Source organism: Streptomyces sp. NPDC090083 (assembly GCF_044747445.1).
GTDB lineage: Bacteria > Actinomycetota > Actinomycetes > Streptomycetales > Streptomycetaceae > Streptomyces.
In genome coordinates this window covers 226,097-283,516 of sequence record NZ_JBIVED010000013.1, presented here as the reverse complement: position 1 = coordinate 283,516, position 57,420 = coordinate 226,097, and the positions used below count along the sequence as shown (strand labels likewise).

47 protein-coding genes (2 of these 47 only partly in view) are annotated in these 57,420 nt (G+C 72.4%); 21 read left to right on the top strand and 26 right to left on the bottom strand.

Annotated elements, in window-relative coordinates:
- Nucleotides 1-728: the 5' portion of a pyrroloquinoline quinone biosynthesis protein PqqB gene (pqqB, locus tag ACIPTO_RS35995; protein WP_401199075.1), read on the bottom strand. The gene continues 160 nt to the left of window position 1, outside the view; the window shows 728 of its 888 coding nt (coding positions 1-728); the start codon lies at nt 726-728; its stop codon lies beyond the left edge, outside the window.
- Nucleotides 729-1,102: 374 nt separating this feature from the next.
- On the opposite strand from pqqB, the gene ACIPTO_RS35990 reads away from it, so the two are divergent.
- Nucleotides 1,103-2,524 (top strand): family 2B encapsulin nanocompartment shell protein, encoded by a 1,422-nt coding sequence (locus tag ACIPTO_RS35990; RefSeq protein ID WP_401199073.1) that lies wholly within the window; start codon nt 1,103-1,105, stop codon nt 2,522-2,524.
- A gap of 13 nt (nt 2,525-2,537) precedes the next feature.
- On the opposite strand, the gene ACIPTO_RS35985 is transcribed toward ACIPTO_RS35990, so the two are convergent.
- The 6 genes from ACIPTO_RS35985 to ACIPTO_RS35960 all read right to left on the bottom strand — a co-directional run bounded on the left by ACIPTO_RS35985 (nt 2,538) and on the right by ACIPTO_RS35960 (nt 8,095).
- The gene (locus tag ACIPTO_RS35985) at nt 2,538-3,452 is read right to left on the bottom strand and encodes a PfkB family carbohydrate kinase (RefSeq protein WP_366320208.1); all 915 of its coding nucleotides are present in this window, start codon (nt 3,450-3,452) and stop codon (nt 2,538-2,540) included.
- The gene (locus ACIPTO_RS35980; protein WP_401199070.1) at nt 3,449-4,453 is read right to left on the bottom strand and encodes an ADP-ribosylglycohydrolase family protein; all 1,005 of its coding nucleotides are present in this window, start codon (nt 4,451-4,453) and stop codon (nt 3,449-3,451) included. The genes ACIPTO_RS35985 and ACIPTO_RS35980 overlap by 4 nt, the downstream gene beginning before the upstream one ends.
- Before the next feature lie 27 nt (nt 4,454-4,480).
- Nucleotides 4,481-5,188: a GntR family transcriptional regulator gene (locus ACIPTO_RS35975; protein ID WP_401199068.1), complete on the bottom strand. Its 708-nt coding sequence runs from the start codon at nt 5,186-5,188 to the stop codon at nt 4,481-4,483.
- Nucleotides 5,185-5,739, bottom strand: a complete 555-nt coding sequence (locus tag ACIPTO_RS35970; protein ID WP_401199066.1) for a cysteine hydrolase family protein — start codon at nt 5,737-5,739, stop codon at nt 5,185-5,187. Before ACIPTO_RS35970 ends, ACIPTO_RS35975 begins: the two co-directional genes overlap by 4 nt.
- Nucleotides 5,736-7,220, bottom strand: a complete 1,485-nt coding sequence (locus tag ACIPTO_RS35965; RefSeq protein ID WP_401199065.1) for a purine-cytosine permease family protein — start codon at nt 7,218-7,220, stop codon at nt 5,736-5,738. Before ACIPTO_RS35965 ends, ACIPTO_RS35970 begins: the two co-directional genes overlap by 4 nt.
- Nucleotides 7,221-7,309: 89 nt before the next feature.
- Complete coding sequence (locus tag ACIPTO_RS35960) at nt 7,310-8,095, bottom strand: DUF899 family protein (RefSeq protein WP_401199063.1); 786 nt, start codon at nt 8,093-8,095, stop codon at nt 7,310-7,312.
- Between the two features lie 320 nt (nt 8,096-8,415).
- Between ACIPTO_RS35960 and ACIPTO_RS35955 the strand changes: the two genes are divergently transcribed.
- The 6 genes from ACIPTO_RS35955 to ACIPTO_RS35930 all read left to right on the top strand — a co-directional run bounded on the left by ACIPTO_RS35955 (nt 8,416) and on the right by ACIPTO_RS35930 (nt 17,694).
- Complete coding sequence (locus tag ACIPTO_RS35955; protein ID WP_401199061.1) at nt 8,416-9,657, top strand: cytochrome P450; 1,242 nt, start codon at nt 8,416-8,418, stop codon at nt 9,655-9,657.
- A gap of 156 nt (nt 9,658-9,813) precedes the next feature.
- Entirely contained in the window at nt 9,814-11,037 is a 1,224-nt protein-coding gene (locus ACIPTO_RS35950) for a cytochrome P450 (RefSeq protein WP_401199059.1), read from the top strand.
- A gap of 145 nt (nt 11,038-11,182) precedes the next feature.
- On the top strand, nt 11,183-11,962 hold the full coding sequence (locus ACIPTO_RS35945) for a polysaccharide deacetylase family protein (RefSeq protein WP_401199057.1): 780 nt from the start codon (nt 11,183-11,185) through the stop codon (nt 11,960-11,962).
- Between the two features lie 192 nt (nt 11,963-12,154).
- Nucleotides 12,155-12,814: a YceI family protein gene (locus ACIPTO_RS35940; RefSeq protein WP_401199055.1), complete on the top strand. Its 660-nt coding sequence runs from the start codon at nt 12,155-12,157 to the stop codon at nt 12,812-12,814.
- 239 nt (nt 12,815-13,053) lie between these two features.
- Nucleotides 13,054-15,930: an AAA family ATPase gene (locus ACIPTO_RS35935; RefSeq protein ID WP_401199053.1), complete on the top strand. Its 2,877-nt coding sequence runs from the start codon at nt 13,054-13,056 to the stop codon at nt 15,928-15,930.
- Nucleotides 15,931-16,071: 141 nt separating this feature from the next.
- Nucleotides 16,072-17,694: a S53 family peptidase gene (locus ACIPTO_RS35930; protein ID WP_366320230.1), complete on the top strand. Its 1,623-nt coding sequence runs from the start codon at nt 16,072-16,074 to the stop codon at nt 17,692-17,694.
- A 105-nt stretch (nt 17,695-17,799) separates the two neighbouring features.
- On the opposite strand, the gene paaE is transcribed toward ACIPTO_RS35930, so the two are convergent.
- The 6 genes from paaE to ACIPTO_RS35900 form a co-directional block, all read right to left on the bottom strand.
- A complete protein-coding gene (gene paaE, locus ACIPTO_RS35925; protein ID WP_366320232.1) occupies nt 17,800-18,903 on the bottom strand; it encodes a 1,2-phenylacetyl-CoA epoxidase subunit PaaE in 1,104 nt (367 codons plus the stop codon).
- An 85-nt stretch (nt 18,904-18,988) separates the two neighbouring features.
- Nucleotides 18,989-19,495 carry a 1,2-phenylacetyl-CoA epoxidase subunit PaaD gene (gene paaD, locus ACIPTO_RS35920; protein WP_401199050.1) on the bottom strand — a complete coding sequence of 169 codons (507 nt, stop codon included), beginning with the start codon at nt 19,493-19,495 and terminating at the stop codon, nt 18,989-18,991.
- Nucleotides 19,489-20,325: a 1,2-phenylacetyl-CoA epoxidase subunit PaaC gene (gene paaC / locus ACIPTO_RS35915; RefSeq protein ID WP_401199048.1), complete on the bottom strand. Its 837-nt coding sequence runs from the start codon at nt 20,323-20,325 to the stop codon at nt 19,489-19,491. The genes paaD and paaC overlap by 7 nt, the downstream gene beginning before the upstream one ends.
- A 9-nt stretch (nt 20,326-20,334) precedes the next feature.
- On the bottom strand, nt 20,335-20,619 hold the full coding sequence (gene paaB / locus ACIPTO_RS35910; RefSeq protein WP_019075091.1) for a 1,2-phenylacetyl-CoA epoxidase subunit PaaB: 285 nt from the start codon (nt 20,617-20,619) through the stop codon (nt 20,335-20,337).
- The gene (gene paaA, locus ACIPTO_RS35905) at nt 20,616-21,608 is read right to left on the bottom strand and encodes a 1,2-phenylacetyl-CoA epoxidase subunit PaaA (protein ID WP_366320239.1); all 993 of its coding nucleotides are present in this window, start codon (nt 21,606-21,608) and stop codon (nt 20,616-20,618) included. Before paaA ends, paaB begins: the two co-directional genes overlap by 4 nt.
- A 169-nt stretch (nt 21,609-21,777) precedes the next feature.
- Entirely contained in the window at nt 21,778-22,971 is a 1,194-nt protein-coding gene (locus tag ACIPTO_RS35900; RefSeq protein WP_401199045.1) for a thiolase family protein, read from the bottom strand.
- Between the two features lie 163 nt (nt 22,972-23,134).
- On the opposite strand from ACIPTO_RS35900, the gene paaI reads away from it, so the two are divergent.
- Both paaI and paaK read left to right on the top strand, forming a co-directional pair.
- A complete protein-coding gene (gene paaI / locus ACIPTO_RS35895; protein WP_366320641.1) occupies nt 23,135-23,566 on the top strand; it encodes a hydroxyphenylacetyl-CoA thioesterase PaaI in 432 nt (143 codons plus the stop codon).
- Complete coding sequence (paaK, locus tag ACIPTO_RS35890; RefSeq protein ID WP_401199043.1) at nt 23,563-24,927, top strand: phenylacetate--CoA ligase PaaK; 1,365 nt, start codon at nt 23,563-23,565, stop codon at nt 24,925-24,927. The genes paaI and paaK overlap by 4 nt, the downstream gene beginning before the upstream one ends.
- 66 nt (nt 24,928-24,993) lie before the next feature.
- Here paaK and ACIPTO_RS35885 read toward each other — a convergent pair whose 3' ends face one another.
- Nucleotides 24,994-25,119: a hypothetical protein gene (locus ACIPTO_RS35885; RefSeq protein WP_401199041.1), complete on the bottom strand. Its 126-nt coding sequence runs from the start codon at nt 25,117-25,119 to the stop codon at nt 24,994-24,996.
- Nucleotides 25,120-25,319: 200 nt separating this feature from the next.
- Between ACIPTO_RS35885 and ACIPTO_RS35880 the strand changes: the two genes are divergently transcribed.
- Nucleotides 25,320-26,108, top strand: coding sequence for an SAM-dependent methyltransferase (locus ACIPTO_RS35880; RefSeq protein ID WP_401199039.1), 789 nt, complete (start codon nt 25,320-25,322; stop codon nt 26,106-26,108).
- Here the strand turns inward: ACIPTO_RS35880 and ACIPTO_RS35875 are convergent.
- The 4 genes from ACIPTO_RS35875 to ACIPTO_RS35860 form a co-directional block, all read right to left on the bottom strand.
- Nucleotides 26,105-27,403: a lanthionine synthetase LanC family protein gene (locus tag ACIPTO_RS35875; RefSeq protein WP_401199037.1), complete on the bottom strand. Its 1,299-nt coding sequence runs from the start codon at nt 27,401-27,403 to the stop codon at nt 26,105-26,107. The genes ACIPTO_RS35880 and ACIPTO_RS35875 overlap by 4 nt on opposite strands.
- A gap of 167 nt (nt 27,404-27,570) precedes the next feature.
- Nucleotides 27,571-29,223: a protein kinase gene (locus ACIPTO_RS35870; protein WP_401199035.1), complete on the bottom strand. Its 1,653-nt coding sequence runs from the start codon at nt 29,221-29,223 to the stop codon at nt 27,571-27,573.
- Between the two features lie 218 nt (nt 29,224-29,441).
- Complete coding sequence (locus ACIPTO_RS35865) at nt 29,442-30,608, bottom strand: FAD-dependent oxidoreductase (protein WP_401199033.1); 1,167 nt, start codon at nt 30,606-30,608, stop codon at nt 29,442-29,444.
- A 98-nt stretch (nt 30,609-30,706) separates the two neighbouring features.
- On the bottom strand, nt 30,707-32,218 hold the full coding sequence (locus tag ACIPTO_RS35860) for an MDR family MFS transporter (RefSeq protein WP_401199031.1): 1,512 nt from the start codon (nt 32,216-32,218) through the stop codon (nt 30,707-30,709).
- Between the two features lie 362 nt (nt 32,219-32,580).
- Between ACIPTO_RS35860 and ligA the strand changes: the two genes are divergently transcribed.
- From ligA to ACIPTO_RS35835, 5 genes are all read left to right on the top strand, one after another.
- Nucleotides 32,581-34,674, top strand: a complete 2,094-nt coding sequence (gene ligA / locus ACIPTO_RS35855) for an NAD-dependent DNA ligase LigA (RefSeq protein ID WP_401199029.1) — start codon at nt 32,581-32,583, stop codon at nt 34,672-34,674.
- A 365-nt stretch (nt 34,675-35,039) separates the two neighbouring features.
- Nucleotides 35,040-35,588, top strand: a complete 549-nt coding sequence (locus ACIPTO_RS35850) for a hypothetical protein (RefSeq protein WP_401199027.1) — start codon at nt 35,040-35,042, stop codon at nt 35,586-35,588.
- 148 nt (nt 35,589-35,736) lie between these two features.
- Nucleotides 35,737-36,597, top strand: coding sequence for a PaaX family transcriptional regulator C-terminal domain-containing protein (locus ACIPTO_RS35845; protein ID WP_366320260.1), 861 nt, complete (start codon nt 35,737-35,739; stop codon nt 36,595-36,597).
- 210 nt (nt 36,598-36,807) lie between these two features.
- The gene (locus ACIPTO_RS35840; RefSeq protein WP_401199025.1) at nt 36,808-38,163 is read left to right on the top strand and encodes an alpha/beta hydrolase; all 1,356 of its coding nucleotides are present in this window, start codon (nt 36,808-36,810) and stop codon (nt 38,161-38,163) included.
- 119 nt (nt 38,164-38,282) lie between these two features.
- Nucleotides 38,283-39,851: an MFS transporter gene (locus tag ACIPTO_RS35835; protein ID WP_401199023.1), complete on the top strand. Its 1,569-nt coding sequence runs from the start codon at nt 38,283-38,285 to the stop codon at nt 39,849-39,851.
- 46 nt (nt 39,852-39,897) lie between these two features.
- Here ACIPTO_RS35835 and ACIPTO_RS35830 read toward each other — a convergent pair whose 3' ends face one another.
- The 4 genes from ACIPTO_RS35830 to lnt form a co-directional block, all read right to left on the bottom strand.
- Nucleotides 39,898-41,850 (bottom strand): helix-turn-helix domain-containing protein, encoded by a 1,953-nt coding sequence (locus tag ACIPTO_RS35830; RefSeq protein ID WP_401199021.1) that lies wholly within the window; start codon nt 41,848-41,850, stop codon nt 39,898-39,900.
- Between the two features lie 76 nt (nt 41,851-41,926).
- Complete coding sequence (locus ACIPTO_RS35825) at nt 41,927-42,736, bottom strand: 3-hydroxybutyrate dehydrogenase (RefSeq protein ID WP_401199019.1); 810 nt, start codon at nt 42,734-42,736, stop codon at nt 41,927-41,929.
- 54 nt (nt 42,737-42,790) lie between these two features.
- The gene (locus ACIPTO_RS35820; RefSeq protein ID WP_401199017.1) at nt 42,791-43,270 is read right to left on the bottom strand and encodes an NUDIX hydrolase; all 480 of its coding nucleotides are present in this window, start codon (nt 43,268-43,270) and stop codon (nt 42,791-42,793) included.
- 77 nt (nt 43,271-43,347) lie between these two features.
- Complete coding sequence (lnt, locus tag ACIPTO_RS35815; RefSeq protein WP_401199015.1) at nt 43,348-44,958, bottom strand: apolipoprotein N-acyltransferase; 1,611 nt, start codon at nt 44,956-44,958, stop codon at nt 43,348-43,350.
- A 237-nt stretch (nt 44,959-45,195) separates the two neighbouring features.
- On the opposite strand from lnt, the gene ACIPTO_RS35810 reads away from it, so the two are divergent.
- Entirely contained in the window at nt 45,196-46,263 is a 1,068-nt protein-coding gene (locus ACIPTO_RS35810) for an O-antigen ligase family protein (RefSeq protein ID WP_401199091.1), read from the top strand.
- A 16-nt stretch (nt 46,264-46,279) separates the two neighbouring features.
- Here the strand turns inward: ACIPTO_RS35810 and ACIPTO_RS35805 are convergent, their stop codons facing one another.
- Both ACIPTO_RS35805 and ACIPTO_RS35800 read right to left on the bottom strand, forming a co-directional pair.
- Nucleotides 46,280-46,825, bottom strand: a complete 546-nt coding sequence (locus tag ACIPTO_RS35805; RefSeq protein ID WP_401199013.1) for a hypothetical protein — start codon at nt 46,823-46,825, stop codon at nt 46,280-46,282.
- A gap of 115 nt (nt 46,826-46,940) precedes the next feature.
- Nucleotides 46,941-47,726, bottom strand: coding sequence for a glutamate racemase (locus ACIPTO_RS35800; RefSeq protein ID WP_401199011.1), 786 nt, complete (start codon nt 47,724-47,726; stop codon nt 46,941-46,943).
- A 57-nt stretch (nt 47,727-47,783) separates the two neighbouring features.
- Between ACIPTO_RS35800 and ACIPTO_RS35795 the strand changes: the two genes are divergently transcribed.
- Nucleotides 47,784-48,962, top strand: a complete 1,179-nt coding sequence (locus ACIPTO_RS35795; RefSeq protein WP_401199009.1) for a glycosyltransferase — start codon at nt 47,784-47,786, stop codon at nt 48,960-48,962.
- A 4-nt stretch (nt 48,963-48,966) separates the two neighbouring features.
- Here the strand turns inward: ACIPTO_RS35795 and ACIPTO_RS35790 are convergent, their stop codons facing one another.
- Entirely contained in the window at nt 48,967-50,292 is a 1,326-nt protein-coding gene (locus tag ACIPTO_RS35790) for a TerD family protein (RefSeq protein WP_401199089.1), read from the bottom strand.
- Nucleotides 50,293-50,590: 298 nt separating this feature from the next.
- Here ACIPTO_RS35790 and ACIPTO_RS35785 point away from each other — a divergent pair, with 298 nt between their 5' ends.
- From ACIPTO_RS35785 to ACIPTO_RS35770, 4 genes are all read left to right on the top strand, one after another.
- Complete coding sequence (locus ACIPTO_RS35785; protein ID WP_366320278.1) at nt 50,591-51,016, top strand: DUF6643 family protein; 426 nt, start codon at nt 50,591-50,593, stop codon at nt 51,014-51,016.
- 42 nt (nt 51,017-51,058) lie between these two features.
- Nucleotides 51,059-51,883 carry an MOSC domain-containing protein gene (locus tag ACIPTO_RS35780; RefSeq protein WP_401199007.1) on the top strand — a complete coding sequence of 275 codons (825 nt, stop codon included), beginning with the start codon at nt 51,059-51,061 and terminating at the stop codon, nt 51,881-51,883.
- A 212-nt stretch (nt 51,884-52,095) separates the two neighbouring features.
- Nucleotides 52,096-52,701, top strand: a complete 606-nt coding sequence (locus ACIPTO_RS35775) for a hypothetical protein (protein WP_401199005.1) — start codon at nt 52,096-52,098, stop codon at nt 52,699-52,701.
- 106 nt (nt 52,702-52,807) lie between these two features.
- Nucleotides 52,808-55,243: a right-handed parallel beta-helix repeat-containing protein gene (locus tag ACIPTO_RS35770; protein WP_401199003.1), complete on the top strand. Its 2,436-nt coding sequence runs from the start codon at nt 52,808-52,810 to the stop codon at nt 55,241-55,243.
- Here ACIPTO_RS35770 and ACIPTO_RS35765 read toward each other — a convergent pair.
- Nucleotides 55,213-57,420: the 3' portion of a hypothetical protein gene (locus ACIPTO_RS35765; RefSeq protein ID WP_401199001.1), read on the bottom strand. It continues 135 nt past the right edge of the window; only the last 2,208 of its 2,343 coding nucleotides appear in the window; its start codon lies beyond the right edge, outside the window; its stop codon occupies nt 55,213-55,215. The genes ACIPTO_RS35770 and ACIPTO_RS35765 overlap by 31 nt on opposite strands.

Sequence of the window (57,420 nt, the reverse complement as noted above, 5' to 3'; positions counted from 1 at the left end):
CGGGGTCCTGAGACGGGCAGATGACCCCTGGCCGGCCGGCCCGCGGGGGCACCCCCGGCCGTCGTGCCCGACGTGTCCGCCGTGAAGCACGTGCCGTCCAGCACCGCGCAGTCGGCCGTCGTCAGCAGGTCGTCGAGGGTGTCCGTCCAGGCCGGGACGCAGGGTGCGTAGACGAGTGCCCCGCCGGTGGCCAGGTCCTCGATGCGGTACGCCGTCACCCAGCGGGCGTCCGGCGGGCGGGGCCGTACGTGCTGGGGGGTCTCGGTGGTCATCGGGTGCGCGGTGACCACCAGGCCGCCGGCCAGGACGAAGCCGCCCTCGGCGAGGCTGTCGGACCACTCCCAGGGGGCGTAGCGGTCGAGGACCGCGCGGGCCGGGGCGAGCGCGGCGAGGACGGGCGACGGGGCGTACACCTTGAGGCCCGCCGCCCCGCGCAGCACGGTCAGGCCCGCGACATGGTCGGCCTCGGCGTCGGTGAGGAGGACACCGCGCACGGGGGTGCCGCGCTTGCCGGGGCCCGGCCAGAGCGCGGGGGTGGCGGTGAGCTGGCCGCGGATGTCGGGTGAGGCGTTGAGCAGCCACCAGTCGCGCGCGTTGCCGGTGACGGCCACGCACTCCTGGGTGCGCGCGGGCAGTTTCCCGTCGCGGGCCTCGGCGCACTGCGCGCAGGCACAGTTCCACTGCGGGAAACCGCCGCCGGCGGCGGTACCGAGCAGGACGACCCTCACGACGATCGCGCCCCCTTGTGGACTCGCCGAATCTCCCCGAGGGATCTTTCCTCCGAATCGGGCCGGACTACCGCACCGCAGGGGAGAGTTCCGGCCGATCTCCGGCTGTCCCTGCCCATCAGCGCGACAGCTCCCGTACGGCCCCATGGACATCGTCGGTCCCGGCAGGGTCCTGCGAGACGCTCCGGATCGGATACCGCCGAACGGGTGAGGCCGAGTGATCCGGGGGTGGTGCGGGAGCACGTGCGTTTGGCATGTGCCTCGACCGCCGTCCGAAGCCATCACTCGTCGTGACCGGCGAGGGGTAGCTCTACGCACGGAATGTGACGGGCCGGCTCTCGTCCCGTCACCCGTGCGACAGGAGAGAAGGCACCATGTCGGTCGACACCGGTACCGCGCCCGAGGCGGGCGCCGAGGAGCGGGAACAACAGAGCCTCGGTACCGCCGCGGCACGCACTCTGGCGACCACGACCAAGTCCGAACCCCAGATGCAGGGCATCAGTTCGCGCTGGCTGACCCGCATGCTGCCCTGGGTGAACGTGCCCGGCGGCACCTACCGCGTCAACCGGCGGCTGTCGTACACACGCGGCGACGGGCGGGTGACGTTCGTGCAGACCGGCGCACACGTGCGGGTCGTCCCGGCCGAGTTGAGCGAGCTGCCGGCGCTGCGCGGTTTCTCGGACCCGGACGCGCTCGCCGCGCTGGCCGAGCGGTTCGAGCAACGGGATTTCGCGCCGGGCCAGTTGATCGTGGAGGCGGGCCGTCCCGCCGACCAGGTGTACCTGATCGCGCACGGCAAGGTGGAGCGGCTCGGCGAGGGCCCCTACGGCGACGAGGCGGTCACCGGGCTGCTCGCCGACGGCGACACCTTCGGCGGCGAGGCGCTCGACGACCCGGACGGCAGTTGGGAGTTCACAGCCCGCGCGGCGACGGCGACCACGGTGCTGGCGCTGCCCCACTCGGCGTACCAGGCGGTCGCGGATCGGCACCCGGAGCTGAGCGCGCACGTCGCGGCGGCCCGCGCGGACGAGCACAGCCCGGTGAACCCGTTCGGCGAGGCGGAGATCGCCCTCAGCGCGGGACACGTCGGCGAGCCGGACCTGCCGGGCACGTTCGTCGACTACGACCTCGCCCCGCGCGAGTACGAACTCGGCGTCGCCCAGACCGTCCTGAAGGTGCACAGCCGGGTCACCGACCTCTACAACCAGCCGATGAACCAGACCCAGCAGCAACTCCGGCTCACCGTCGAGGCCTTGCGCGAGCGGCAGGAGAACGAGCTGGTCAACAACCGGGACTTCGGTTTGCTGCACAACACCGACCACGACCAGCGGATCTCCACCCACTCCGGCCCGCCGACCCCCGACGACCTGGACGAACTCCTCAGCATGCGGCGCGACACCCGCTGCATGTTCGCCCACCCGAAGGCCATCGCCGCCTTCGGCCGCGAGTGCAACAGGCGGGGTGTCTACTTCAGCGGCGTCGACGTGGGCGGCCATCGTCTGCCCGCCTGGCGCGGGGTGCCGCTGCTGCCCTGCGGCAAGATCCCGGTCAGCGAGTCCCGTACGTCGTCGATCATCGCGATGCGCACCGGCGAGGACGACCAGGGCGTGATCGGCCTCTACCAGACGGGCATCCCGGACGAGCTCGAACCGGGCCTCAACGTACGGTTCATGGGCATCAACGAGCAGGCGGTCATCTCCTACCTGGTGAGCACCTACTTCTCGGCGGCCGTCCTGGTGCCGGACGCGATCGGCATCCTGGAGAACGTCGAGGTCTCCCGCCGGGACGGCAACTGACCGCCGGACCAGGCTAGTTCAGGAACGCGTCCAGCCGTGCCGCGTCCGGTGCCGTCGCCGGTCCCGGCGCGGTGACGGCGAGGGCTGCGCCCGCGTTGGCCCGGTGAGCGGCGGCCACCGGGTCCGCGCCCCGAGCCAGGGCGGCCATGAACACCCCGGTGTGCGCGTCGCCGGCGCCGTTGAGATCGACGGCGTCGACGGCGAACCCGGGCACGGCGACCAGACGTCCGCCGTGGTGCAGGAGACACCCGTCGGGCCCGGTCCTGACGAGCACCGCACCGCGCCCCAGCCGGGACTGGAGCGCGCGGGCGGCCTCGGCCGGATCGTCGAGGCCGGTGAGCAGCGCGGCCTCGCGGGCGTTGCAGCTCCACCAGTCGGAGCGGGTGAGCAGCGCCTCCAGCGCCTCGGTGGGGATGTCGCCGGCCAGCGGCCCCGGGTCGGTGACCAGAGTGACGGCCGGGTCCAGTCGGGGCAGGAGGCCGAGCAGGGCGGCGCGGTTGCTGTCGTGGAGCAGGCCGTAGCCGGTGATGTACACCAAGTCCCCTGCCCCGGGGCGGAGTTCGGCCAGGTCGGCGGAGGTGAGGGATGCCTCGGCGCCGGGGCTGGTGACGAAGGTGCGCTCGCCGTCCGCGTCGACCAGGCAGACCACGAAGCCGGTGTCGCCCGAAGTGCGCGGTGCGAGCAGGATGCCGATGCCTTCGGTGTGCAGCGCGGCGCGGGCGCGGTCGCCGAAGGGGCCGGTGCCGTGCGCTCCGGCGTAGGTGACCGCGAGTCCCTGGCGGGCGGCGGCGGCCATGACGTTGAAGCCGCCGCCCGGGGTGTGCTCGGTGCGGGTGGCGAGGACGTCGCCGCCGCGCTCGGGAAGGGCGGGGACGTCGAGGACCAGGTCGACGACGACGTTGCCGAGGTGCCACAGCACGGGGATCACGGCCGGGCCCGGAGTTCGAGCAACGCGGCTGCCGTGGCGTCGAGTCGGAGCTTCGGGTTGACGCGCAGGAGGGTCTCCCGGGCGTCGGCCGGGAAGGCGTCCACGCCGTGGCAGGCGCCGCCGACGGCTCCCGCGATGGCGGCGATGGTGTCGCAGTCGCCGCCGACGGACGCGGCCAGCAGGGCGGCCCGCCAGGGGTCGTCGGGGCAGGCGGCGAGGACGGCGAAGGCGGCGGGCACCGACTCCTGTGTGGCGAGACTGGTCCCGACCAACGCGTAGACGCGCTCGGGGACTTGGGCCTCGGGCAGGCCGCGCACCAGTCCGGTCGCCCAGACGATCCGTTCGGCGACGTCCGCGGCGGCCACCCAGTGCCCGCGCCCCGCCGCCGACCGGGCCGCGGACACGGCGGCTTCGATCGCCTCCGGAACCGACGCCCCGTCAATTCCCGTGCTCACAGCGGCTGCCACGGCGGCGGCACCGGCGAGGGCGACCCCGGTGTCGTGGGTGAGGCTGCTGGCCTCCACGACCCGGTCCACCAACAGGGCCGGTTCCTTGGCCGGCACCGCGATCCCCACCGGGGCGATCCGCATCGCCGCGCCGTTGGTGGTGCCGAAGCGCCCCACCTCGTCGACCGGGGTGCCCGCGAGGACGAGTTCCACCGCGCGCTTCGTGGACGGTCCGAGGAGGTCGAGCGAGCCGCGGGCGCGCATGTCGTCCTCCCAGGCGACCAGGCGCCGGGCGAGTTCCGCCGGGTCGACGCGGCCTTGGCCGTCGAGGATCAACTCGGCCAGCAGCAGGGCCTGTTCGGTGTCGTCGGTGACGGCTCCGGCCGGCATCCCGGCGGCGAGGGGATGGTCGGGGGCGGCCGGGTGGAAGCCGGTCAGGACCGGGCCGTAGCGGGAGACGATGTCCGGGCGGGACAGCATCTGGGTGGGCATGCCGAGGGCGTCTCCGAGGGCGAGTCCGTGGAGGGCTCCGGTGGCGCGGCTCTGGAGGGTCATGGGTGCTTTCCGGTGCGGGGGTGCGGGTCAGCCGAATTCGAGGGTGAGTTGGAAGTGGTCGGGGTCGAGGAGGCTCACGACATGTTCGACGAAGGAGCCGTCGGCCGCCCGGCTGGTGCGCCGCGTGTCGAGGAACCAGTCACCCGGTTCGCGGCGCAGCAGTTCCGCCTCCGGCCCGTCGATCCGCCGCCCGCTCACCCGCTGCTCACCGTGGTCGGGCCGCAGCCCGGCCCGCAGCATCACCTCGGTCAGGGACTGCCCGTCGAGGCCTCGGGCGGGCAGCTCTCGCACCCCGGGAACGGGCGGCAGGAAGCTGCGTTCGTACGACACGACGACCGCGTCCGCGGCGAGTTCGCGGATGCGCTCCACGCAGACGAACTCGGCGCTGTTCAGGGTGAGTCGGCGGGCCAGTGACTCGTCCTTCCGGGCGTCCACCGCGAGGGTCCGCACCCGGGTGTCGATGCCCTGGGTGGCCAGTGCGTGGGCCCAGCCGAGGCGGTCGTCGAGAGGGCGGCCGTCGAAGAGGACGTAGGAGCCCTTGCCGGTGCGGGTGGCGATCAGGCCCGCCTCGGCGAGTTCGGCGAGGGCCGCGCGGACGGTCGTACGGCTGACGCCGAAGCGCTGGGCCAGGGCGTGTTCGCCGGGGAGTTGCTCGCCGGCGGGGCGGTGGCCGCCGCGGATCTCCTTGGCGAGGACCTCGGTGATGCGCTGGTGTTTGAGCCGGACGGCGGTCATGACGGCTCCCCGACCGCCTCGGCCACGGTGATCACCCGGATCAGCGGCCGGTAGAGGTCCATGACGTGCAGGGCCTTGGCGTGGGAGTCGTCGTCCACGCCGGCGCAGGCGTCCGCGACGACCAGCACCTCGACGCCCGCGTCGGCGGCGGCGAGGGCCGTGGACAGGACGCAGCAGTCGGTGCTGACACCCGCCAGGACGAGGCGGCCGGTGGAGGCGACGCGTTCGGCGAGTTCCGGGGTCCACTTGCCGAAGGTGTGCGCGTCCACGAACTGCCGTGCCCGGTCGGCGAATTCGTCGGTCAACCGCCAGAGCGGGGCGTCCGGCGGCTGGAGCCCGAAAGGCCACTGGTCGTAGTAGGCGCGCCAGGCGCCCTCGGGTTTCCCGGGGGCCAGGAAGCGGGTGAAGGTGACGCGTTCACCGAAGGCGGGCAGCAGTCGTCGTACGCCCGCGGCCGCTTCGGCGAAGCGAGGGGTGGCCCAGGGGCTGTCGGGTTCGGCGAAGACACGCTGCATGTCGATGACGGCGAGGTGGCCGGTCGCGGCGGTCATACGGCGGCCACCGCCTCCGGGCTGGCGGCCTGTTCCTCCTGGCGCCGGACGCGGGTGCGGCCGAGGGCAAGCGTGCCGAGGAAGCCGAGGGCGAGGGCGATCAGGACGCCGAGGTTGGCGTAGGCCCAGGCACCGGACTTGCCGCCGAGGCCGAGCGGGTCGAGCAGGTAGCTCTGCCAACTCAGCCAGCTGGCGGCCGTGTTGGTGACCAGGCCCCAGCCGATCGCGGTGGCGCCGAGGGTGAGCAGGAGGGGCGTGGGCTGGATGTCGCCGTAGCGGCCGTGCGGGCGGAAGAGGTCGCCCTCGTCGTAGTCGCGGCGGCGCAGGGCGAGGTCGGCGAGCATGATGCCGGACCAGGCGGCGATGGGGACGCCGAGGGTGGTGAGGAAGCCCATGAACTGGCCGAGGAAGTCGTCGGCGAAGAACACGATGTAGACGGAGCCCGCGATCATCAGGACGCCGTCGACGAGTGCGGCGAGATAGCGGGGCGCCCGGAGGCCCGCCGAGAGCAGGGCGAGGCCGGAGGAGTAGATGTCGAGGACCGCGCCGCCGACGAGGCCGAGGACGGCGACCACGGCGAAGGGGACCAGGAACCAGGTCGGCAGGATCGTCGTCAGCGCGCCGATCGGGTCGGCGGCGACCGCCTTGTTGAGCGTGCTGGAGGAACCGGCGAGCAGCAGACCGAAGACCAGCAGGAGCAGCGGGGCGACGGAGGCGCCGAACGTCGTCCAGCCGATCACGCCTCTGCCGGACGAACTCCTGGGCAGATAACGGGAGTAGTCGGCGGCCGCGTTGACCCAGCCGAGGCCGAAGCCGGTCATCATGAACACGAGCGCGCCGATGAACTCCTGGGCGGAGCCGGCCGGTACGGCGCTGACCGTGCTCCAGTGGATGTGGTCGGCGACGAGCCCGATGTAGACGATCGTGAGCACGCCGGTGACGACGGTGATGACCGTCTGGAGCCGCATGATCAGGTCGAAGCCCATGACTCCGCCCACGACGGTCAGCGCGCCGACCAGGATCAGTGCGACCACCTTGGTCTCGGTGCCGCCGCCCCAGCCGAGCCTGCTGAACACGGTCGCGGTGGCCATCGTCGCGAGGGAGGTGAGGACGGTCTCCCAGCCGACGGTGAGCACCCAGGAGATCACCGACGGCAGCCGGTTGCCGCGCACGCCGTAGGCGGCGCGGCTGAGGACCATCGTCGGCGCGGAGCCGCGCTTGCCCGCGACCGCGATGAAGCCGCAGAGCAGGAAGGAGAAGACGATCCCGATGACGCCGGCGACGAGCGCCTGCCAGAAGGAGATCCCGAAGCCGAGCGCGAAGGCGCCGTAACTCAGGCCGAGGATGGAGACGTTCGCTCCGAACCACGGCCAGAACAGGGTGCTCGGGGTGCCTTTGCGTTCGGCGTCGCTGATGACGTCGAGGCCATTGGTCTCGACCTGGAGCTGCCGGGACTGGGATGTCTGGGAGGAGTCCGCCATCGTCGACCTACCTGTCTAGACGTGTTCAGTCGAGGCTAGGTCGGGTGGTGTGGGCCGTCAAGGGCAGGCCTCGCGGCGGACAGCCTCCGTCAGTGGCGGTCGCCCTGCCGGCCCAGGGTCTCCACGGGGGTCGCGCCGGGGCGCGTCCACTGCGGGACGGGACGGCTGGTCTCGCCCCAGGTGGCGTTCCCGTCGGCGTCCGTACGCCAGTACCAGCAGGCGTCGCGGCCGGGCGGGTAGCCCTCGGGGTTGTCCTGCCAGGCCTCGCCGCGGCCGTGCGGTGTCATGTCGAGCAGGGCGAGGGAGCCGTTGACCGGTTCGTTGCCGCGGCCCGTCGTGGAGTAGGTGAGGAACACCCGGTCGCCGTCGCGCAGGAAGGCGAGGATGTGCCCCATCCCGCCGCCGATCGGCGCGTCCAGTCCGCGCACCGAGTACCAGGGCTCGGTGTAGCCCATGAACGCGAGGTAGGGAGCGACCTCGTCCCACCGGCCGGTGGTCAGGACGGCGTAGGAGACGCCCCGGGCGTTGAGGTAGACCGCGTCCTTCATGTGCCAGGCGGTGGTGGTGCAGCCCTCGCACTGGCCCTGGTGGGGGGCGTGGTCGTGCCACATGTGCTGGTACACCACAAGCTCGTCGCGCCCCTGGAACAGGTCGAGGAACGGCACCGGTCCTTCGGCACCGACGACCTCCACCGTTCCGTCGAGCTCGACCATCGGCAGCCGCCGCCGGGCCGCGGCGATCGCGTCCCCCTCACGGGTGTGGGCCTTCTCGCGGAGCAGCAGTTCGTCGCGCGCCGCGTTCCAGGTGGCGATGTCGACGACAGGCGGCCTGCCGGGGAGGTCGCCGCCGGTCCCGGCGCCGGGGGTGGTCGTCATGGGTCCTCCGTGGTGTCTCGGATCGGGCAGCGCCGCACGGAGTGCGTCTCCGTCCACGTCGTGGACCGCACCACGGCGCTCACGGGATCAGACTCCGGGGGCGGCCGAAACTCATCGCGGCGGGCAGGGGCCCGGCGCCGGTTCCCACATATGGCGGCACCACATATGCCCACGTCACACAGGAACGCATCCCGCTGTTCCGCTCACCGGCACAGCACGCGACACGTCCGCGCGCCGTCCGCAGGCTGTTCCCATCGGTCGGGGCGTCACGCGTACCGCACCACGGGTGCCGCGCCTCCGCGATCTCTAGGGAGGCCCGCATGGAGTGGTCCGGGACGCGTCAGGGGCACGGCGAGGCCGCCGGCTCTCCCCAGACACCGGGCACTCCCCGTGCCCCCCGCGAGGACCGCACCCGCGGCCGTACCAGTGGCCGTGCTCCGGACACACTGGCGCTGCTGAAAGCGGAGTTCGACGGAACGCACGACGTGTGGCGCTCGGACATGGGTACGGTGTGCGTGGCCGGTCCGGAGTCCGCGCGGGCGGTGCTCGGCAACCGGGACGCGGTCGTCGACGAGGCCTCCGACTTCTACCGGACCCGGCACGGCGACTTCGGGCCCCGCGACGCGCAGATCAGGATCGGACGGGCGGCCCGGGTCCTGATCCGCCGTCATCTGGACGCACGGAGGGGGGAGTTGCCGGGCCTGGTCGCCGGACACCTCTCCCCCAGCGCCAGCTGGCCCGACGCGGGCAACCTGCTCGTCCTCCGCCATCTGCGGGACGTCCTGCTGCACCGCGACGCCCCGCCCCAACTCCACGCCACGGTCGGGCAGATCGTCCACCGCGCGGTCCTGGCGGGCGCCCGCCACCGGCACTCCCCGCCGTCCCGGCTCCTCTTCCGGCGCCGCGCGCAGAACGTCCTGCACACGGAGATACGCGCCAGGCAGCGGCGGTCGGACCCCGCCCGGGACGCACGTGACCTGCTCGACGTCGTCGTCGACGAGAGCGACCCGGGGTCGGACCCGAAGGATCTCGCCGAGGTGTACCTCTCCTTCCTGTTCGCCACCGTCGGCTCGGTCGGCTTCGCGCTCGGCTGGTCGGTCTATCTGCTCGGCACCCACCCCGACTCCCAGGCGGCGGAGCCCAGTTGGACGGTGCGGGAGGCACTGCGGCTGTGGCCGGTGGCGTGGCTGTTCGCGCGGACACCGCGTCACGCCCAGACGCTCGGCGGCGCGGAGGTGACCCCGAGCGACCTCCTCGCCGTGTGCACCTACCTGGTGCACCGGCACCCCACGCACTGGGAGCGGCCGGACGAGTTCGTGCCGGAACGCTGGGCGGGGGCGGTGCCGGACGGGGCGTATCTGCCGTTCGGGCACGGGCCGCACACCTGTGCCGGGGCGACCGTCACGATGCGGCTCCTCGAAGACCTCGTCGAACTCATCACCCGTGACTGGCGGTTGTCGGTCACCCATGACGGCGCCGGTCCGCAGGTGGGCCCGGCGCTCGCTCCACCGCGTTTCACCGCGGTGCTGAGCGCCCGTTCCGACTGTCCCGGAAGGAGGTGAACGCGCATGCACGCCCTGTATCTCAAGGCGAAGTCCGTCCTCAACATCCGAGGCTCGTACGGACAGTTCTGGTACCTGTACCACCACATCTGACCGGCCCGGCGCGGGGAACCGCCCAGCGGCCGGCTCCCCGCGCCCCACGAGGGGACGCTCACCATGACCACCCCGCAGCACCCCGAGGACTTCCTGCACGCGATCCGCGCGCGCAGCGCGGCCGAGGACGGGATCTTCTGGGTCGACGACACCCGACTCGGCGTGTTCGAGCCGGAGGCGGCCCGCCGGGTCAGCGCCACGAACTGGCGCCGGTTCGTCCTGCACGACCGGCTGATCGACATGCTGCGGCGACGGCACAGCACCGAGGTGCGCTGGAGCACGATCCGTTCCGCGTGGCTCACCCGACTGCACACGCTGGCGACGGCGGAACACCACGGCGCGCTGCTCGACCGCATGGAGCGCATCGTCGACGAACGGCTCGGCGAGGACGTCGACCTGGTCATGCTCACCCAGGACGTGGCGCTGCGGTCCATGCTGCCGGTCGCGCTGTCCGGTCTCACCGAGGACGAGGCCGAACTGGTGCGCCGTGACCTGGAGATGAAGCTGCTGCGCCTCGTCTCGCCCACTCCCGCCGGGCTGGTGCACCACCTGCGGTTCGTCGGCGTGCAGCTGCGGTCCGGACTCGTGGTGCGCCGGGTGCTGCGGCAGCGCGCGCACGGGAAACGGCCGCGCGAGCTCGATCTCGCCGATCCGTTCGTCGACCTGCTGCCCCAACTCGGCATGGACCGCGCGCTGGACGTGGTGACCACCGTCCTCACCGCGATCGGCGGCCCCCCGGGCACGGCCGCCGCGAGTCTGCTGTACGAGTTCGTCCGGCAGCCCGAGTGGCAGGAGCGGCTCACCGAGGAGCTGGCCGCCGTGGACCCGGTGGAGTTCCGTACGGCTCCGACGCACGCGGCGCCGGTGACGCACCGGTTCGTGAAGGAGGTGCTGCGGCTGTGGAGCCCGCCGCTGCTGCTGGTACGGCGCAACCAGTTCTCCTTCGACTTCGGCAAGACCCGGCTGGAGCCCGGTGACTGGTATCTGCTGAGCCCGCATCTCATCCACCGTGACGAGCGGGTGTGGAAGCAGCCGGATGTCTTCGATCCGGACCGTTTCCTGCCGGGCGCGCCGCACGGGCCGGCGGGCCGCACCTCTTATGTGCCGTTCGGGTGGGCGCCCAAGAAATGTGTCGGCGCGAGCATCGGAACGGTCCAACTGATGGGCCTGTGCCACCTGTTGTGCACGCGCTACCGGCTGACCGTCGACCGCCCCGAGGAACTGAGGATGGCGCTCCGCTTCGCCCCGGTACCGGAGGATTTCCGCGGTCGTCTGGCGCTGCGGTAGCGAAACCTCCTGAGCGCCCGCTCGTTGATCGTCCCGGAACTCCGGCGAAATTGTCCGTGATCGGTAACAGGCGGATCCTCCCCCGCTTTTATCCCGTCCTGACGAATGCACGGAGTCGTTCGAACGGGACAAGGGCAGGGCTGAGATGGCACGGCACGGTGGGCGGGGTTGGTACGGGCGGGTCGTCGCGGCGGCGGTCGGGGTGACCGCGGTGGCGGCGGCGACCTCGGTGTGGACCGCGCAGGCCGGTGTCGTCGACGGGCAGGCCGCCAAGGGCTCCGGGCGTCCCGCCGCGGCGGGCGCGGCCCCCGTCCGGGCCACCGTCTCCGAGGCGATCGTGCACGCCTCCGACCAGGGCGCCCACGGCGTCAACATCACCATCGACGACGGCCCGGACCCGACCTGGACCCCGCAGGTGCTCCAGGTCCTCAAGGAGTACGGGGTGAAGGCCACCTTCTGCATGATCGGCCCGGAGGCCGAGGCCCACCCCGACCTGGTCAAGGCGGTCGTGGCGGCCGGACACCGGCTGTGCGACCACACCGTCTCGCACGACACCGCGATGGACAAGAAGTCCGAGGCCTATCAGTCGCGGGAGATCCTGGACGCCGCGCGCATGATCACCAAGGCGTCGGGGGGCGTCCGGCCGCAGTACTACCGTGCGCCGGGCGGTGCGTTCACGCCGTACAGCCGCCATCTCGCCGCCTCGCAGGGGATGCGTCCGCTGGGGTGGAACGTCGACTCCAAGGACTTCGAACTCCCGGGTACGGACGCCATCATCGCCACCGTCAAGAGCGAACTGCCCAACGGGCCGACCGTCCTGTTCCACGACGCGGGCGGCGACCGTTCGGAGACCGTGGCGGCGCTGCGCGAGATCCTGCCGTGGTTGAAGCAGCAGGGTTATTCGTTCGGGTTCCCGGTGCGCTGAACCGGGAAATGCGCGGGAATTCACGCCTTGCGGACCGATTGCCTCCCGACCGGCGCGTGACGAATATGTGTGGGAGATGTGGTAACTGCCCGCGAGGTGGCGGTATTTAACCGTGTCAGTGCCGATTCGCGCTGTCGGCGGCCCAGGGCGAAGGCTTGCGGCGCTATCAGGCGTGGAGTAACTACGTGACACATGAACCTGTTCAACCGTGCTGCGCCCCTCCGCCGCCCGGCAACCCCCGCCGTCCCGCAACGCCCCGCCGCCCCACCGGCGTTCACCCCCTCCGGCCTGCCCGATCCCGGTCTCGCGGCGCTGACCGGGGAGTGGATGATCGACCCCGCGCACAGCCGGATCGGTTTCTCGGTCCGGCACGCGATGGTGACGACCGTGCGCGGTTCTTTCGCCGAATACAAAAGCAGGCTCTACTTCGACGGCCGTGACCCGGCTCGTTCGCAGGCCGAGATCGTGGTGTCCACCGGGAGTGTCGACACCGGTGTGGAACAGCGCGACGCCCACCTGGTCGGACGTGACTTCCTGGACACGGCGACCTTCCCCCGGATGCGTTTCGCCAGTACCGCGGTCCAATTGGCCGGCAACGACGTCTACCGCATGCTCGGTGATCTCACCATCAAGGACGTCACCCGTCCCGTCGTCCTGGAACTCACCTATATCGGCCATGTCACCGACCCGTTCGCCGTCGAGCGCGTCGGCTTCGACGGCACCACCACCATCGACCGCTCCGAGTGGGGACTGACCTACAACTCCCGTCTGGCGGAAGGCGGAGCGATGGTGAGCGAGAAGGTGCGCCTCCAGTTCGACATCGCGGCGATCCGCACGATGCCGACCGTCTGACGGAACGCAGCCGTGGGCGCGGGTGCCGTGCCGCGCCCTGCCCTGCCCTGCCCTGCCCTGACGGCGAGGCGCCGACGGAGATCCGCGGGCGCGCGACCGTCATTGACAAGGTCAATCCGGAACGGTTGTCATGAACACATGCCGAGATCCCCGGAGACCTGCTCCTACCGCCTCTGCGACTGCCCCACGCTCGGCCGCGGCGGCGGCGCGTCCCTGGACTCGCCGTGGACGGACGGTCATTGACCGGGCGCCGCGAGCTGCTCGACACCGCCCGAGCCGAGTTGACGGACCGTCACGGAGTACTGCTGTACGGCCCCGCCGGGATCGGCAAATCCGTGGCGCTGGCCGCCCTCGTGGCGTCCTCGGCCGCCCAGGTCCAGCCGCCCGTCACGGTGTTGCACTGCTCCCCCGCCGAGGATGACGCCCGGCTCCCGTACGCCGGTCTCGTCGACCTGTTCGCACGCGTGCCGGAGAGCTGCCTGGAGGGCCTGGCCCCCGAAACCCGCACCGCCTTGCGGACAGCCCTGCTGCGCGGCGGGACACCGGCCGGCGGCCGGAGCGAACTCGCCGTCCGCGTCGCCGTTCTCGACGTGCTGCGCGCGCTGACCGCCACAGGGCCCGTACTCCTGGTCCTCGACGGCCTCCAGTGGTTCGACGAACCGACCGCCGAGGTGCTCGCCTTCGTCGTACGGCGCATCGAGGGCCTCGACATACGGGTGGTGGCCGCCGAGCGGGTGCCGGACGGTGGGCAGCCCGAGCGGCAGCACTGCTGCCCTCCCGGCACCGTCGAGCTGACCGTTCCGCCGCTGGCGGACGACGAGGTGGCACGGCTTCTGGACCCCGAACTGCCACCGGCGGTGGTGCGGGCCGTGCAGGACACGGCGGCCGGAAATCCTTGGTACGCGCTGGAGTTGGGGCGGACGGCCCCGCGCGACGGAACGGCCGTGGGCCCGGGCCGGAGCCTGCCCGTGCCCCCACGGCTGCGCGCCCTGCTCCTGGACCGGGTGCGCACCCTGCCGGAGTCCGCGCGCCGCACCCTGCTCGTCTCAAGTACCGCCGCCCGTCCCACACTTACGCTGCTGCGCGCCGCCGGGTTCCGTCACTCCGCCGAGGATCTCGCGGAGGCGGAGCGGCTCGGCGTCGCGGCGGCCGACGCCGACGGGACCGTACGCTTCCGGCATCCGCTGGTCCGGGCCGCCGTGCACGCGGACGCTCCGGAGCACGAACGGCGGCAGGCGCACGCGCTGCTGGCCGGCGCGGTCACCGAACGCGTCGAGCGGGCACGGCACTTGGCGCTGGCCCACCCGTACGAGGAGGAGACCACCGCGCGGACGCTGATGTCGGCGGCGGAGTCCGCGCGGCGGGACGGCGCACCCGACACCGCCTTCGAACTGGCCGCCCTCGCGGTCCGGCGCACTCCCGGCGACCGCCCGGCGGAGCGGGCCGACCGCTTGCTGGCGGCGGCCGAGTACGCGTGTGACGCCGGTCAGTTGGAGGAGGCGGGGCAGGCCGCCGAGACGGTGCTCGCCGGGGCGGGTTCCGCGCGGCAGCGGGTGCGGGCGCGTGTGGTCCTGCTGCGGAACGCGGGCCAGGCATTGAAGGGTGCGCACGCGCTGATCGAGGAGGGGCTGCGGGACGCCGCCGGAGACCCGGAGGCCGAGGCCTGGCTGCACCACTGGGCGGCTGTACGGGGCCTGCTGTGCGGGGAGTTGGCGGTCGCGGCCCGGCATGCCCGGCGGGCGGCGCGGCAGGCGGCCGTGGCCGGTGACACGGAGACCCGGGTCGGGGCGCTCGCGACGCTCGCCCGGGTGCGTTCGCTGGGCGGTGAACCGGTCGCCGCCGACGCCGCGTTGGAGGAGGCCCTCGCGCTGGCCGGTGGTGCCGGGGCCGGACCGGAGAGCTGGGGGCTGATCCGGATGCGGGCGATCCTCGCGCTGGACTCCGACAAGGTCGTCGAGGCTCAGCAGCGGGTCACCGAACTCCTCGCGGAGATCGGGGAGTTCGCCGGGGTCGAGGAGGTCATGGCGACTCTCGTCGCGCTCACCCGCATCCAGGTGCGGGCCGGACACTGCCGGGCGGCCCTGGAGACCGCCGCCCGCTGTACCCGCGCCGTCGCCGACACCGGCGTACAGACCGCTCCGGCGCTGTACGCGGCGGCGCTCGCGGCGACCGCGGGCGGGACCGCCGACGAGGCGCGGCACCTCGCGGAGCAGGCGGTGCGGGCGTCGGAGGCGGACGGTGACCGGCTGTTCCTGCTGCGGGCCCTGGCGGTGCTGGGGCAGGCCGAGTTGCTCGTCGGTGACCCGCGGGGAGCGGCCGCCGCGGTCGAGGCGCTGCACCGTGCGAAGGAGCTCGGCGCGGCCATGTCCGCCGCCGATCCGCCCCTGCTGCACTGGTACGGCGACCTGGCCGAGGCCCTCGTCGTGCTGGGTGGGACGGACGAGGCCGGTGCCGTGCTCGACGAGGCCCGGAAGCGGGTGCCGGTCGACGCGCCCGGCAGTGTCCTGGCGGCGCTGGAGCGGGCGGAGGGGCTGCGCGAGGCGGGGCTCGGCCGGGCCAAGGAGGGGGCGGTCCGGCTGCGGGCCGCCGTGGACCGGTTGCGCCGGCTCCCCCTGCCGGTCGACCTGGTGCGCACCCTGATCGCGCTCGGCGCCGTGGAGCGGCGGGCCCGGCACCGCAACGCGGCGCGCACCGCGCTCGGTGAGGCGTTGGAGACGGCGACGCGGATCGGGGCGGCTCCGCTGGCGGCGCGGGCCGGGGACGAGCTGGCGCGGCTGGAGGCCGGCGACCGGGACGGCGAGGGGCGTCCCGAACTCACGCCCACGGAGGCGAGGATCGCCGAGCTGGTCGGCGGCGGAGCCACCAACAGGGAGGTCGCCGCTGAGCTGTTCATCAGTGTCAAGACGGTCGAGGGCACCCTCTCGCGGGTCTACCGCAAGGTCGGCGTCCGGTCCCGCACCGCGCTCGCCCACGCGATGGCGGTCGCCGTCATCGCGTCCGGCGCGGCGGCCGTGAGCGTCGGCGACGACGACCAACAGCGGCTCACCACACCGGCGGTGACGATCAATCAGCCCGGTCGGGTCAGGGCTCCGCGGACGCCCGACAACCGCCGCTGACCTGTCATCCGCGGTTCATGCGACATCCGCGGTTAACACACACGGCAAGGGTTCCCCCGCTTATGCGGGTGGGGTCGGTGTTCCTACGGTGAATCCGTTCCGCTTCCGGGACAGCAACCCCCCACTCCTCGGAGGACCTCAGTGACCTCACGTCTGAAGCTGGTCGGCCTGGTCGCCGTACCGGCACTGCTCGCCGCAGCCGTCCCCAGCGCCTACGCCGCCGCGCAGCCGCACACGACTCGGGCCGCCATCACGGGAGATGTCCTCAAGGGCCTGAACCACGACGCGGCCCGCACCGGCGCCGTCTCCGCCACGAAGCGGATAGCGGTGGCCATCAGCCTGACCCCGAGAAACGACAAGGGTCTCGACACCTTCATCGCCCGCGTGAGCGACCCGCGGTCGAGTTCGTACGGCCACTATCTGACGAAGGCCCAGTTCGCGGCCCGGTTCGGCCGGACCGACGCGGAGGTGACGCAGGTCAAGGAGTACCTGCGCGCCCAGGGCCTGACCGTCGGCAAGGTCCACTCCGGCAACCTGCTGGTCGACGCCACCGGCACCGCCGCGCAGCTGGAGAAGGCGTTCGGGACCAAGCTGTCGACGTGGAAGGACGCCAGGACGGGCCGCGCGTTCTACGCCAACGAGACCGCGCCGACCCTGCCGGCCGGCATCGCCGGACTGGTCAGCGACGTGACCGGCCTCAACAACCGCGCCCAGCTGCACCACCAGGCGACCCGCACCGTCGCCCCGCGCAACGGCCCCGGCGGCGGCTACACCCCGGCGCAGCTCAAGGGCGGCTACAACGTCTCCGGCACGTACACCGGCAGCGGCCAGAAGATCGCGCTCCTGGAGTTCGACGGCTTCCAGCAGTCCAACATCACCAAGTACGACACCAACTACAGCCTGGGCTCCCCCACTCCGACCGTCTCGAAGGTCGACGGCGGTTCCGGTGCGCTCGGTGACGGTCAGGTGGAGGTCGAGCTGGACATCGAGGTCCTGCACGCGATCGCCCCGAAGGCGAACGTCACCGTCTTCGAGGGCCCGAACTCCGACGCCGGTGAGGTCGACACCTACCAGGCGATCGTCGACAGCGGCATCCCGACCACCTCGATCAGCTGGGGCGCGTCCGAGAGCCAGCGCACCACCTCCAACATCAACGCCGTGGACGCCGTGTTCAAGGCGGGCGCGGCCGAGGGCCTCGGCTTCTACGCGGCCTCGGGCGACGACGGTTCGGACGACGCGGGCAACGGCACGACCACCGTCGACTACCCGGCGAGCGACCCGTACGTCACCGGCGTCGGCGGCACCAAGCTGACCGTCACCTCGTCCAACGCGTTCAGCAAGGAGGTCGCCTGGTCCGGCGGCGGCGGCGGCAAGTCCTCCGTCTTCAAGATCCCGAGCTGGCAGACCGCGGTGCAGAAGAGCGCCGGTGGCGGCTACCGCCAGGTCCCGGACGTCTCCGCGCACGCCAACCCCAGCCCCGGCGTCTCGATCTACTCGCAGGGCAGCTGGACCTCGGTCGGCGGCACCAGCGCCGCCGCGCCCGAGTGGGCCGCGTTCGGAGCGCTCTACAACCAGCAGGCCGCGGCCTCCGGCAAGGCCGACCTCGGCTTCGCCAACCCCGCGCTCTACACGGCGAACGGCACCGGCTTCCACGACATCACCAGTGGCAGCAACGGCGCCTACTCCGCCGCCACCGGCTGGGACTTCACCAGCGGCTGGGGCTCGTACAACGCCGCGACCCTGGCGGCCAAGCTGCTCGGCTGACCGCCGGCCGCCGAACCCCGCCGAACGCGGCGCGGGCCGGGATCACTCCCGGCCCGCGCCGCACGTCACCCCGCTCACCCGAACCCGGCGTCGCCCCGGGCGGCCTCAGCTGTCGTAGTCGACGGCGAGGGTGTCGGACACCGGGAAGGTCTGGCAGGTGAGGACGTAACCGGCGTCGACCTCGGCGGGTTCGAGGGCGTAGTTGCGGCGCATGTCCGCGGTGCCCTCGGTGACCAGCGCGCGGCAGGTGCCGCACACGCCGCCCTTGCAGGCGAAGGGCAGGTCGGGGCGGGTCTTCTGGGCGCCGTCGAGGATCGACATGTCCCTGGGGAGGGCGGAGTCGGTGGTGCGGCCGTCGAGGGTGACGGTGACCTGGCTGACCGGGCCGTCGTAGGCCGTGTCGACGTGGCGGTTCGGCCGGACGGGTTCGTCGTCGGCGTAGAACAGCTCCTGGTGGACGCGGTCGGCGGGGACGCCGAGGCCGGTGAGGACCTGCTGGGCGTCGCGGACCATGCCGTGCGGGCCGCACAGCCACCAGTGGTCGGCGGTGTCCACGTCGACGAGGGCGTCCACGAGCGCGGCGAGCCGGTCGGCGTCGAGGCGGCCGGAGAGGATCTCGGCCTCGCGCGGCTCGCGGGACAGGACGTGCGCCAGCTGGAAACGACCGGGGTGGAGGTCCTTCAGGTCGGCCAGCTCGTCGGCGAACATCACGGTGGCGCTGCGCCGGTTGCCGTAGAAGAGCGTGACGCGGGAGCGGGGGTCGGCGGCGAGGACGGATTCGGCGATGGAGAGCATCGGGGTGATGCCGGAGCCCGCGGCGATGAGGACGTGGTGGCCGGGGCGGGTGAGGTCGGGGGTGAAGGCGCCGGTGGGGGCCATCACCTCGACGGTGTCGCCGGGCCGTACGTCGTTGACGAGCCAGGAGGAGAACAGGCCGCCGGGGACGACCCGTACGCCGATGCGGGGGTGCGCTCCGGCCGGGGAGCAGATGGAGTACGAGCGGCGCTCGTCGCGGCCCTCGACCTCGCGGCGGAGGGTGAGCGACTGTCCGGGCCGGTACGCGAACTCCTCCGCGAGGTGCTCGGGGATGTCGAATCCGATGGCGGCGGCGTCCTCGCAGAGCGGCTCGACGGAGGCGACCCGCAGGGCGTGGAAGGCCGGGCGGCGGCGCGCCGGGCGGGCGGGGGTGGTGGGGGCCGGGGCGGTCACTGGTCCACCGTCCTTTCCACGGGCGGGAGTTGAACGCTGAGTGGGTGTCGGGGGCTGTCCGCGAGCGGCTGGCGGAGGCTCGCCATCAGATCTCCTTGACGTACTCGAACGGCTCGCGGCAGGCGCGGCACCGCCACAGGGCTTTGCAGGAGGTCGCGGCGAACCGCGAGGTCTCCTCGGTGTCGGCCGAGCCGCAGCGCGGACAGGACACCGTACGGCGGGTCGGTGACAGCGTGAGCCGGACCGGCCCCCGGGGGGCGGCGCCGGGCGGCGCGATGCCGTGTTCGGCGAGCTTGGCGCGGCCGGCCGGGGTGATCCAGTCGCTGCTCCAGGGCGGGGTCAGGACCGTGCGGATCTCGACCCGCGTGTACCCCGCGTCCCGCAGCCGTGCGGCGACTTCGGCGCGCATCTCGGCCATGGCGGGGCAGCCCGAGTACGTGGGCGTGAGGCTCGCGACGACCGTGCCGTCCGCGCCGACCTCGACCTCGCGCAGGACGCCGAGGTCGGCCAGCGTGAGCATGGGCATCTCGGGGTCGGGGACCCGCGCGGCGATGCTCCGGGCGCGCCGCGTGTCGGGCAGGGTGGTCACCATGTCGCCTCCGGGTGGGCGCGGGCCACGCTCTGGAGTTCGGCCAGCAGCGGGGCCAGGTGGTCGGTGTGGTCGCCGTCGCGACCGTGTCCGGGGACCGGTGCCGCCTCGGGGAGGCCGAGCCCTGCGGCGTCCGTGACCTGGCGGAGCACGGCGAGCACCTCGGCCCTCAACTCGTTGTCGCCCGTGAGGAGTTCGTCGATGTACGGGGCCACGGCGGTCAGCGCGTCCCGCATCCGACGGTGCGACTCGTCGGTGCCGTCGCCGAGCCGGACGGCCCATTCGGCGGCGTACTGGCGGTGGTAGGCGAGCTCCTTGACGCCCTTGGCGGCGATGGCCGCGAGCACCGGGTCCGAGGCGGTGCCGGCGAGCCGCTCGAAGAGGGCGAGCCGCCATGAGGACAGCACCAGGAGCCGGGTGATGGAGAACGCGAAGTCCCCGTTGGGGAGTTCGGCCAGCCGTACGTTGCGGAAGGCGTCGGCGTCGCGGCGGTAGGCGTAGGCGTCCTCGTCGCGTCCGGTGCCGTCGACCTGGCCGGCGCGGGCGTAGAGCAGGCGGGTCTGGCCGAGGAGGTCGAGCCCGATGTTGGCGAGGGCCACCTCCTCCTCCAACTCCGGTGCGGCCGTGCACCATTGGGCCAGCCGTTGGGCGCTGACCAGGGCGTCGTCGCCGAGTGCCAGGCAGAGTGCGGCCAGTTGGACGGAGTCGGTGCCCTCCGGGACGGTCTGGTCGACACCGAACAGCGGGTCCTCGAAGCCGGTGCCGAACGCCCAGCGGGCGTCGCCGTCGTCGTGCCCCTCGGCGAGGGACAGATAGACGTGGTCGTCGCTCATTCCCTGCTCCTAGATGTGGGGGACGTCGTCGGGGATGTCGTAGAACGTGGGGTGGCGGTACACCTTGTCGGCGCTGGGCGCGAAGAACGGGTCCTTCTCGTCGCGGGTCGAGGCGGCGATGTGCTCGGAGCGGACGACCCAGATCGACACGCCCTCGTTGCGCCGCGTGTAGAGGTCGCGGGCGTGGGTGAGGGCCATGGCGTCGTCGGCGGCGTGGAGCGATCCGACGTGGACGTGGTTCAGGCCGCGCTTGCCGCGGACGAACACCTCGTACAGGGGCCAGTCCTGCGTCATGCCGGCGCTCCTTCGGTCTGCTGTGCACGGGCGGCCTGCTTGGCCGCGTGGGCGGTGGCCGCCTCCCGGACCCAGGCGCCCTCCTCGTGGGCGGCCCGGCGGCGGGAGACCCGCTCGGCGTTGCGCGGTCCGTCGCCGCTGATCACGCGCTGCAACTCGGACCAGTCGGGGGTGCCGAAGTCGTGGTGGCCGCGCTCCTCGTTCCAGCTCAACTCCGGGTCGGGCAGGGTGACTCCGAGCTTGCGCGCCTGCGGGACGGTCATGTCGACGAAGCGCTGGCGCAGTTCGTCGTTGCTGTGCCGCTTGATCTTCCAGGCCATGGAGCGCGCCGAGTTGGGCGAGTTGTCGTCGGGCGGGCCGAACATCATCAGCGACGGCCACCACCAACGGTCCACGGCGTCCTGGACCATGGCGCGCTGGCCGTCCGTGCCGCGCATCATCGTGAGCAGCAGCTCGTAGCCCTGGCGCTGGTGGAAGGACTCCTCCTTGCACACGCGCACCATGGCCCGCGCGTACGGCCCGTACGAGCAGCGGCACAGCGGTACCTGGTTGCAGATCGCCGCGCCGTCCACGAACCAGCCGATCACGCCGACGTCGGCGAAGGTGGGCGTCGGGTAGTTGAAGATCGACGAGTACTTCTGGCGGCCCTCGATCAGGGCGTCGGTCAGCTCCGCGCGGTCCGCGCCGAGGGTCTCGGCGGCCGAGTACAGATACAGTCCGTGTCCGGCCTCGTCCTGGACCTTCGCGAAGAGGATCGCCTTGCGGCGCAGGGAGGGCGCGCGGGTGATCCAGTCGCCCTCGGGCTGCATGCCGATGATCTCCGAGTGCGCGTGCTGCGCGATCTGCCGGATCAGGGTCTTGCGGTAGCCGTCGGGCATCCAGTCGCGGGGCTCGATCCGCTGGTCCTTCGCGATCGTGGCGTCGAACTGCTCCGCGAGCCGCGTCTCGTCCCAGCCGGCGGCTGACGCCTCCGTGCCTGTGCTGGTCATCGCTGCACCAACCTCCCTACCGACCATTCGTTCGGTACCCAGTCTGATGGACTTCCCCCGGCGAGGCAAGACCTCCCGGTCGAACGGCTGCCCAGCGCCCCTCGAACGACGGCCCACGTGCGGCCCCGCTCGCCCCGCACAGGTCGTGCGCCGGTCCCGGTCGGGGCGCTCACACCCGCTCCACGAGCATCGCGACGCCCTGCCCGACGCCGACGCACAGCGTGGCCAGCCCCCGGCTGCCGTTCTCCCGCTCCAGCCTGCCGAGCAGGGTGAGCAGGATGCGGGCGCCGGAGCACCCCAGCGGATGGCCGAGCGCGATCGCCCCGCCGTCCGCGTTGACCTTCTCCTCGTCCAGCTTCAGCCGGCGCGTGACCGCGAGAGCCTGCGCGGCGAAGGCCTCGTTGAGCTCCACGGCGTCCAGGTCACCGCTCTCCCACCCGGCGCGGTCGAGCGCCTTCTCGGTGGCGGGCACCGGGCCGAGACCCATGAGATGCGGCTGGACACCGGCCGAGGCCGCGGTGACGATCCGGGCCCTCGGGGTGAGCCCGTGGCGGCGGACGGCCGCGCCGCTCGCGACCACCAGGGCGGCGGCCCCGTCGGACAGCGGCGAGGAGGAGCCGGCGGTGACGATGCCGTCGGCGCGGAAGACGGTGCGCAGGGAGCCGAGCTTCTCCAGCGTGGTGCCGGCGCGCGGGCCCTCGTCGCGGGTGACCTCGCCGCCCTTCACGGCCACCGGCACGATCTCACGGTCGAAGCGGCCCGACTCCTGGGCGGCGACGGCCCGTTGATGGCTGCGCAGCGCGAAGGCGTCGGAGTCGGCCCGGGTGATCCCGTCGAGCGCGGCGACCTCCTCGGCGGTCTCGCCCATCGACAGGGTCTGCTCGGCGGCGAAGCGCGGGTTGGTGAAGCGCCAGCCGAGCGAGGTGTCGTGCACCTCGCCCGGCTTGGCCCACGGGGTGCCGGGCTTGGCCATCACCCAGGGGGCGCGGGTCATGGACTCCACGCCTCCCGCGACGACGAGGTCGGCCTCTCCGGCGCGGATCGCCTGGGCGGCGGAGGCCACGGCGGTCAGGCCGGAGGCGCAGAGCCGGTTGACGGTGTAGCCGGGCACGGTGTGCGGCAGCCCGGCGAGCAGGACGGCCATGCGGGCCACGTCGCGGTTGTCCTCGCCCGCCTGGTTGGCGGCGCCGAGGATCACCTCGTCGACCTGCTCGGCGGGGATTCCGGCGCGGCGGACGGCCTCGCCGACGACCAGGGCCGCGAGGTCGTCGGGGCGTACGGAGGCGAGGGCGCCGCCGTAGCGGCCCTGCGGGGTGCGGGCCCCGTCGATCAGAAAGACCTCGTCGGAGGACGGCTCGGGCATCGGGGGTCTCCTCGGCGGGTGGGGCCGGCGGGACGGGAGCCGGGCGGCCCTGAGCTGGTCCGGGGCCTGCGTGCCGGCTCTTGACAGGCAGTGGTGTTGCTGGATTACTTGGCCGTGCCGCACGCTAACCGAATGTTCGGTCGGCCCACAAGGTGGTGGAATGATGACGCAGGCCATGAACACGGCGTCCGGTCCGACGGAGAGCATGTTCGCCGCGGACGAGGCGTCCCGGGCTCTGGGCATCGAGCTCGTCGAGCACGGCGCAGGGACCGCCGTGCTCCGCATGACCGTGACCCCGGCCATGGTCAACGGACACGGGATCGCCCACGGCGGCTATCTGTTCCTGCTCGCCGACAGCGCCTTCGCCTGCGCCTGCAACAGCCACGGCCCGGTGACCGTGGCCGCCGCGGCGGACATCGACTTCGTCGCCCCGGCCCACGAGGGCGACGTCCTGGTGGCGACCGCGACGGAGCGCACCCGGTTCGGCCGCAGCGGCATCTACGACGTGAGCGTGCTGCGCGGCGACGAGGTGATCGCGGAGTTCCGCGGGCGCAGCCGCAGCATCAGCAGCGCGAAGACGAAGGAGTCTCCATGAGCAGCGACCTGACAGCCCCCGCGGCCTCACCGGCTTCGCCGCCCATGAGTCCGCGCCTCGGGGAACCGCTCCCCGACGGGTTGCTGGACGCCGCCGAGCGCCTGACCCGCGAGGAGCTGCGCGAGCACCAACTCGGCCTGCTCCAGGCGACGTTGAAGCACGCGTACGACAACGTGGAGCTGTACCGCAGCAAGTTCGACACGGCCGGTGTCCATCCCGCCGACTGCCGCACCCTGGAGGACCTGGCCAGGTTCCCCTTCACCACCAAGGCCGACCTGCGGGACACCTACCCCTTCGGCATGTTCGCCGTCCCCATGGAACAGGTCCGCCGCGTGCACGCCTCCAGCGGCACCACCGGCCGCCCCACCGTCGTCGGTTACACGGAGAACGACCTCTCCATGTGGTCGGACGTCGTCGCCCGCTCGATCCGCGCGGCCGGCGGGCGCCCCGGCCACAAGATCCATGTCTCGTACGGCTACGGCCTGTTCACCGGCGGTCTGGGCGCGCACTACGGCGCCGAGCGCGCGGGCTGCACCGTGATCCCCGCCTCCGGCGGCATGACCGCCCGCCAGGTGCAGATCATCCAGGACTTCGAGCCCGAGATCATCATGGTCACCCCGTCCTACATGCTCACCCTCCTCGACGAGTTCGAGCGCCAGGGTGTCGACCCGCGCACCAGCTCCCTCAAGGTGGGCATCTTCGGCGCGGAGCCGTGGACGGAGGAGATGCGCCGCGAGATCGAGGAGCGCATGGACATCCACGCGGTCGACATCTACGGCCTGTCCGAGGTGATCGGCCCCGGTGTCGCGCAGGAGTGCGTGGAGACCAAGGACGGCCTGCACGTGTGGGAGGACCACTTCCTGCCGGAGGTCGTCGACCCGATCACCGGCGAGTCGCTGCCCGACGGCGACAGCGGCGAGCTGACCTTCACCTCCCTCACCAAGGAGGCGCTGCCGATCATCCGCTACCGCACCCGCGACCTGACCCGGCTGCTCCCCGGCACCGCGCGCCCGGCCTTCCGCCGTATCGAGAAGATCACCGGCCGCTGCGACGACATGATCATCCTGCGCGGGGTGAACGTCTTCCCCAGCCAGATCGAGGAGATCCTGCTCCGCACCCCGGCCGTCGCCCCGCACTTCACGATCCAGCTCACCCGCCGCGGTCGCATGGACCACATGACGGTCCGCGCCGAGGCCCGCCCCGGCACGGGCCCCGACCAGCGCGCCGCCGCGGCGGCGGCGATCAGCAGGGGCGTGAAGGACGGCGTGGGCGTCACCGTGGACGTCGAGATCGTCGATCCGGAGACCCTGGAGCGTTCGGTCGGCAAGATCCGCCGGATCAAGGATCTGCGGGAACAGTGACATCCACGGCCGTGCCCGTCCCCCGCCCTGTCACGAACGGGGCTGCGGGCGGCGGGAGTTCGGACATCACGGCGACAGCGGGGTGGAGCAGCGGGCGCCGGCCCGGCGGCGCGAACTCGACCGCCGGGTGGCCGAGTTGACGGCCCGGGCGGCGGCCGAGAGGGCGGTGTACGGGCGGACGTCGGCCCGCACGTCGCGAGCCGGCTGCTGTTCGGCACCGCCACCTCCCTCGTGGAGTCGTACAGCCGTCCTCTTCGACGGTCCGCACGGCCGCCCGGCGGCCTGATCCGCGCCCCAGGATCACCTCCTCTCCCGCACGGAACACCCGTCACACGCGAGTACGATGATCGGGAGTTCGGCCCGATCCGTTCACCCGGCGCGATGGAGTTGCCATGACGTCCGACCCCCAGCCGTCACCTCAGATCGACACCGGGAAGGCGCATCCCGCCCGGGTCTACGACTGGCTCCTCGGCGGCAAGGACAACTACCCGGTCGACGAGGCCGTGGGCGAGAAGCTGCCACCCGAGGCCAGGGACGCGGCCCGGCAGAACCGCGAGTTCATGCACCGCGCGGCGACCTGGCTGGCGGGCCGGGGCATCGACCAGTTCCTCGACATCGGCACCGGCATCCCCACCGAGCCCAACCTGCACCAGATCGTCCAGCGGACCGTGCCGACCGCGAAGGTCGTCTACACGGACAACGACCCGATCGTCCTCCGGCACGCCGAGGCGCTGCTGATCAGCCACGCCGACGGGGTCACCGACTACATCCAGGCCGATGTGCGCCAGCCGGAGCGGATCGTCGAACACGCCCGCCACATACTGGACTTCAGCCGCCCGATCGCCCTGTCGCTGATCGCGCTGATGCACTTCATCCCGGACGAGCAGGATGCCCACGGCATCGTCCGCAACCTCGTCGCCACCCTGCCCCCCGGCAGCTACCTGGTCCTGTCGCACGCCGCGTCCGACCTGTACCCGGAACTCGCCGCGCAGGTCACCGCCGAGTACGCCAAGGGCGGCATCAAGCTCGGCTTCCGCACCCGCCCCGAGGTCGAGCGCTTCTTCGACGGCCTCGACCTGGTGGCGCCCGGCCTGGTGACGGCGACGGAGTGGAACCCTCCGACGCCGGAGGCGGGCGCCGAGGGCAGCGGGATCTACGCGGGAGTCGCGCGGATCGTCTAGCCGTTGCGGGGCGTGACCGGTACCCGCACCTGAGGCTGGTCCGGCCACGCGAACGCGTAGCGGGCGTCGCCGCCCCTGCCGAGCCGTACGAAGCGCAGCAGTTCGCGGACGATGCCCGCGTTGCCCATGGCCCACCCCGTGCACGGTTCGAGGTCGCTCGGGGTGGCCCGGTGCTCGGCGTTGGACCAGCGGACGCCGTCGCCGTCGCGGATCGCCCGGGCGACGAGGTCCGCGACAAGGACAGCGGCGAAGTCGTACGACTCCTGCCGCTCCCCCTGTTCCGGCTGCTCGGCGAACCGGTCGCAGGCCAGGGCGAGGACGCCCGCGGTGCCGCAGCAGCGGCCGTTGTTGTCCCAGAAGCCCGGGCGCAGCCGCTCGGGCAGGCCGGAGCGGGTGACCGTGTGCCAGCAGCGGTCGGCGAGGACGGACCAGGCGGGGTCGGCCGTGAGATCCCGCAGCAGCCGGAAGACCTGGGCGTCACCGGCCGGGCCGTGGCACCAGCCGTAGCTGACCCGCTCGACGACGTCCGGGCGGTACTGCGGGGTGGAGTGCCGGACCAGGAAGCCTTCGGGCCCGGCCTCGTCGCGTGCCACGACGTCCGCGGCACCGGCCAGGGCCAGCTCGACCAGGTCCGCGCGGCCGGTGGCGGCGCCGACCCGGGCAAGGCCGACGACGATGCCGAGTGTGCCGTGCGAGATGTGGTGCAGCCGCGCTTCGACGCCCGTGCGGTGGGCCCAGTGGACGCCCGCCGGAGTCGGCTCCGCGGTCCGCAGGTACGGCTCCACCGCGAGGAGGGCCAGTTCGGGGTCGCCCGCCAGAAGTGCGCCGAGGCCGATCCCCACGTTGCCGCCCATCAGCTCGAACAGCTCGCCCCAGCGGGTCCCGTCGAAGCGTGACCGCACGAGATTCAGCGCGTGGTCGGCGGCGGCACCGGCGGCCGGGTCGCCGAGTTCCTCGTGCAGGGTGCGCAGGACGAGGGCCATTCCGGTGCGGCCGAAGTAGAGGGAGTCGCCGTCGATGCCGTCGACGGCGTCCGCGAGACTCCGGCCCGCGCGCAGGGCCGCGTCCGCGTAGGAGTCGTCGCCGAAGTGCCGCCACGCCTCCAGGAGTACGGGGATGTTCCCCGCGGTGCCGCTGTAGAGCATGGGGTTGAGCTCGTCGTCCGAGGGTCTCGTCGTCCAGGCCAGGCCGCCTCCGGGAGTGTCCCGCGCCGCCCCGATCAGCCAGCGCAGCCCCTCCGTCGCGGCCTCCTCGACCTCGTCCACTGTCACGGCCATGGCTTCCGGTGCCCTCATGGGCCCACTCTCGCATGATCTTCCGGACCCGCGCAGAGCCGGGTGACGGCCGTTGGATCTTCCACCGCCGCGCCTCGACCTCGGTGGTCCGGGCGGTGCCGGGTCTACGCCAACTCGGCCGATGTCTCAGCCGAGTTCACCGCGCAGTCCCGGCACCGCCCGCGCTCTCAGCCGGCGGTGTTCGTCTGCCAGACGACCTGGGCGTCGGTCGCGATGACCATGTTGCCGTTCTCCAGGATCTTGAGCACAGCCCCCGAAGCGCCCTGTGTGTCGCTGCTCCACAGCGGCTGCTGCCGGGCGTCGTAGACCACGAAGTTGCCGTCCGACTGGAACACGGCCGTGTTGCCCTCGCCCTGGGTCTGGCTCGCCCAATGCGCCGTTCCGGAGGCGTCGTAGAGCACGAGGTTGCCGTCCGGCTGCATGATCAGTTTCGAGCGTACGGTCTCGATGACCTTCCCGACCTCGAACGTGAACGGTGGCTTCACCACCACGGCGTCGGGCAGGTGCGTGCCGCCCGTGTCCGAGGCGGACGGCGACGGTGACGCCGCGGCAGCGCTGTCGGACGGGGCGGCCGACACCCGGACGGCACGGCCCACGCTGGCGGACGGCGTGATGCGCGGGGACGCGGAGTCCTCGCCGTCGTCGAAGGCGTGGGACAGGACCAGCGCGGAGGAACCCGCGACGACCAGCGAGGCCGCGCCGATGCCGACCCACAGCCACCGGCGGCTGCCGGGGGTTTCCCCGCCGGGCGGCCGGGTTCCCGCGAGAGGTCCCGGGGCAGCCGCCCCGGGCGGCCAGGCGGCGGTGAGGTGTGCCGCGTCCGGCGCGAGCAGGGTGACACCGTGGCCTTCGTGGGCGCCGGCGGTGTTCGCCGCGCTGTGCGGAGTGAAGGCCGTCACCGCGTCCGGGGCGACGGCGGGCAGGTCGGCGGCGCTGTCGACGACGGTCACGGCCCGCTCCCGGTCCGCCAACGAGCCGACGGCCAGGGCCCGTTGGTAGGCGGGGTGCTGGACCAGATCGGCCTCGGCCCGGCAGAGCTCGACGATGCGGTGCGGGGTCGGCCGCAGGGCGGGATCGCTCTGCACACAGGCCGCGATCAGCTCGGCGACTCCCGGGTCCACACCGTTGAGGTCGATCTCGCCGTGCACCGAACGGTAGGTCACGGCCGCGAACGGCCCGTCCCCGTACGGCGGTCGGCCCGTCACGGCGAACGCCAGAGTGGCCCCGAGGGCGAACACGTCCGCACCCGGACCGGTCTCACCGCCCGTGATCGTCTCCGGCGCGATGTACCCGGGACTGCCCATCGCGCCACCGACCTGGGTGAGGTTGGAGGCGCCGGTGTCCTTGGCGATGCCGAAGTCGATCAGCTGGGGGCCGGTGGCGGAGAGGATGACGTTGAGCGGCTTGAGATCGCGGTGCCACACGCCCCGGACGTGGATGGCGTCCAGCCCCTCCGCCAGGGCGGCCAGCATGACCCGGGCCAGGTCGGCGGGGAGCGGTCCATGGGTCACGACCGCCGCGTGCAGCGTCGGCCCCGGCACGTACTCGGTCGCCAACCAGTACGGCGGTGTGTCCAGCTCCGCGTCGATGAGCGACGCGGTGTACGCGCTGCGGACCGTGGCCAGGGTCTCCACCTCGCGGCGGAACCGGCTGAGCGCGTGGTCGTCGTGGCGGAGCTGGTCGTTGATCACCTTGACGGCGGCGGGACGGCCACCCGGCGACCGCGCGAGGTACACCCTCCCCATACCGCCCTCGCCCAGTCTGCCGACCAGACGGTAGCGGCCTATGTGCGATGGGTCGGAGCCATCGAGCGCAAGCACGGGACATGTCCTCCTTGAGTGGAACCGACAGTCACCAGATCCACCGTGAGGTCAACTCGGCTGGGCTCCAACCCCGTTGGCCGTTCGGGGTGCGACACCAGTCCTCGGAACACACACCCGGACCGGACCCCGACATAGTAGAGGTAACAGACAGCCACTACTCACCGGACACATGCGCCGCACTCAGCCGACGGGCCCCAGCCGTGCGGGCGTGCGGGTCAGTGATGGCTCGTCATGTGGGCGCGGGCCTGTTCGGCGCTGTCGGGCGCGAAGGCGCCGGCGATCCCCTCGGCGGCGCCCTCCGCGGCCTCCACGGAGCGGGGCAGCAGGATCTTCTCGTACGCGGTGACCGCCTCGTCGACACCGTGCTGGTCCACGAGGGCCCGTGCGAGGTCCGCGCCGTCACGCATCGCGAGGTTCGCGCCCATGCCGGAGAACGGGGACATCAAGTGGGCCGCGTCGCCGAGCAGGGTGACACCGGGGGTGTGCTCCCAGGTGTGCGGGACCGGCAGGGCGTACAGGGGGCGGTTGACGTACCCGGAGTCCGTGTCGGTGAGGTAGCGGAGCAACGCCGGGCTCCAGTCGGCGAATCGGGCCAGAAGCGCTGCGCGTACGGCGGCGGTGTCGGCGAGGTCGACACCGGTCCGGGCGTACCAGTCCTCGGGGACGCGCATCCCGGCGTAGACCCGGATGCGGCCTGCGCTGTTGCGCTGCGCGACGATGCCGAGGTTGTCGTCGAGGGCCATCATCGTGCCGTCGCCCGTGAGTCGGGCGAGTTCCGGATGGCGGACGTCGGCGTCCTCCAGGCCGGTCTCGACGAACGTGACGCCGGTGTACACGGGCACGGCGTCGGACAGCAGCCGCCGCACCCGGGACCAGGCGCCGTCGGCACCGATGACGAGGTCGGCCTCGGCGGTGTCCCCGTGGGCGAAATGGAGACGGTGCCGTCCGGCCCCGATCGGCTCCGCCCGCTCCAGCTTGTGGCCCCAGCGGATGGACCGCGGGGCAAGGGAGTTGAACAGGATCTCGCGCAACTGACCGCGGTCGATCTCGGGGTTGCCCCGGCCTTCCTCCGGCGGTGCGCCGTCGAACACGATGCCGCCGTCCCGGGCGACCAGCCGCATCTGCTCACCCTCCGGCCGGGCGAGGCTCACGAACTCGTCCCACAACTCGGCCGCCCGCAGGGCGTGTTGGCCGGTGTCGGGCTGCATGTCGAGCGTGCCGCCCTGGTCGCGGGCGGTCGCGGAGGCGTCCGCGTCGTAGACGGTGACGTCGACGCCGTGGAGCTGAAGGACGCGGGCACAGGTGAGGCCGCCGGGTCCGGCACCGATGATGGCGATGGAGGTCGGGGTGGAGGTCGGGGTGGAGGTCGGGGTGCTGTTCATGGTGGTTCTCCTTGGGTTTCGGTGGGCGGGCGGTGGTCAGTCGACATGCGCAGCGGGCGAGTTGGCGGACCGCCACGACAATTGCCGCCTGTTGTGGATCAGTTGTCGGCCGCTACGGGGGTGGCCGTGCCCCGCGCCGGAACCGTCACGGGCTTCCCGTGCAGGGGGACCTCCTTGACGGCCAGGGCGATCAGGAAGCCCACGGCGCAGACGACGGACATGGTGAGGAAGATGTGACTGGTACCGGTGGCCACCGCATGCCGGTAGGCGGTCGCGGCGGCAGTGCCCTCGCCGGTCGAGGCGCGCCCGGCCGAGGCATGCCCGGTGGCGGCGGCGAGCAGGGAGCCGAAGACGGCGACCCCGAGTGAACCGCCCAGCGTGCGGAAGAGGTTGGTGGCGGCGGAGGCCGCGCCCATGTCCCGCATCTCGACGCTGTTCTGCGCGATGGTCGTCGACATCTGGAGCGTGAAACCGAACCCGATCCCGACGAGGACCAGGTAGGCGCTGGTCAGCGCACGCGGAGTCGAGGTGTCCATCGTGGCCAGCAGCGCGGTCCCGGCGGTCAGACAGGCCGTACCGACGACGGGGAAGACCTTGTACCGGCCGGTCGCGGACATGACCTTGCCGGCGACGGTGGCCACCAGCGCGACCGGGATCATCAACGGCAGCAGCAACAGACCGGAGTTGGTGGCCGAGGCACCCTGCACGGTCTGCTGGAACAGCGGCATGTACAGGGAGCAGCCGAACATCACGACACCGGCCACGAGCAACAGCCCGATGGCGAGCGGGAAGTTGCGCTGCTCGGTGAAGACGCGCGGAGGCAACACCGGTTCGGGCGAACGGCGTTGGACGGTGACGAACCCGGCCGTCGTGACGAGGAAGACCGCGAAGGCCGACAGCACCTGCCACGAGCCCCAGGCGTAGGTGGCGCCCGCCCAGGTCGCCCCCAGGACAAGGGAACCGATGGCTGCGGTCATCAAGGCGATGCCTGCCCAGTCGATACGCGCCCGGACCCGGGTGGCGGGCAGGTGGAGCATCAGCTGCACCCAGACCAGGGCGACCAGGCCGAGCGGGATGTTGACGTAGAACGCCCAACGCCAGCCCAGATGGCCGGTGATGACGCCGCCGAGCAGGGGGCCGCCGACGGTGCCGACGGCCATGAGGGTCGCGGTCATGCCCTGGTACCGGCCGCGTTCGCGGGGCGGGACCAGCGAGGCGATCACGGCGAAGGCTCCGGCGCCGAGCCCGCCGGCGCCCACACCCTGCAAGGCACGGAAACCGATCAACTGCCCCATCGACTGGGCCGTTCCGGCCAGCGCCGACGCGACGAGGAACACCACGATCGAGGCGAGGAAGAGCCGCTTGCGGCCGTACAGGTCGCCGAACTTGCCCCAGATCGGGGTGGAGACGGCGGTGGTGAGGGTGTACGCGGTCACCACCCAGGAGATGTGGGCGAGGCCTCCGAGGTCGCCGACGATCGTCGGCATCGCGGTGCCCACCACGTTGTTGTCGAGCATCGCCAGCAGCATCGCGAGCATCACGCCGAGCAGCGTCCAGCGAACCCGCGGATCGGTCGCGGCCGGCGCGGCTGCGGAAGCGGGGACAGACATGGCTGACCACCTCATTTCAGGAAGCGGGAGGACAGGAGAGTCAGGAGACGGAAGGACGGGCGGACGAGGGCGACAGGCCGGGCTGCGGTGCCGCATCCCGTGGCCCCTCGGACTCCACAAAAGCAGACTCGCTACAAAAATGCAACGGCACAACTTTCTAAACGAAACACCTTTCCAAATGAGGCAACAAGCGGCTCGATGCAAGCCCGATGCGGACCGTGCGCGAAGTCGGCGAAGTCAGCGCCTCGGCCATGGGCGAGGGACCGTCCGTCCGGCACCGGAACACCTCCGGACGGGTCGGCGACAGCACGGAAACCCGCACGTCAGGCGCGTTGTCAGTGGCGGCAGGCAGGATGTGATGCATGACAACTCCCGCAGCTGTGATCATGGATGCCGCCGCCTACGCGCAGGCGGTCGAGGACGCGGTCAAGGCGTCGGCCGCCTACTACGCCGGCGGTTCCTCCGCGCTCGACGACGACTCCTACGACCGGCTGGTGCGCGGCATCGCCGCGTGGGAGGCCGAGCATCCCGAGCAGGTGCTGCCCGACTCCCCGAGCGGGAAGGTCGCCGGTGGCGCGGTCGAGGGCGATGTACCGCACACGGTCGCGATGCTGAGCCTGGACAACGTGTTCTCGGCGGAGGAGTTCACCACCTGGACCGCCTCGCTGGCCCGAAGAATCGACCACGAGGTCACTCGGTTCAGCGTGGAGCCGAAGCTCGACGGCCTCGCCATCGCCGCCCGCTACACAGGCGGCCGTCTCACCCGCCTCGTCACGCGCGGCGACGGCACGGCCGGGGAGGACGTCAGCCACGCGATCGGCACCATCGAAGGCCTGCCGCAGGAACTGGCCGAGCCGGTCACCGTGGAGGTGCGCGGCGAAGTCCTCATGACCACCGCCCAGTTCGAGCACGGCAACGAGGTCCGCACCGCGCACGGCGGCCAGCCGTTCGCCAACCCGCGCGGCGCCTCCGCCGGCACCCTGCGCGCCAAGGAGCGCGCCTACACGGTGCCGATGACGTTCTTCGGCTACGGCCTGCTGCCCCTCCCCGACACCGAACCCGCACTCGCGGCACGGCTGGCCGAGAGCGCCCACAGCGACCTCATGGCCCAGGCCGCCGCCTACGGCGTCAACACCACCGCCTCCACCGACGTACCCGGCATCACCGCCGACACCGTCGAGCAGGTGCTGACCCGGGTCCAGGAGATCGCCGCGCTGCGGGCCCACCTGCCCTTCGGTATCGACGGGATCGTCATCAAGGCCGACCTCGCCGCCGACCAGCAGGCCGCCGGATCGGGGTCGCGGGCCCCGCGCTGGGCGATCGCCTACAAGCTGCCCGCCGTGGAGAAGATCACCCGGCTGCTGGAGGTCGAGTGGAACGTGGGCCGCACCGGCATCATCGCCCCGCGCGCCGTCCTGGAGCCGGTCGAGATCGACGGCGCCACCATCACCTACGCGACGCTCCACAACCCCGGTGACATCACCCGCCGCGACCTGCGCCTGGGCGACCACGTCATGGTCCATCGCGCCGGTGACGTGATCCCCCGCATCGAGGCGCCGGTCGCACATCTGCGCACCGGCGAGGAACAGCCCATCCTGTTCCCCGAGGCGTGCCCGCGCTGCGGCTCCGGCATCGACACCAGCGAACTGCGCTGGCGCTGCGAGCAGGGCCGCAACTGCCACCTGGTCGCCGCCCTCTCCTACGCCGCCGGCCGTGACCAGCTCGACATCGAGGGCCTGGGCCACACCCGCGTCGTCCAGCTCGTCGAGGCCGGCCTGGTGGCCGATCTCGCCGACCTGTTCGCCCTCACCCGTGAACAGCTCCTGGGCCTGGAGCGGATGGGCGAGACCAGCACCGACAACCTCCTGGCCGCGATCACAGCGGCCAAGGGCCAGCCGCTCTCCCGGGTGCTGTGCGCGCTCGGGGTGCGCGGCACCGGACGCTCCATGTCCCGCCGTATCGCGCGGTACTTCGCGACCATGGACGCGCTCCGCGCCGCCGACGCGGAGGCGATCCAGCGGGTCGACGGCATCGGCACGGAGAAGGCTCCCTCGATCGTCGCCGAACTGGCCGATCTCGCCCCGCTCATCGACCGGCTCGCCGCCGCCGGGGTCAACATGACCGAGCCTGGAGCGACCCCGCCCGCGCCCGCGGCGGACGACGCCGGAGCCGAGGCCACGGAAGCCGCCGACCCGACCGGTGCCGGGCCGCTGGCCGGGATGACGGTGGTCGTCACCGGCGCGATGACCGGCCCGCTGGAGAAGCTCAGCCGCAACCAGATGAACGAACTCATCGAGCGCGCCGGCGGCCGTTCCTCGTCGAGCGTCTCCAAGAAGACGACCCTGGTCGTGGCCGGGGAGAACGCGGGGTCGAAGCGGGCCAAGGCGGAAAGCCTCGGGGTCCGGCTCGCCACTCCGGACGAATTTGCGAGCCTGGTGGCGGAGTACGTCGACTGAGGCGGTGTGATGCCGCCCGAGGCGGTGTGATGCGGCGAAGGGATTCGGCGGGGGGATGTTCCGCAGCTCACACCGGTGGGCCGGGTGCCGGCGGGAACAATCGGCGGTGGTCGCCCGTTGTTGCTTACGTGGCTGCGGAGGGGACAGTGTCCCCGGGCCTCACCTATAGCCCATGGGGAAGATCGTTCGGCTGAAGCCCCATGGAGCCACTCGCCGAGAGGCGACCGCCCTCCGCTGTCACCGCTTACGGCCCCGGCTGGTCTCCCCCGTCCAGCCGGGGTCTCTTTCCTGTCCGGGGGCGGCTTCCGGCACTCCGCGCCGAGGGCAGAATGGATCCCCACACAGCCGCTGCGGATGGGGAGTTCATGGACACGCGTACGTTCGACGCGCTGACGGAGTCGATGAAGAGCGCGTACGTCGCGGGTCTCAGCGAGGGTGCCGTACCCCGCCCGGTGATCATGCCGCTCGTGCGCGGTCAGCTGGTCGGCCTGATCTGGCAGCGCCCCGCGAAGAACGCCGAGGACGCGCTCACCGCGATCGCCTCGCTCTCGAACATCGCGGCGGCGGCGAGCGCGGACGAGATCGTCCTGGCCTGGGAGAGCCACGACGTCGCCACCGCCTGCGAACTGCCCGCCGACGGCCCGTCGCCCTGCCTGAACATGGTGCACGCCACGAAGGACGGCCACACGCTCCACCAGTTCCCCTACGCCGAGGACGCGTCATCGGCCGAACCGACCTGGCAGCCGCCTTCGGCTCCCCAGCCCGGTGGGGCCCTGCCGGCACCCGTCCAGGCCGCCGTCGACTACTCCTTCACACCGCTCGATCTCGACCACCCGTCCCCGTTCGGCGTCACGGTCGTCCTGATGGAGGAGGACGGCTACACGCTGCGACTCACGGAGGCGTTCGCGTTCTAAGCGACGCGGGCTGGCGGGCTGGCGGGCTGGCGGGCTGGCGGGCTGGCGGAGCATCCGGTGTCGTCATTCGCCAGATTCCTGATTGGCATCACATGATTGACCCAGTTCACGAAACATCGGCACCACACGCCCGCCCCAGGCCTACGCTGTGCCCGTGACCACTGTCGACGTCGCCGCCGGACCCGCCGCCGAGAGCGGTCCCGAGCCGCGCACCCAGTCCCTGATGCTGACCTTCCTCGGCGTCCACGTGCTGGGGCGGCCCGTCGCCGTGTCGTCGGGAAGCGTGATCGCCGCGCTCGGAAGGGTCGGGAGCACCGAGGAAGCCGTACGAACGACCCTGAACCGCATGGTCAAACGCGATCTGCTGGAGCGCCGCCGCCAGGGCCGGAAGACGTACTTCGCGCTGACACCGCACGCCGTGCAGGTACTGACGGACGGCAAGGACCGCATCTGGCGCACCGGCGCGGTGAACCGGGACTGGGACGGCCGCTGGACGATGGTCGGCTTCTCCCTGCCCGAGGCGTGGAGCCGTGAACGGCACGACCTGCGCTCCCGCCTGATCTGGGCGGGCTTCGGCCCCCTGCAGAACGGCCTCTGGGTGGCCCCGGCGCCCGTGGACGTCCGCGAGATGGTGGCGGGGCTCGGCCTGGAACCGTATCTGCGGGTGTTCCGGGCGGAGGTCGAGTCACCGACCGACGTCCGCGAGGTGCTGGAACAGGCCTTCGACGTGCCGGCCATCGGCGCGCGGTACCGGGCGTTCCTGGACCGCTGGGACCGCACCGACCCTCTGCCCGCCGCGGCCTCCGGCGACGACCTCGCGGGTCAACTCCTGCTGCACACCGACTGGTTGGACCTGGTTCGACGGGACCCGCACCTGCCCGCCGAACACCTCCCCGCGGACTGGCCGGCCGCCCAGGCGGAGACCGTCTTCCGCGGCCTGGCCAGCCGCTGGGACCGCCCGGCGGCCCGCGCGGCCGGACGCCTGCTGGACACCCTGACCCTGGACTGATCCACACGGGGATCCCCGCGACCCCCATGGCTCACAACCGCGTCCATCGCCCCTTCGGGTCCGCGCCCGGCCCCCGTGCGTCCACAGGCGGATCCGTCCACCTCATTATTGGTCACTCTATTGACGGCGATTAAAACGAGCCCTACATTCGCACCGCTCGTTCAGCACGCTCCCCCACTCGGTCCCCACTCGACCCGCGAAGCCGCCGCCATGCCCCGACCCCGTCTCTCGACCCTCGCCGCCGCCTGCGCGACCGCGCTCGCGACCGCCCTCCTCGGCCCGGTGAGCGGCGCCCACGCGACCACCGCGGCCGGCCACCACTCCGGCACGCTGGCCGACGGCGCCACCTGGATCGCGGACACACCCGAGCAGTGGAACGGCACCCTGCTGCTGTTCAGCCACGGCTTCGGGCCGACCACCGCCGCCGATTCCCCTTCGCCCGCCGTGAGCAAGGCCCTATTGGCCGCCGGTTACGCCCTCGCCGGTTCCTCCTACGACCCCAACGGCTCGATGTGGGCGCTGGAATCGGCCGAGCGCGACCAGTTCGCCGCGCTCAGCGCCTTCCGCCGCCAGGTCGGCACCCCCACCCGCGTCATCTCGGTGGGCCAGTCCATGGGCGGACTCGTCAACGCCCGGATAGCCCGCGACGGCGCGGGCCGCGTCGACGGGGCGCTCGGCCTGTGCGGTCTGGTCGCCGGCGGCGTCGACCTGGACAACTACCAGCTGGACGCCGAGTACACCCTGACCACCTTCTTCGACCCCGCCGACGCAGACGGCCTGGTCAACCTCGACAACCAGGCCGACGCCGCCGCCCTCGCCGACCGGCTCACCAAGGCCGTGGACACGGCGCAGCGGACTCCGGCGGGCCGCGCCCGTATCGCCCTGGCCGCCGCCTACCTCAACCTGGCCGACTGGGCTCCCGGTCAACTACCGCCCGCGCGGGGAGACTTCGCGGGCCAGGAGGCACAGCAGTACGCCTGGCTGGCCGCGGGCCTGCTCTCGTTCATCGTTCCGGCACGCTGGTCGGTGGAGCAGTCGGCGGGCGGCAACACATCCTGGAACAAGGGCGTCGACTACGCCGGTCTGCTGCGCGAGTCCGCCCATGTCAAGCAGGTCGAGTCGCTCTACCGCGATGCCGGCCTCGACCTGCGCACCGATCTGAACCGGCTCACCCGCGGCGCGGACATCACGGCCGACCCCGCCGCCGCAGCCCGTCTGAAGCGGACCTCGACCGCAGGCCAGCGTCTGTCCGTGCCGCTCCTGGACCTCCACACCACGGCCGACCAACTCGTCCCCGTGGAACAGGAATCGGCCTTCGCCGACCGCGTGCGCGCGGCCGGCGACTCCGCCCTCCTGCGGCAGGCGTACGTCGCCCGCCAGAGCCACTGCAACTTCACCACGGCCGAAGTCGTCGCCGGCCTGCACGCCGTGGAACACCGCCTGGACACCCACCACTGGGACAACGCCGCGTCCGCCACCCAACTCCAGCGCAGCGCCGAGGACTTGGGCCTCGACGGCGCCGCCTTCACCGCCTACCGCCCGAGCCGGCTGACCGGCACCCGCTGACGTACCAGGCGAACGGCTTCGCCCGCACTCGCCGCCCCCTCGAAGAAGCTCCCCCTCTTCTGCCGCACCCCTCTCCCTCCCCATACGCACCCCGCGCCCTCCCAGGAGCCCCCGTGTCCATGACGACCGAACCCTCCACCAGAACAGCCACTGGCCCGGGTCTGACCACCGGCACCCTGGTCGCCGGTCTCCTCGCCGTCTGCCTGGCCCAGATAGGGCTGGCCATACCGGCCACCCTCAACGGTGTGTTCCAGTCCGATCTGCACCCGGTCGGCTCCCAACTCACTTGGATCTCCGACGCGTTCCTGCTCCCGGTCGCCGTCCTGGAGCTGACCTTCGGCCTGCTCGGCGACCTCTTCGGCCGCAAACGGCTGCTGGTCGGCGGCGCCTCGCTGCTCGCCGTGGGCGAACTGGTCAGCGCCACCTCCTCCGGCGTCCACCAGCTCTGGACCGGACAGGCCCTGGCAGGCCTCGGCGCCGCCGCCCTGTTCCCGACCTCGCTGGCGATCCTGGCCGCCGGCACCACTTCTCCCGCACAACGCGCCCGGGTCATCGCGCTGTGGGCCGCCTTCCTCTCCACCGGCGGATTCATCGCCCCGCTGCTCGGCGGCGTCACCGCCACCTACGGCTCCTGGCGCTGGTCCTTCGTCGTGGTCACCGTCATCGCCGCGGCCAGCGTCGCCGTCAGCGCCCTGTTCGCCACCAACTCCAGCGCGCCCGAGGGCCGTTCACTCGACCTCGCGGGCCAGCTGACCATCGGCCTCGGCCTGTTCGCCCTGCTCTACGCCATCATCCAGGGCCCGACCGACGGCTGGGCCTCCCCCTCGATCGTCATCGCGTTCGTCCTGGCGGCCGTGTTCCTCGGCGCCTTCGTCGTGGCCGAGAAACGCGCCAAGTCCCCACTCCTGCGCTTGGACCTGTTCCGCAACCGCGCTTTCGCGGTCGCCTCGGTCGTGGCCGTGGTCGGTATGTTCGCCTTCCTCGGCACCGCCTACTCCGTCAGCATCCGGCTCGGACCCGTCCAGGACCAGGCGCCGATGCGCACGGCCCTGGCCTTCGTCCTGCTCAACGGCATCACCCTGGTGATGCTGCCGCTCACGGAACGGCTCCTGCGCACGGTCACACCCGGGCTGCTCCTGGGCACAGGGCTGCTATTGATGGCCGCGGGCGACTACTGGGCGGCCACCCTGCCGATCACCGACACCGCCTTCACCTCCCTGATCGTGCCACTCGGCCTGGTCGGCCTGGGCTTCTCCGTCACCGTCTCGTCGATCACCGCGACTGCCGTCAACACCGTGCCGACCCATCTGGCCGGCATGGCGAGCGCCACCACCAACCTGCTCCGGGACTTCGGCTTCACCCTCGGCCCCGCCGTCATCGGAGCCGTCGCCCTCAGCCGCGCCGCCGACAGCTTCTCCGACTCCCTGCACGACTCCGCCCTGCCGCAGGCGCTGAAGGGCGCGGGCACGGCCGTACTGGAAGAAGGCGGCCCTCTCGGGGTGAACGGTGCCTCGGCGGCCTCCCCGAAACTGGCCGACCTGCATCCCCTCGCCCTGGACGCCCTCGGCCACGGCTACTCGATCGGCTTCGTCGTCTGCGGTACCGCCGCCCTGTGCTCCGCGCTCCTGGCCCTCGCCACCCTCCTCCGCGGCCGAACCCCCTCACCCGGCGCTCCGGCGGAGCAGTGACCCCGCTGCCGTCCCGAAGCCCGGCCGGCCTCCGCACGCACCCGGATCACCGCCGCACCGGAGCCGCCAATCGCCTTAGTCTCAAAGCGAGTTGAAGCTCCAGCACACGGGCCGGTTCCTGCCAGTCCTCACCCAGGAGCCGGCCCACACGCTCCAGTCGCTGGGCGACGGTGTTCACGTGGACGTGCAGGTCGTCCTTGGTCCGGGCCGGGCTCATCCCACAGGCGAAGTAGGCGTCCAGCGTGCGCAGCAGATCCGTACCGCGCCGCTCGTCGTAGCGCACGACCTGCCCGATGGTCCGCTCGACGAAGCCGCCGATGTCCCGGTCCCCGGCCAGGAGCAGCCCGAGGAAGCCCAAGTCCTGGGCGGCGGCACCGTCTCCGGTACGGCCGAGCAGGCGCAGGGTGTCGAGGCAGCGGCGGCCCTCCGCGTAGGCGGTGACCAGGGCGTCGGGCCGGGCCGCGGGTGTCTCGACGGGGGCGGAGGCGCCGACGGTGACCTCTTCGTGGACCGCCGCCGCCAGGTGGGCTGCGGTGCGGCGGGCCAGGTCGGTGGCGGTGTCGCCGGGGGTGAGGGGAAGCAGCAGGACGGTGCCGCCGTCGCGGGCCGCGGCCAGTCCCTGCCGGGTGCCGGCGAGATGTGAGGCGACGGACCACAGGCGTCTGCGGGCGGCGGCCTCCTCGTCGGCGTCGGCCGCCGTGCGGTCGAGCCCGGCGGCGAGGACGACATGGGTGGCGTCCAGGTCGGCGTGCAGCCGGGCCGCGCGCTCCCGCAGCAGGCGTGGGTCACGGTCGCGGGCGTCGAGCAGGTCGTCCAACAGCTCGCCTCTCACCCGCTGTTCGGCCTCGGCGGCGGAGCGCCGGGCGAGCAGCAGGAGGGAAGTGACCGTGGCGGCGCGCTCCAGGGTGCGCTGGTCGACGGGGTCGAGACCGGGTCGGCCCCGCAGCACCAGCGCGCCGAGCAGTTCGCCGCCGGCCGACACCGCGGCGACCCAGTCGTCCCGGTGCCGTACCGCGTGTCCCTCGACGCGGGATGCCTCCAGTGCCTTCGTGGGCGCGGTGTCGGTCTCGGTGAACTCCACGACTCCGTCGAGGACTTGGGAGACCGCGGCAGCGACGTCGGACACCCCGCCGCCGCGCAGGACGAGTGCGGAGAGCCGGTCGTGGATGTCGGAGGCGCGCTCGATGACAGCGCTGCGGTCCCGGATGATCTCGTTGGCGCGCTCCAGGTCGGCGAGGGCGGAACGGGTCTCGGTGAGCAGGCGCGCGGTGTCGATGGCGGCCGCCGCGAGGGCGGCGAAGGAGCCGAGCAGCGCGATCTGTTCCCGCTCGAAGACCCGGGCCCGCCGGTCCGCCGCGAACAGCACCCCGATCACCCGGTGCCCGAGCATCAGCGGCACGCCCAGGATCGCCACCAGCCCCTCGTCCCGTACGCCGGAGTCGATGGTGCCGGTGTGCCGGAAGCGCTCGTCCTTGAAGTAGTCGTCGGTGACGTACGGCCGTGCGGTCTGGGCCACGAGTCCGCCGAGCCCCTCCCCCATGCCCAGCCGCAGCTGCTGGAAGCGGGCCGCGACCGAGCCCTCGGTGACCCGCATGTATGTGTCGCCCCTGTCCGGGTCGTTCAGGCTGAGGTAGGCCACGTCGGTGCCGAGCAGCGAGCGGGCGCGCTGGACGATCGCCCGCAGTACGGCGTCCAGGTCGCGCAGGTTCGCGAGGTCATGGGCCGTCTCGAAGAGCGCGGACAGCTCGGCCTCGCGCCGTCGGCGTCCCTCCAGCTCCGCGCGCACGCGCAGCGCGAGGGTCTTGGCGTGTTCGAGCCCGGCGATCACTCCGGCCGCTCTGCCCTCGGCGCGGGCGAGCGGCACGGGCTGCTCGTAGGCGTCGGCGGAGGCGCCCCGGGCGAGCAGCTCCAGGAACGGCGCCTCGGCACTGCTCGGTCGCGCTGCGGCACCGGTGGCGGTGGCGGAACGCTCGGCGGACTGCACGTGATCGCTGGACATGCTCACAGGATCACCCATCGCCGGGCCGGCCGGTCCGGCCTGTGGATAACTCGGCGCCGGCCCCGCACGGGGTCTCTCAGTGTGCGGTCCAGCCGCCGTCCAGCACCAGCGAGGTGCCGGTGACGAAGGACGCGTGCGGGCCGCACAGATAGGCCACGGCCTCGGCGACCTCCTCCGGTTCGATGAGCCGTTTGACCGCGCTGTCCTGGAGGAGGACCTCGCTCAGCACGCGTTCCTCGGGGATGCCGTGTGCCTGTGCCTGGTCGGCGAGTTGGCGTTCGACCAGTGGGGTGCGCACATAGGCGGGGTTCACACAGTTCGAGGTGACGCCATGGGGTGCGCCTTCGAGGGCGGCGGTCTTGGAGAGTCCCTCCAGACCGTGTTTGGCGGCCACGTACGCGGACTTGAAGGCGGAGGCGCGCAGTCCGTGGACGGAGGACACGTTGACGATGCGGCCCCAGCCCTGCCCGTACATGTGGGGCAGGGCGCCGCGGATGAGGCGGAAGGGCGCCTCCAGCATCACCGTGAGGACCGTGTGGAAGACGTCGGGCGGGAACTCCTCGATGGGGCGGACCAGTTGGAGCCCCGCGTTGTTCACCAGGACGTCCGTGCCGGCGGCGGCGCGCTCGGCGGCGTCCAGGTCGGTGAGGTCGAGTTCGTGCGGCTCGACGGTGCCCGCGAGGTCCCGTGCCCGTTCGGCGAGGACTGCCAGTCCCAGGGCGTCCACGTCGACGGCTCTGACCTTCGCCCCGGCTGCCGCGAGCCGCAGGGTGCAGGCGCTGCCGATGCCTCCGGCGGCGCCGGTGACGAGGGCGGTTCGGCCGCTGAGGTCGAGGAGATCGACGAGGTCGGGGTGGGGCCCCGGGAGGGCGGTGGGCGTGGTCATGGGGCGAGCCTAGACAGCGCCCCTGCCTCACCACATATGGGCAGCCCACATACTTCAGTCAGTACTCGTGGTGTCGAACCATGTGGGTGCGTCAGCCAGGGTCTGCTTGATCCGGGCCATCTGGTGATCGCTCAGCTCGGGCAGCGCGTCCAGCTCGAACCAGCCGACCTCCAGCGACTCGTCGTCGTTCACGGCCGCCGCACCGCCGACCGCCCGGCACTGCATCGTGATGTCCATGAACTGGCAGACGTCGCCGTTGGGATAGCTGAGCGGTCCCCCGGCCTGGACCATGACGACCCGTTCCGCGACGCACTCGACGGCCGTCTCCTCGAACACCTCGCGCACCGCGCAGACGGCGGGCTGCTCGCCCGGCTCGGGAATGCCGGAGGGCAGTGCCCACTCGTGGTTGTCCGCCCGCTTGCCCAGCAGGACACGTCCCGCGTCGTCGAAGACGACGGCGCTGACCCCGGGAAGCCACAGCAGTTGATGCCCGGCCGAGGCCCGGATCGTACGGATGAAATCAGGAGTAGCCATGGTCCGACCCTAACGGGACGTTCCATGGCCACTCCACGAACTGCCGCGCGCACGGCGGGCGTACCGCAGGCGTACGGCTACACGCCGCCCGCGCGCCGCCCGCGCACACCGGCGGCGACCGCCCAGCCGAGGCCGCCGACGGCGATGAGCACCAGGGCCATCTCGGGCAGGATGCCGAGCTTGGTGGCCGGGGTCTCGGAGGAGCGCAGCGGCACCTTCTGGACCAGGGAGTCGGCGACGAACATGCCGGTCTTCTGGGTGATCCTCCCGTCCGGCATGATGATCGCGCTGACGCCGCTGGTCACCGGGACGGTGACGGTCCGGCTGTGCTCGACCGCGCGGACCCGGGACATGGCGAGCTGCTGGTAGGTCATCTCGCTGCGGTCGAAGGTCGCGTTGTTGCTGGGCACGGAGATCAGCTGGGCGCCGTCGGTGACCTCGGAGCGCACGGCCCAGTCGAAGGCGGCCTCGTAGCAGGTGACCAGGCCGACTTTGGCGCCGTTCATGGTGAAGACGCCCGGCTTGGTGCCCCTGCTGAAGTCCTGGCGGACCATGGTGGTCCAGTTCTTGTTGATCGCCCCCAGGAGCGAGCGCATCGGCAGGTACTCCCCGAAGGGCTGGATCTGCCGCTTGTCGTAGGTGTCGGTCGGGCCCTTCACCGGGTCCCAGAGGATCTGTTCGTTGTAGAGCTTGCCGTCGCGTTCGACGACACCGCCGACCGAGATGGGCGCGCCGATCGCCTTGGCCGCCTCGTCGATGTCGGTGTACGCCTGCGCGTCGGCGAAGGGGTCGACGTCGGAGGAGTTCTCCGGCCACAGGACGACGTCCGGCTTCGCGACCTTGCCCGCCTTGACCTTCGCGGCCAGCCGCAGGGTCTCCTTGACGTGGTAGTCGAGCACGGCACGCCGCTGGGCGTTGAACTCCAGCCCCGCGCGCGGGACGTTGCCCTGGATGACCGCGACGGTCGTGGTGCCGTCCTCGGCCTTGTCGCTGACCAGGCCCCGCGCGGCCAGCGCGCCCACCACGGGTACGGCGACGCTCAGCAGGGCCACGGTCGCGGCGGACCGTCGTACGACACGGGTCCGCCTGGTCTCCAGGACCAGGCGCACGATCTCGTAGAGGCCGAAGCCGCACAGGACGACGGCGAAGCCGAGGACCGGGGTGCCGCCCACCGCGGCGAGCGGCAGGAAGACGCCGTCCGCCTGGCCGAAGGCGATCTTGCCCCAGGGGAAGCCGTGGAAGGGGACACGCGCGCGTACCGCCTCACCGGCGATCCACAGCGTCGCCGCCCACAGCGGCCAGGCGGGAAGCTTCGAGACCACGGTGATGCCCGCGCCGACCAGCGCGACGAAGATCGCCTCGACCGCGACCAGGGCGATCCAGGGCCCCGGGCCGACCTCCACGCCGGTCCACACCAGCAGCGGCAGCAGGAATCCGAGGCCGAAGAGGTAGCCCAGGCCGAGTCCTGCCTTCCAGCTGCGGCCCCGCAGCACCCACCCGAAGCAGGCGAACGCGGGCAGCGCCAGCCACCACAGGGTGCGCGGCGGGAAACTGACGTAGAGCAGCACTCCGGAAAGAGCGGCTACGGCGGCCGGGACCAGACGGACGAGGCGGGCGAGGCGCGATCCGGGCGCGGCCTCGGGCTCCAGCTGGTCCGACTCGTCCACGGAAGTTGCGGTGACGGTCACTCCGGGAGTGTACGGCCGTCGACCTTGGAGCCGACAGCGCGGTCCGGACGGCGGCGCAGGGCACTGAACAGGGACGCAACCGCACCGTTCCTGCGCAACTCGTCCACAAATCGGTCATCAGCCGTTACGGTGAGCCGGAGCCCCTGTCGCACGGTCGGTCCAGGCCAGGACGGTCGGGGGCCGGTCACGGGTCGGGGGCGGCCTGGTTCAGGGGGCGGCGGGGTGAGTTCCACGGGGATGGCGTCGGCGACCGGTCCGGACGCCGACAGTGAAAGACGAAACGTTTCGGATGCGGCGGGCATCGTCGTGCTCGGTTCATGTGCCGCGTGGTCGCTGATCAGCGCCGCGCTGCACGACGGCAGGCCCGAGGGGGTGCTGCTCGCGGTCCTCGCGGTGGCCGCCGGTTACGCGTCGGGGCGGATCTCCGGGGCGCTCGTGCCGGTCGCCGCTCCCTGTGCGGGGGCACTGGCCGGACTGGGTCTGGCGCTGGCCGAACCGCATCTCGCACCGGGTCCCCAGTTCGTCGTCCCGCTCGGTCACGCCGGGGCGAGCGCGGCCCTGCTGACCCTGGCAGCGGGTTCGGCGTGCTGCGCGGCCTGGGCCGCCCCGGCACCGGCCCTGCGGCTCGCGCTGGGGCTGCTCGCGGCCGGGATCACCGTCACCGCGGCCGTCATCGGGTCGAGCGAGGGATTCGTCCTGTGCACGGCGGTCCTGCTGTGTTCGGTCGCGGCGGGACGGCTGCGGCGCCGCGGCCCGGGCATCGCGGGCCTGGGCCTGGCCACGGTGCTGGTGACCGGCGTGACCTGGGCCCTGGCCGGAGACGTGCTCCCGGGCGGGCTGACCGCCGCCCTGGAGGGCCAGCTGACCCCGCACCGGATCCAGCTGTGGCAGGACGCCCTGCACATGGCGCACCAGGACTCCTCCACCGGAGTGGGCCCCGGGCGCTTCGGTGAACTGAGCAGTGCGGCGGCCGAGGCGCTGCTGCCGGACGGCAAGCCGCACTCCGCGCCGCTCCAGCTGGCGGCCGAGCAGGGAATCGTCGGCGTGCTCCTGCTGGCGGCGGCCTACGGCTGGATCCTGCACGCGCTGTGGCGCACCACGCGGTCTACCCCGATCGCGCTCACCGCGGCCGCCGCGCTGACGGGGCTCGCGCTCGTCGCCTCGGTCGGCAACGCGCTGAGCTTCACCTCGGTGTCGGTCGGCGCGGGTTTCCTGGCCGGGCTGGCGACCGCCCACCCGATCGCCGAGGACGCCTCACGGAGCGGACCGGACGCACACGCGCGTGGCGACCGTCCGGCCCCGTGACGGGCGGAAGAGGGGGTCAGAGCACCGCGCCGGGCTTGGGCGGCACCAGCCGGGCCGTGATGATCCGTACGGCCGCCTCCGCGTTGTCCACGGTGATCGTGAACGTGTGCCCGTCCCACAGCCGCAGTACGACGCCCTCACCACGGCGTACGACGACGGCGGTGCCCTTCTCGGGCCGCCAGCGGTAGCCCCAGCCGCCCCACTGACGCGGGGTGACGTGCGGGGCGAACTCCGCGCCCGCGACGCTGGCGAGGGGGATGCGGCGGCGCGGCACACCGATGTGGCCGCAGCGCACTTCGAGGGACTCCGTGTCGACCTTGAGGCCCACGTGCACGAAGGCGAGGGTGCCGAACAGCATGAGCAGCCCGGCGGCGATGCACCCGACGACGGACATGGCGAGCGGGGCGATGCCGGACGTCCAGGCGGAGTCCACGGCCAGCTCGATGCCGAGCGCCATGCAGGCGGCACCGGCGAGCGCCAGCAGCCACTGGAAACGGTTCGTGGCGCTTCCGGTCCAGATCTCGGCCTGCGGGAGGATTTCGTCGCGGGGGTGGTCCCTCATGCCTACGAGACTACTCAGGTTTCGCTGCGCGGGTACGCCGTTGCGGAGGGTGACCGTTTTGCGCGGCGGCGCGAAGGATGTGGGCGCCGGTACGGCGTCGGGCGGTCGCCGGTGCTCAGTGGGCGGGGGCCACGGACCGCAGGAGTCGGCCCTCGGCGTAGGTCGAGGCCGCGGCGGGCAGCTCGCCCTCACGGCCGTTCAGGATCACCGTGAGGGTGCCGTCGGCCGCCGCGTCGGGGGCCGGCCGCGCACCGATCCGGCGCAGCGCCTGGGCGGCCACCGCGTCGGCGGAGCCGTGCAGGACGAGCGGCGGTCGGTCGGGGCGCTGCACGGCGGCGCGGATGCGCTCGGCGACCAGTTCGTAATGGGTGCAGCCCAGGACGACGGTCGTTACATCGTCGGGGGTCAGCTCGGCCGCTGCGGCGACGGCAGCCGCGATGGCCGCCTCGTCACCGTGCTCCACGGCTTCGGCCAGTCCCCAGCACGGGACCTCGGTGACCGGGACACCGTCGGCGAAGTCCGCGATGAGCCCGCGCTGGTACGGGCTGCCGGTGGTGGCGGGCGTCGCCCAGATCGCGAAGGAGGTGCCACCGGCGGCGGCCGGCTTGATCGCCGGGACCGTGCCGATGACCGGGATGCCGGGCTCCAGGCGCTCGCGCAGGGCTGTCAGTGCGTGCACGGTCGCCGTGTTGCAGCCGACGATCAGGGCGTCGGGCCGGTGCGCGGCGGCGGCCTCGGCGACGGCCAGCGCGCGCTGCGTGAGATCTTCCGGCGTCCTCGGTCCCCAGGGCATGCCGTCGGGGTCGAGGGAGAGCACCAGGTCCGCGTCGGGGCGCACCCGTCGTACCGCGGCGGTGGCCGCCAGAAGGCCGATTCCGGAGTCCATCAGCGCGATCTTCACCCGGCCACGATAGACGATGGCCTCTGCGGACCCCGTCCCGTGGGGCAGACTGCGCCCGTGAGCGCCTTCGTCTGGATCGCCGCCGGATCACTCGCCGCCTGGCTGTGGCTGCTGTGCTGTCAGGGCTTCTTCTGGCGGACCGACATCAGGCTTCCGGCCCGTGCCGACCCGGACGACTGGCCGTCGGTCTGTGTGGTCGTCCCGGCCCGCGACGAGGCCGCCGTCCTGCCCGACAGCCTGCCCTCGCTCCTCGCCCAGGACTATCCCGGGCGGGCGGAGATCTTCCTTGTGGACGACGGCAGTTCGGACGGCACGGGCGACCTCGCCCGTGAACTGGCGTCCCGGCACGGCGGTCTGCCGCTGACCGTGGACTCCCCCGGCGAACCGCCTCCGGGCTGGACGGGCAAGCTGTGGGCCGTACGGCACGGAGTCGGTCTGGCACGCGCGCGTGGCCCCAAGTACCTGCTGCTGACGGACGCGGACATCGCGCATGCCCCGGACAGCCTGCGGGAGTTGGTGGCGGCGGCGCGCACCGGCGGCTTCGACGCCGTGTCGCTGATGGCGCGGCTGCGCGTGGAGAGCCTGTGGGAGCGGCTCGTGGTGCCGGCGTTCGTCTACTTCTTCGCGCAGCTGTATCCGTTCCGCCGGATCGGCCGGAAGGGTTCCCGTACGGCCGCCGCGGCGGGCGGCTGCGTCCTGCTGCGCGCCGACGCGGCCGAGCGGGCGCGTATCCCGGACGCCATCCGGCACGCGGTGATCGACGACGTGGCGCTCGCCCGGGCCGTCAAGGGAGGCGGCGGCCACATCTGGCTGGGGCTCGCCGAGCGTGTCGACAGCGTGCGTCCGTACCCCCGGCTGCACGACCTGTGGAGCATGGTCTCGCGCAGCGCGTACGCGCAGCTGCGGCACAACCCGCTGCTCCTCCTGGGCACCGTGATCGGGCTGGCTCTCGTGTATCTGGTGCCCCCGGTGGCCCTGTTGGCGGGGCTGGCCGCGGGGAGTGCGGCGACCGCGGCGCTCGGCGGGCTCGCGTGGCTGGTGATGACAGGGACGTACGTTCCGATGCTCCGCTACTACGGGCAGCCGCTCCGGCTCGCTCCCCTGTTGCCGTTCACCGCGTTTCTGTACCTCCTGATGACCGTCGATTCCGCGGTGCAGCACTACAGGGGACGCGGTGCGGCCTGGAAGGGCCGCACCTATGCGCGTCCGGACGCCGTCGTCGGCGAGGAGAGCTGAGCGGTCACTTGCGACCCGGGGTCCAGTTCATGCCCCACCCGTAGACGCGGTCGACGGTCCGCTGCGGGCTCACCCCGCGGTCCGGGACGAGGTAACGGGCCTCTCGCTGGACGACGAGGTCGCCCCCTGTGTTGGTGATCAGGGCGAGCGCGCACACCGTGGAGGGCACGGTGCACTCGTCGAGCGAGAAGTCGATCGCGGCGCCGTGCTGCGGCTGGAGGGTGACCGTGGCGTGCAGGTCGGCGAAGGAACGGGCGCCCTCGTAGATGGTGACGAAGACCAGGATCCGCCGGAAGTCCCTGAGGTGGTCGAGGTTGACGGTGAGGTTCTCGCCGCTCGCCGAGGCGCCGGTGCGGTCGTCGCCGTCGAGGTGGATGTACGGGGGTTGTTGCAGGGAGCCGAACGCGTTGCCGAGGGCCTGGACGACACCCTTGCGGCCGTCGGCGAGTTCGTAGAGGGCGCACAGGTCGAGGTCGAGGTCCGCGTGCATCGCGACCGCCCGTCCGCGCTTGCTGCCCCAGCCCGAGAACTGCTTGCGCACCTCCCAGTTGAGGTTCACGCGCAGGGCGCCCGAGGTGCCGCCCTGCTTGGTCAGGGAGACCGAGGGGGCCGCCTTGGTGAGCGTCACCTTGGAGAGCCGCACAGGGGTCGCCGACGGGGGCGGGCCCACCGGGGGCGCGACCGGGGGCGGAGGCATGGTCACGGGCGGCTGGACAGGCGGCGGCAGGTTCACGGGTGCCCCGGAGGGCGGCGGCAGGTGCACCGGCGGTCCGGACGGCGGTGGCATGGTCGCGGCGGGTGCCGACTGCTGCGGCTCGTCCACGGTGATGCCGAAGTCGGTGGCCAGGCCTCCGAGTCCGCTGTCGTAGCCCTGGCCCACGGCCCGGAACTTCCAGGCGCCCTGACGACGGTAGAACTCGCCGAGCACGAAGGCTGTCTCGACCGTCGCGCCGGTGCTGTCGAAGCGGGCGACCGCGGTGTTCCGCGCCGCGTCCCGGACCTCGATGTACAGGCCGGGGACGCGGCCGAACGTTCCGCCGTCGGCCGAGGCGGCGAGGACGACGCGGTCGACGGCGGGCTCCACGCGCGCGAGGTCGACGAGCAGGGTGTCGGTCACCTGCCCGCCCGTGCCGCCCTTGCCCTCGTGGCGGACCGCGCCGGAGACATGCGCCGGCTGGTTGTAGAAGACGAAGTCGCCGTCGGAGCGGACCTTGCCGTCGACCAGCAGCAGGGCCGAGGCGTCCGCGTCGGGGACGCCGGGTCCCGAGCGCCAGCCCAACTCGACGCGCAGTGCCGTCGTCGGCACCGGAACATTCGACCCTTTCGGCATTGACATGCCTGCCCCCATCACGTGTCACCGTGCCAGGACGCACCCCGGCAGCCCTACGGGTGTCTACCCGCACAACCTATTCCCCGGGGCGCCGAACCGCTCCCGAGAGGTGTGCCGACACCGTTGGTCAACCGCTGGTAACCCGGCGGGAACTAGGCTTTTACCCGATCCGAACACTGGTCGATGCCCTTTTTTGGCAAGTTCGCTCGCATTGGGGATCCCGTGCCGCCACCGACACGGAAAACAACCCTCTAATCGGTCTCCCCAACCAGCACATCGTGGGCTTAACTTATGTGCCATGACCTCCCCCCGCTCCTCTTATGGCGGCGGCTACTACTCCGCCTCCTTCCCGGACACCCCGATCTACGACTCCCTCGTGGCCGAGCGCGGCACCCCGCAGATCGCCCCGATCCGGGTACCCGCCGCGTACGACATGCCGGGGAGCAACCTTCCGGCGCTGCCGTCGGCGCTCCCCGCCCTCCCGGCGGGACCCTCGCAGGCTTCCTACGGCTATCCGCAGGCGCAGCAGCCCGCCCCGCTCCAGCAGGCGCCCGCCGCCTACATCCCGCAGCAGGCCCCGCCGCGCGGTTACCCGCAGCAGCAACAGCCGCGCCCGATGGCGGCCCCGGCCGGCTACGAGGCGATGCGTCCGGCGGCTCCCCGCCCGGCGCAGTACCAGCAGCAGGACCCGTACAACAACCAGCAGCAGTACCGCGGTTACTGATCCTCACCCTGCGTTGTCAGTGCCTGCTGGCACGATGGAGCGATGGGGAATGCGGAGCTGCGGTCGATCCATGTTCATCCGGTCAAGGCGTGCCGGGGCTTCTCGCCCCGGGAGGCTCTCGTGGAGCCTTGGGGACTGGCCGGGGACCGACGCTGGGCGCTGATCGACGACGGGGGAAAGGTCGTCACGCAACGCGAGCACCCGCGTCTCGCACTGGCCGCCGCCGAGCTTCTGCCCGGCGGCGGCATTCGTCTGTCCGCACCCGGCCGTGAGCCGTTGACCGTGCCCGTCCCGGAGCCGGATACCACCGTGCCGATGGAGATCTTCGGCACGAAGGTCGACGCGGTGCCCGCGCGGGACGCCACGCACAGGTGGTGCGCCGACTATCTGGGCTTCGGCGTACGGCTCGTCCACATGGACGACCCCGCCGCGCGCAGACCCGTCGACCCCGCGTACGCGCTGCCCGGTGAGACCGTCAGCTTCGCCGACGGCTACCCGCTGCTGCTGACCTCGCAGGCCTCCCTCGACGCCCTCAACTCCCTTGTCGCGCAAGGCGATCACCCCGCCGAGGGGCCGCTGCCCATGAACCGGTTCCGGCCCAGTGTGGTCGTCGCGGGCACCGAGGCCTGGGCCGAGGACGACTGGTCGGAGGTCACGATCGGCGAGGTCGCCTTCCGGGTCGCGAAGAAGTGCGGGCGCTGTGTCGTGACCACCACCGACCAGTCCACCGCCGAGCGCGGCAGGGAGCCGCTGCGCACCCTCGCCCGGCACCGCCGTATCGGCGGCAAGCTCGTCTTCGGACAGAACCTGGTGCCCCGGTCGACCGGCACGATCCGCGTCGGCGATCCGGTCCGCGTGCGCGCGTAGAAGGCGTTCCGGTCGGCGCGCCGGAGAAGTCCGGAGAAGTTCCGCCGGCGGGAGCGCGAGGCGGGAACCCTCCCCGTGGGCCCGGTCGTTGAGATCGCGTGAGAAGTTCATGAGAGGGCTGTGGAGAGGTGATTTCGCTCTCTCTTTCCCCGGGCTCTTGGGTGAACGGCGGGGCGCGGAGCTATGACGGAGCGGGAAGGGGGTGCGGGACGGTGGGAGCAATCAGGGGTCTGTGGCGCTGGCGGCGCAATCCGCTGCGTCGCGCGACCGATCTGGCCGAGGCGTGGCTGGCCCTGGCGGTCCTGCTGCTGGTCCTGGTCGCCGCACCCGTGATCGGTTCGCTCGTCGGCGCGGTCGCGCAGGACAGCCTGCAGCGTTCGGTGCGGGAGCAGCGCGCGGACCGGCACGCCGTGACGGCGACGGTGGTCAAGAAGCTGAAGGGTGCCGAGCTGGACCCCGACCCGGACTCGTCCACCGCACGCGACATCCGCAGCCGCGTCCTCGCCGAGTGGACCGCCCCGGACGGCAGCGCGCAGCACGGCGCGGTCATGGCGAACCTCAACACCCCGCACGCGGGCGACCACTTCACGCTCTGGACGGACCAGAGCGGGCACATAGTCACCCGCCCGCTGGACGCGGCCACGGCGACCACCCACGCCGTGCTCGCCGGGCTCGGCGCGGCACTGCTGACCGCCGGGCTCGTCGACAGCGGCAGACGCTTCGTCCTGTGGCGCATGGTCCGCCGCAGGTACGCCCGTTGGGACCGGGCATGGGAGCGGGCGGGTCCGGACTGGGGCAGGACCGGCACCGGCAGCTGACCGCCTTCCGGCTCTGGTCAACCCACCGCCCGCCCGCACGCTACGGTGGACCGGCGAAGGCTTCGGCATCAACCCGCATACCACGAGGTGGGGGCACAGCAGCGCCATGGCACAGGGCACGGTCCAGGTGACGCACACCGGTACATCGCGGTGGCGGCGCCGCACAGGTGAGTACGCGTCGCTCGCCGCCGCCCTGGAGGCCGCGGCCGAGGGAGACGTGCTCACCGTCGCTCCCGGCACCTACCGGGAGAACCTCGTCGTGGCGCGGTCGGTGACCCTGCGCGGCCCCGAGGGTTCGCCCGGCTCGGTGCGCATCGCGCCCCTGGACGGCGTGCCGTTGACCGTCCGCGCCTCCGCGATCGTCCAGGACCTGCATGTCGAGGGCCAGGACTCGGCCGCGCCCGCGCTCCTCGTCGAGGACGGCGCACCGGAGTTGACGGATCTTCGGATCGTGACCCGCTCCGCGTCCGGCATCGAGGTCCGCGGCGGCGCCCGCCCCACCGTGCGGCGCTGCACGGTCGACAACCCGGCAGGCATCGGGATCGCCGTGCTCGACGGCGGTGGCGGGGTGTTCGAGGAGTGCGAGGTCGTCTCGGCGGGCCAGGCGGGCGTAGCGGTCCGCGACGGCGGCCACCCGCGCCTGGAGCGCTGCCGTGTCCACCACGCCTCAGGTGTGGGTCTGTCCGCCACCGGCGAGAACTCCGCGCTGGAGGCGGTGGGTTGCGAGGTCTACGAGACGCGCGGCAGCGGCGTCCAGATCACCGGCCGGGCCACCGCGCACCTCACCGACTGCGATGTGCACCGTACGACCGCGGACGGCGTGACGCTCGACACGGACGCGGTGCTGACGCTGGCCGACTGCCGCATCCACGACATCCCGGAGAACGCGGTGGACCTGCGCTCCCGTTCGGTGCTCACGCTGACCCGGACGACGGTGAGCAAGTTCGGGCGCAACGGACTGTCGGTGTGGGACCCGGGCACGCGGGTGGACGCCAACCAGTGCGAGATCTTCGACAGCACCGGCGACTATCCGGCGGTGTGGGTCAGTGACGGCGCCACCGCGGTCCTGGACTCCTGCCGGGTGCACGACGTACCGGACGCGCTGTTCGTGCTGGACCGGGGCTCCCGCGCGGACGTCGTCGACAGCGACATCTCCCAAGTGCGCAACACGGCCGTGTCGGTGAGCGACGGCGCCACCGCGCAGCTCGACGACTGCCGGATCCGGGACGCGGCCACGGGCGCGTGGTTCCGCGACCACGGCAGCGGCGGCACGCTCAACAACTGCACCGTGGACGCCACCCAGACGGGCGTGATCGTCACCAAGGGCGCCGACCCCACCATCGAGCGCTGCACGGTCGACTCCCCCGCCGAGGCCGGCTTCTACGTCTCCGCGGGCGGCCGGGGCACCTTCCTCGGCTGCCGCGTGACAGGCAGCGGCGGCTACGGCTTCCATGTGATCGACGGCTGTCGTACGACGCTCAAGAAGTGCCGTACGGAGCGGTGCGCGCGCGGCGGTTACGAGTTCGCGGACGCCGGGCCCGATGCGGCGCCCGGCACGGGACCGGTCGTCGAGGACTGCACCAGCGACGAGAGCGGCCTCAAGCAGCCGACCGTCCGCGAGACGGCGGTGGAGACGGCGAGCCAGTCGACCAGCGTGCTCGGCGCGATCCCCAGCCAGCGCACGGCCGACCAGGACCCGCTGATCACCCCGGCGGAGCCGGAGAAGGAGTCCCGCTCCTCCAAGGCCGTCCTCGGTGAACTCGACGCGCTGGTCGGCCTGGACAGCGTCAAGCGCGAGGTGCGGGCCCTCACCGACATGATCGAGGTGGGCCGCCGCCGCCAGCAGGCCGGTCTCAAGGCCGCCTCGGTCAAGCGGCACCTGGTCTTCACCGGCTCCCCGGGCACCGGCAAGACGACCGTCGCCCGGCTCTACGGCGAGATCCTCGCCTCGCTCGGTGTGCTGGAGAAGGGGCATCTCGTCGAGGTGTCCCGGGTCGACCTGGTCGGCGAGCACATCGGCTCCACCGCGATCCGCACCCAGGAGGCCTTCGACAAGGCGCGCGGCGGGGTCCTGTTCATCGACGAGGCGTACGCCCTCTCCCCGGAGGACTCGGGACGCGACTTCGGTAAAGAGGCCATCGACACGCTCGTGAAGTTGATGGAGGACCACCGGGACGCGGTCGTGGTGATCGTCGCGGGTTACACGGCGGAGATGGAGCGGTTCCTGTCCGTCAACCCCGGTGTGGCGTCCCGCTTCTCACGGACCATCACCTTCAGCGACTACAACCCCGAGGAATTGCTCAGCATCGTCGAGCAGCAGGCCGAGGAGCACGAGTACCGGCTCGCCGAGGGCGCGTCCGAGGGGCTGACGAAGTACTTCACGGCGATCCCCAAGGGTGCCGCGTTCGGCAACGGCCGTACCGCGCGGCAGACGTTCGAGGCGATGGTGGAGCGGCACGCGAGCCGGGTCGCCCAGGTCGAGGAGCCGAGCACGGACGACCTGACGCTGCTCTACGCGGAGGACCTGCCCGAGCTGCCCTGAGGCGGCACCTCGGGCCGCAGCCGGGCCAGCAGCCGTTCGCGTTCCTCGGCGAAGGCGGGGTCGGCCTGGTAGTCGGAGTGGCCGAGGATCGGCGCGGGCAGCGGGTGCCGTGCCGTACGGCCGTACTCCAGCGGGTCCTTGAGGGGTGGTTCGTGGTCCACCTGGGGGCCGCGGTCGCAGGAGACGTGCACCGGGCCGCCGATGGGGTCGGTGAGCCGGTACAGGTTGCGCCAGCAGTCGACCTCGCGGTGCAGCCGGGTCAGCGCGACCGGGCCGAAGTGGGCGGGGAACCAGCGGCCGTAGAGGCGCTCCAGAGGGGAGCCGTAGGTGAGCAGGGCGACGCGTCTGCGCTGGGCGGGCTTGAGTTGCCAGGCCGCCGCCGCGGCGAGGACGCTGCCCTGGGAGTGGCCCGAGATGACCAGCCGGCCGCCGGTGGCGCGGGTCCAGGTGGCCATGCGCCAGGTCAGGTCGGGGACCGCGCGCTCGGCGTAGCAAGGCGGGGCGAAGGGGTGGGCGGCGCGCGGCCAGAACGTGCCGACGTCCCAGAGGATGCCGATGGTGCGCCGCGCGGAGGCGTCCTTGTAGGCGCGCCTGCCCCAGGTGACGAACAGTATGAAGCCGAGCCCGATCAGCCAGGAACCGAGCGCCTGCGAGGTCTGCGCCGTGCCGTGCACGAAGGCCTGCGTCTTCTCTCCGGCCCGTTCCGGTGTCCGGTCGGTGGTGAAGGCGCCGACCAGCGCTCCGGCGCCGAGGAGCAGCGTCGCGGTGGACGTGACGGCGACGAGGAGGGGGCCGCGGTCGGTGAGCGTGGCCATCGCGCGCGTGCTCGCGATCCGTGCGGTGCGCGCCCGGTCCTCGCGCACTCCCGGGTAGTCGTGCGCCACCTCGGCCAGTTCGCTGCGGCGCAGCCGCCAGGTGCGGTGGCCGAGCGCGGCGCACAGGACGAGGACGACGACGAGCAGCGGCGGGATCACCGAGGCCTGCCAGGTGAGCAGCACGGGCGGTCCCGCGATGGACGTCCCGGTGCCGTCCAGCCAGTCGGAGACCCGCTGGGAGACCCCGCCGGACATCACGCCGCCCAGGGCGCAGGCGAGCATCGCGACGGCCGGTCCGCCGAGGCCGCGCATCGCGGAGCGCGGGTCGGGGTGCGTGCGGTGCAGCAGGTGGGCGACGACGGCGAGGGCGATCACCAACAGGCCCTGCACCAGGGCGATTCCGCCGAACGCCGTGTCGCCGGGCAGCCGCCCGGACGACGCCCAGCCGGGGCGCGACCAGCCGCCGTAGAGGAGGGAGAGGGCGAGCAGGAGGAGGGCGCTGAGGGGGAGGCGGCGGACGAGGCGGCGGTCGAGGGCCTGGTCGAGACGGTTCTCGCTGCGGCCTCGACGGCACACCACGTAGACGACGGCGAACGCCACTCCGGCGAGGGCGGTCTCCAGGAGGGTGCCCAGCGTGGCCAGGGGGCGGGAGCCGTCCGGGCCGCGGTCGAAGTGGGCCGCGGAGACGGTGATCGGCGCCGCGACCGTCAGGAGTCCTGCGGCCGTGTGGGCGGCGCGCAGGCGGGCCACCAGGCGGCGGCCGTACCAGAAGCCGGGGCGGCCCAAGGAGCTGTGGCCGGTCTCGTCCTCGGGTTCGGGCCGTCGGTTCATCGGCTGCTGGGACTCGTACGCGCTCCAGGTGCGGCGGGAGAGGTACCAGAGGAGGACGGTGAGCGCGGTCGGCACCAGGGCGGCGAGGGCGAGGCGGCGGCCGGGCCGGCTCCACCAGCTGTCGTGCGAGACGGTCGGGGACAGGAAGCCGAGCCAGGTGTGCCGGTCGGCGCACGCGCGCGTGCCCGCGCACTGCCAGGCCGCGAGGTCGAGGGCGACCTCGCAGGCCGCCGCGACGAGCAGCACCGTCAGGGTCAGTCCCGCGAGCCGCACGAGCAGGCCGTAGAAGCGCACGGTCCGGGTGTGGCCGCGGGCGGTGGGGCGCATCCAGTGGGCGAGGTTGACGACCATGAAGGGCAGCAGTAACAGCCACAGCGCGCGGGTGTCGTTGCCCGAGGTGAGGTTGCACCAGACGTAGGCCTCGCGGATCGGGCCGGTGCGCTGTCCGGCGGGGCGGGACTCGGCGTCGACGTCGGCGGCGCGGCGGAAGACGGCCGCCGTGTCGTCACCGGTGACCCGTACCGTGCGCGG

Coding starts and splice junctions, on each gene's coding strand:
- paaC (WP_401199048.1), bottom strand. CDS start 20,325: ATGAGCGACGACCACGTCTATCTGTCCCTCGCCGAGGGGCACGACGAC.
- ACIPTO_RS35860 (WP_401199031.1), bottom strand. CDS start 32,218: ATGTCTGTCCCCGCTTCCGCAGCCGCGCCGGCCGCGACCGATCCGCGG.
- paaA (WP_366320239.1), bottom strand. CDS start 21,608: ATGACCAGCACAGGCACGGAGGCGTCAGCCGCCGGCTGGGACGAGACG.
- ligA (WP_401199029.1), top strand. CDS start 32,581: ATGACAACTCCCGCAGCTGTGATCATGGATGCCGCCGCCTACGCGCAG.
- ACIPTO_RS35835 (WP_401199023.1), top strand. CDS start 38,283: ATGACGACCGAACCCTCCACCAGAACAGCCACTGGCCCGGGTCTGACC.
- ACIPTO_RS35955 (WP_401199061.1), top strand. CDS start 8,416: ATGGAGTGGTCCGGGACGCGTCAGGGGCACGGCGAGGCCGCCGGCTCT.
- paaI (WP_366320641.1), top strand. CDS start 23,135: ATGACGCAGGCCATGAACACGGCGTCCGGTCCGACGGAGAGCATGTTC.
- ACIPTO_RS35970 (WP_401199066.1), bottom strand. CDS start 5,739: ATGACCGCCGCGACCGGCCACCTCGCCGTCATCGACATGCAGCGTGTC.
- ACIPTO_RS35945 (WP_401199057.1), top strand. CDS start 11,183: ATGGCACGGCACGGTGGGCGGGGTTGGTACGGGCGGGTCGTCGCGGCG.
- ACIPTO_RS35965 (WP_401199065.1), bottom strand. CDS start 7,220: ATGGCGGACTCCTCCCAGACATCCCAGTCCCGGCAGCTCCAGGTCGAG.
- paaB (WP_019075091.1), bottom strand. CDS start 20,619: ATGACGCAGGACTGGCCCCTGTACGAGGTGTTCGTCCGCGGCAAGCGC.
- ACIPTO_RS35785 (WP_366320278.1), top strand. CDS start 50,591: ATGACCTCCCCCCGCTCCTCTTATGGCGGCGGCTACTACTCCGCCTCC.
- paaD (WP_401199050.1), bottom strand. CDS start 19,495: ATGGTGACCACCCTGCCCGACACGCGGCGCGCCCGGAGCATCGCCGCG.
- ACIPTO_RS35940 (WP_401199055.1), top strand. CDS start 12,155: ATGAACCTGTTCAACCGTGCTGCGCCCCTCCGCCGCCCGGCAACCCCC.
- ACIPTO_RS35820 (WP_401199017.1), bottom strand. CDS start 43,270: ATGGCTACTCCTGATTTCATCCGTACGATCCGGGCCTCGGCCGGGCAT.
- ACIPTO_RS35805 (WP_401199013.1), bottom strand. CDS start 46,825: ATGAGGGACCACCCCCGCGACGAAATCCTCCCGCAGGCCGAGATCTGG.
- ACIPTO_RS35975 (WP_401199068.1), bottom strand. CDS start 5,188: ATGACCGCCGTCCGGCTCAAACACCAGCGCATCACCGAGGTCCTCGCC.
- ACIPTO_RS35830 (WP_401199021.1), bottom strand. CDS start 41,850: ATGTCCAGCGATCACGTGCAGTCCGCCGAGCGTTCCGCCACCGCCACC.
- ACIPTO_RS35900 (WP_401199045.1), bottom strand. CDS start 22,971: ATGCCCGAGCCGTCCTCCGACGAGGTCTTTCTGATCGACGGGGCCCGC.
- ACIPTO_RS35875 (WP_401199037.1), bottom strand. CDS start 27,403: ATGAGGGCACCGGAAGCCATGGCCGTGACAGTGGACGAGGTCGAGGAG.
- ACIPTO_RS35865 (WP_401199033.1), bottom strand. CDS start 30,608: ATGAACAGCACCCCGACCTCCACCCCGACCTCCACCCCGACCTCCATC.
- ACIPTO_RS35825 (WP_401199019.1), bottom strand. CDS start 42,736: ATGACCACGCCCACCGCCCTCCCGGGGCCCCACCCCGACCTCGTCGAT.
- ACIPTO_RS35980 (WP_401199070.1), bottom strand. CDS start 4,453: ATGACCCTCCAGAGCCGCGCCACCGGAGCCCTCCACGGACTCGCCCTC.
- ACIPTO_RS35780 (WP_401199007.1), top strand. CDS start 51,059: ATGGGGAATGCGGAGCTGCGGTCGATCCATGTTCATCCGGTCAAGGCG.
- ACIPTO_RS35840 (WP_401199025.1), top strand. CDS start 36,808: ATGCCCCGACCCCGTCTCTCGACCCTCGCCGCCGCCTGCGCGACCGCG.
- ACIPTO_RS35850 (WP_401199027.1), top strand. CDS start 35,040: ATGGACACGCGTACGTTCGACGCGCTGACGGAGTCGATGAAGAGCGCG.
- ACIPTO_RS35790 (WP_401199089.1), bottom strand. CDS start 50,292: ATGCCGAAAGGGTCGAATGTTCCGGTGCCGACGACGGCACTGCGCGTC.
- ACIPTO_RS35810 (WP_401199091.1), top strand. CDS start 45,196: ATGGCGTCGGCGACCGGTCCGGACGCCGACAGTGAAAGACGAAACGTT.
- ACIPTO_RS35950 (WP_401199059.1), top strand. CDS start 9,814: ATGACCACCCCGCAGCACCCCGAGGACTTCCTGCACGCGATCCGCGCG.
- ACIPTO_RS35990 (WP_401199073.1), top strand. CDS start 1,103: ATGTCGGTCGACACCGGTACCGCGCCCGAGGCGGGCGCCGAGGAGCGG.
- ACIPTO_RS35770 (WP_401199003.1), top strand. CDS start 52,808: ATGGCACAGGGCACGGTCCAGGTGACGCACACCGGTACATCGCGGTGG.
- ACIPTO_RS35880 (WP_401199039.1), top strand. CDS start 25,320: ATGACGTCCGACCCCCAGCCGTCACCTCAGATCGACACCGGGAAGGCG.
- ACIPTO_RS35960 (WP_401199063.1), bottom strand. CDS start 8,095: ATGACGACCACCCCCGGCGCCGGGACCGGCGGCGACCTCCCCGGCAGG.
- paaK (WP_401199043.1), top strand. CDS start 23,563: ATGAGCAGCGACCTGACAGCCCCCGCGGCCTCACCGGCTTCGCCGCCC.